This is a genomic window from Pseudomonas fluorescens (genome assembly GCF_041354075.1).
Classification (GTDB): domain Bacteria; phylum Pseudomonadota; class Gammaproteobacteria; order Pseudomonadales; family Pseudomonadaceae; genus Aquipseudomonas; species Aquipseudomonas fluorescens_CE.
This window is the reverse complement of sequence record NZ_JARZGC010000011.1, coordinates 1-44,990: the sequence shown is the minus strand read 5'-3', so window position 1 is coordinate 44,990 and position 44,990 is coordinate 1. Positions and strand designations below refer to the sequence as shown.

The window sequence follows — 44,990 nt, the reverse complement described above, 5'->3', positions numbered from 1 at the left end:
CCTTTTGCTCCGCTGGTGCTCGGGCTGGTGGGGCTCCATCAACCCCCGGTCGCGCCCGCCCGGCGGGGGCGCCCCCTCCCCCCCCCCCCGCCCCCCCCCCCCCCAACAGGGGGGGGTGACCGGCCGAAATGAAAATGCCCCGCACCAGGCGGGGCATTTTCATTTCGGCGGCTGACGCTTACAGCCCGTCGAGCATCGCCTTGTTGCGCACCGCGCCCTTGTCGGCGCTGGTGGCCAGCAGGGCGTAGGCTTTCAGCGCGGTGGTCACTTTGCGTGGACGCACTTCTACGGGCTTCCAGCCTTTTTTGTCCTGCTCGACCCGGCGCGCGGCCAGCTCTTCGTCGCTGATCAACAGGTTGATCGAGCGGTTCGGAATGTCGATCAGCACCTTGTCGCCGTCCTGCACCAGGCCGATGGCACCACCGGCAGCAGCTTCAGGCGAAGCGTGGCCGATGGACAGGCCCGAAGTGCCGCCGGAGAAGCGGCCGTCGGTGAGCAGGGCGCAGGCTTTGCCCAGGCCCTTGGATTTCAGGTACGACGTCGGGTAAAGCATTTCCTGCATGCCCGGGCCGCCTTTCGGACCTTCGTAGCGAATGATGACGATGTCGCCTTCCTTCACTTCGTCGGCGAGGATGCCGCGTACGGCGCTGTCCTGGCTTTCGAAGATCTTCGCGTTGCCTTCGAAGACGTGGATCGACTCGTCGACGCCAGCGGTTTTCACCACGCAGCCGTCCAGGGCGATGTTGCCGTACAGCACGGCCAGGCCGCCTTCTTTCGAGTAGGCGTGCTCGAAACTGCGGATGCAGCCGTTTTCACGGTCGTCGTCCAGGGTTTCCCAGCGGGTCGACTGGCTGAACGCGGTCTGCGTCGGAATGCCCGCCGGACCGGCCTTGAAGAAGTGATGCACCGCTTCGTCGTCGGTCTGGGTGATGTCCCACTTGGCAATGGCTTCTTCCATGCTGCGGCTGTGCACGGTCGGCAGGTCGGTGTGCAGCAGACCGCCACGGGCCAGCGAGCCGAGGATGCTGAAGATCCCGCCGGCACGGTGCACGTCTTCCATGTGGTACTTCTGGATGTTCGGCGCGACCTTGCACAGCTGCGGCACGGCGCGCGACAGGCGATCGATGTCGCGCAGGTCGAAATTGATCTCGGCTTCCTGGGCGGCCGCCAGCAAATGCAGGATGGTGTTGGTGGAACCACCCATGGCGATGTCGAGCATCATGGCGTTCTCGAACGCCTTGAAGTTGGCGATGTTGCGCGGCAATACCGAGTCATCGTTTTCGCCGTAGTAGCGCTTGCACAGTTCGACGATGGTGCGGCCGGCCTGCAGGAACAGTTGCTCGCGGTCGCTGTGGGTGGCCAGGGTCGAACCGTTGCCCGGCAGGGCCAGGCCCAGGGCCTCGGTCAGGCAGTTCATCGAGTTGGCGGTGAACATGCCGGAGCACGAACCGCAGGTCGGGCAGGCGCTGCGCTCGTACTCGGCAACCTTCTCGTCAGAAGCGCTGGAGTCGGCGGCGATCACCATGGCGTCGACCAGGTCGAGACCGTGGCTGGCCAGCTTGGTCTTGCCAGCCTCCATCGGGCCGCCGGACACGAAGATCACCGGGATGTTCAGGCGCAGGGCGGCCATCAGCATGCCAGGGGTGATCTTGTCGCAGTTGGAAATGCACACGATGGCGTCGGCGCAGTGGGCGTTGACCATGTACTCGACCGAATCGGCAATGATCTCGCGGCTCGGCAGCGAATAGAGCATGCCGTCGTGACCCATGGCGATGCCGTCGTCCACGGCGATGGTGTTGAATTCCTTGGCTACGCCGCCCGCGCGTTCGATTTCACGGGCCACCAGTTGACCCAGGTCCTTGAGGTGGACGTGGCCCGGTACGAACTGGGTAAAGGAGTTGGCAATGGCGATGATCGGCTTCTTGAAGTCGTCATCTTTCATCCCCGTGGCGCGCCACAGTGCACGGGCGCCGGCCATGTTGCGGCCATGGGTGGATGTTTTCGAGCGGTAATCAGGCATGAAGCACTCCGGGCGGCTAATCAGGTTTCAAAAGGGAAGTGAGCTTCTATGGACGCCGGGAGCACTCGGTAATGGCCGTGTGTCGGGACGCTGCCGATAACTTTGCGGGATCGCCGCGCGCTTCAGCTTGAGCTCATAAACCCGCCGGGGGATGAATGGCGATGAATGTTCGCGATTCTACACGGCTGGTGGCTGGAGGGAATGGGCCAGAGCACTCACGAGACGTGCGGCCTTGACACCGACACATTCTGATTCTGTGTCATCACACCGTCGTCAGCCGTTGCGTCTAACGTTTTCTCTTCCAACCACAGAAGAGGACAACGGAATGTCCAGCATGCCGCACGCCCATCATCTACGCACCGGCCGACACTCGGAATCCGGGCGCATCTATCTGTTGACCGCTGTCACCCATGAACGACAGCCGATCTTCCAGGATTGGCGCGTTGGTCGCGTCGTGGTGAACGAATTCAAGAGAGCCCAGGAAGCCGGCAACGCCACGTCCATTGCCTGGGTGGTCATGCCGGACCACTTTCACTGGCTGGTCGAACTGCACAACGGCGACTTGCCGAAACTGATGCAAACCACCAAGGCGCGCAGTGCCCGCGCAATCAATCTGAAGCGAGGTCATCCGCAGAGCGTGTGGCAGAAAGGCTATTTCGACAGGGCATTGCGCTGGGAGGACGATCTGAAACTCGCTGCCCGATACATCATCGCCAATCCGCTACGCGCAGGCCTCGTCGACCAAATCGGCCAATACCCACTATGGGACGCCATGTGGATCTGACACCCCGCCCCTGTAGGAGCGAGCACGCTCGCGATGAACCCCAGAACACCGCGGGGAGTCAGGCTGCCAGCGTCATCGTTGACGACCATCGCGAGCATGCTCGCTCCTACAGGGGCCCGCACCAGCCCAGACATGTGCGCCTCAATGTAGGAGCGAGCACGCTCGCGATGGACTCCAGAGCGCCGCGGGGCATCAGGCTGCCAGCGTCATCGCTGACGACCATCGCGAGCATGCTCGCTCCTACAGGAGAGCCGGTGATTGAGGGCGAGGCCTGCGGCGCTTAGCAGCAGGAAGGCCAGTGCCAGCGTGGTTTGCAAATTGGCGCCGCTCAGGTTGATCAGGGCGCTGATCAGTCCGCCGCAGATGAAAATCAGCGTGTTCCCGGCGGACGCCGATGTTCCGGCGTTATTCGTGAACACATCCATTGCTCTGGACGTGGCAATGGGACGGGCGATGGTGATACCGGCGGTGCAGATGATCATCGGGATCAGCACCGTCAGGTTCGAAAGCCCGTACAAACCCGAGAGTAAGAGCATCACCGGTCCGGAGATGAAGATCAGGCGCAGGCCGACGATGATTTGGGTGCTGGCTGATATCCGGCTGGCGAGCACCCGAGCGACGATCCCGCCGAAGATGTAGGCAACACCGTAAAGCAGGAGGGTCAGGGAATATTCATAGGTCGACAGGTGCAACTGGTCCATGAAGATCAGCGGCGAGACGACGATGAAGGAGAAATGGCAGGAGAAGGTGATGGCCGCGATCAGCCAGTAACCGATGAATCTGGTGTTGCCATACACCCGGCGATAGGCGCGGAAGATGTTCTGGTGCACTACCGCCGCAGGGCGTCGGTTGTCGAACATGAACCACGTCGTCAGAAACACGACAGCGGCAAACCCGATAAACAGGATAAAGCTGCCCGGCCAATCCATGAGTTGCTGCAACACGCTGCCCAGCAGCGGTGAAACGGTAATGAAAACCCCGCTGAGGGTACTCAGCAGAATCCGTAACCGATCCCGTTCCTTGTCCTCGAACAAGTCCTGAATCAGCGCCTGCGACAGTACGAAACAACCGCAACCGACGGCCTGGATCACGCGGAATGTCAGGAACACGGTGAAATTGCTGGTCAGCAGACAACCCATCGCCCCTACGATCGAAACCGCCATGCCTCCCAGTAACAGATGTTTACGGCCGAACCTGTCCGACAGCGGCCCTATCAACAGTTGGGAAAGCGAGATACCGATAGCGAACAGGCTGACGGACAGCGCGATATCCGCAGGCGTGGTCCGAAAATGTTCAGCCAAGGCAGGAAAGGATGGCAGCAATACATCGAGAGGGAAGACACCCAGCAGTGTCATGACCATCAACAGCGCAATTGCAGAGATTTTATGTCGATTCATCAGCCTGTCTGCTCAATCCGTGAGAGGTGGCTGAAGATCGAATTGATGAACCCCATAAGTCAATTCAGAAGGGCGTAGGACCCTTCCGAATCTCCTGTAGGAGCGAGCTTGCTCGCGATGGAACCCAGAACACCGCGGGGCATCAGACACCCAGCATTATCGTTGGCGACCATCGCGGGCAAGCCTCGCTCCCACAAGGTTCGCAGCAGCCCAGACATGCGCGCCTCACTGTAGGAGCGAGCACGCTCGCGATGGACTTCAGAGCGCCGCGGGGCATCAGATACCCAGCGTCATCGTTGGCGACCATCGCGAGCAGGGGGGCAGGGACGGGGTTAGCTGTTAGGCAACAACCGGCAAGTAATGCTCTTGATATAGCGCGTCTCGGCAATCGCCGGGTGTACCGGGTGGTCCGGGCCCTGGCCGCCGCGTTCGAGCATCTGGATGTTGCGGTCCAGGTGGCGGGCGCTGGTGAGCAGGATGTTCTGCAGGTCGTCTTCGGGCAGGTGCATCGAGCACGATGCGCTGACCAGGATGCCGTCCTTGGTCAGCAGGCGCATGGCTTGCTCGTTCAGGCGGCGGTAGGCGCCTTCGCCGTTTTTCATGTCTTTCTTGCGTTTGATGAACGCGGGCGGGTCGGCGACGATCACGTCGAAACGTTCTTCGCTGGCCTTCAGTTCTTTCAGCGCTTCGAAGACGTCGCCTTCGATGCAGGTCATTTTTTCCGCGAAGCCGTTCAGTGCGGCGTTGCGCTCGACACCGTCGAGGGCGAAGGCCGAGGCGTCGACGCAGAAGACTTCACTGGCGCCGAACGCCGCGGCCTGCACGCCCCAGCCGCCGATGTAGCTGTACAGGTCCAGGACGCGTTTGCCTTTGGCGTAGGGGGCCAGGCGGGCGCGGTTCATGCGGTGGTCGTAGAACCAGCCGGTTTTCTGGCCCTGGATGACCGGCGCTTCGAATTTCACGCCGTTCTCTTCCAGCGCTACCCACTCCGGTACTACGCCGAACACGGTGTCGACGTAGCGCTCCAGGCCTTCTGCATCGCGAGCCGCCGAGTCGTTCTTGAACAGGATGCCGCTGGGCTTGAGCACCTGGGTCAGTGCCGCGATCACGTCATCCTTGTGCGCTTCCATGGTCGCCGAAGCGATCTGCACCACCAGGATGTCGCCGAAACGGTCGACCACCAGGCCGGGCAGCAGGTCCGAGTCGCCGTAGACCAGGCGATAGAACGGCTTGTCGAACAGGCGCTCGCGCAGGGACAGGGCCACGTTCAGGCGGTGCACCAGCAGCGACTTGTCCAGCGGCAACTTGATGTCGCGGGACAGCACACGGGCGCAGATCAGGTTGTTCGGGCTCATGGCGACGATGCCCAGCGGCTTGCCGCCGGCGGCTTCGAGGATCGCCTGATCGCCGGCCTTGAAACCGTGCAGGGGCGTGGCGGCTACATCGATTTCGTTGCTGTAGACCCACAGATGACCGTTTCGCAGGCGACGATCGGCGTTGGCTTTGAGGCGCAGGCTAGGCAGGGACATGTCGTCGCTCCGGAAAAAAGAGCGGGAGTATACCGTGTCGAGGCCCTTGCAGGTTCGGCGCTGGACATGTGGCGAGGGCATTGGCTTGAGATTTGATATGTCGGATCCAACATTTAGAAGCTAGAATCAGCGCCTGCCCAAGAGTGTGTACTTATGTCCCAAGAACTGACTTCCGAACAGATCCAACAGTCCCTGCAAGGCATCAGCGTGCCCGCCCAGCCGCAGATCATGGTGGATCTGCAGATGGAGCAGTACATGCCCGATCCGGACCTCGAGGTGATCGCCAAGCTGATTTCCCAGGACCCGGGGCTCTCCGGCTCCCTGCTGAAAATCGTCAACTCGCCGTATTACGGCCTGAGCAACAAGATCGCCTCGATCCAGCGTGCGGTGAACCTGCTGGGCAGCCGGTCGATCATCAACCTGATCAACGCGCAGTCGATCAAGGGTGAAATGAACGATGACACCATCGTCACCCTGAACCGTTTCTGGGACACCGCGCAGGACGTGGCGATGACCTGCCTGACCCTGGCCAAGCGCATTGGCGTCGAGGCCGGTGATGAAGCCTACGCGCTGGGCCTGTTCCACGACTGCGGCGTGCCGCTGATGCTGCAGCGCTTTCCGAACTACATGACGGTGCTGGAAGAAGCCTACGCCAGCGCGAGCGTCGAATGCCGGGTGGTGGACACCGAGAACCGGGTGTTCAACACCAACCACGCGGTGGTCGGTTACTACACGGCCAAATCCTGGCGCCTGCCGGAGCACGTGAGCACTGCGATTGCCAATCACCACAATGCGCTGGCGATCTTCCGCGATGAGTCTTCACGCAACAGCCAGCTGAAAAACCTGCTGGCGATCCTGAAGATGGCCGAACACATTTGTGCGTCCTATCGGGTGCTGGGCAACCAGACCGAGGATCACGAATGGAATTGCATCGCGCCGTTGGTGCTCGATTACGTCGGCCTGTCGGACTACGACTTCGAAACCCTCAAACAAACGATTCGCGACCTGGGCACTCACCACTGAGTACCGTGGGCGCCTGATCCGAGAGCACCATGCCTGAACTGCCGGAAGTCGAAACCACCCGTCGCGGGATTGCGCCCCACCTGGAAGGCCAACGCGTCAGCCGGGTGATCGTGCGTGACCGGCGCCTGCGCTGGCCGATCCCCGAAGACCTCGATGTGCGGCTGTCCGGCCAGCGCATCGTGCTGGTCGAGCGGCGCGCCAAATACCTGTTGATCAATGCCGAGGTGGGCACGCTGATCAGCCATCTGGGCATGTCGGGCAATTTGCGTCTGGTGGAAACCGGCATGCCGGCCGCCAGGCACGAGCATGTGGACATCGAGCTGGAGTCGGGCCTGGCCCTGCGCTACACGGACCCGCGCCGGTTCGGCGCGATGCTCTGGAGCCTGGACCCGCTCAACCACGAATTGCTGATTCGCCTGGGGCCCGAGCCGTTGACCGACCTGTTCGACGGCGAGCGCCTGTTTCAACTGTCCCGTGGGCGTTCGATGGCGGTCAAACCGTTCATCATGGACAACGCGGTGGTGGTGGGCGTGGGCAATATCTACGCCACGGAAGCCTTGTTCGCCGCCGGGATCGACCCGCGCCGTGAGGCGAAAGGCATTTCCCGGGCGCGCTACCTCAAGCTCGCGATCGAGATCAAACGCATTCTGGCGGCCGCCATCGAGCGGGGCGGCACCACGCTGCGCGATTTCATCGGCGGCGATGGCCAGCCCGGTTATTTCCAGCAGGAATTGTTCGTGTATGGCCGGGGTGGCGAGGCGTGCAAGGTCTGCGGGACGGAGTTGCGCGAGGTCAAGCTCGGGCAACGCGCCAGCGTGTTTTGCCCACGCTGCCAGAGCTGATACGTCCTACGGTCTATAGTCAGTGTTCCCACTGCCAAGTCGAAGGACCGTGCCATGAACCTGTTTCGAACCCTTGCCGTTGTTGTGCTGCTGAGCGTCGGTATGCCGGTGCTGGCATCCAGCACCGGCAGCGGCGATCCGCGCTACACCATCCAGAATCCCCCGGCCTACGCCATGCTCGGTGACCTGTTGATCGCTCGTCCGTTGCTCATCGCGGCCACGGTGATCGGTGCGGGTGCGTTCGTGGTGTCGCTGCCGTTTACCGCGCTGGGCGGCAATGTCGGCGAGGCAGGGCAGGCGCTGGTGGTCGATCCGGGCAAAGCGGCGTTCGTGCGGTGCCTGGGGTGTATCGGCGAGGGGTTTGAACAGCGGGAGTGAGGCAGGTGGATCTTCTGTGGGGCTGATGGCCATATCGCGAGCAGGGCTCGCTCCCACCTTGGCCTGCAAACACAGCTCATTGTGGGAGCGAGCCTGCTCGCGATGGCGTTTTCGAAGCCGCCGAAGAATCAAGCCTTTCCGGTAATCTTCCGGTACTTCTCCATCAACTGCTCTTCAGTCTCCGGATGCGCCTCGTCCAGTGGAATGCAGTCTACCGGGCAGACCTGCTGGCACTGGGGTTCGTCGTAGTGGCCGACACATTGCGTGCACAGGTTCGGGTCGATCACGTAGATCTCTTCGCCTTGGGAAATGGCGGCGTTCGGGCACTCGGGTTCGCAGACGTCGCAATTGATGCAATCGTCGGTGATGATCAGGGACATGCTAACTCCAGCCGGGGCGAACGGCCCTGGCGCTAAAAAACCAATGCGCGCAATTGTGCCGCATTGGCGCCCGCTGTGCACGCGGGCGCCGTTCGAGCGGTGTTACTTCTTGAAGCGCTCGGTCAGGGCATCTGCCACGGCAGGGTGGACGAACTTGGTGATATCGCCGCCCAGGGCTGCGATTTCACGGACCAGGGTCGAGGAAATGAACGAATAACGTTCCGACGGGGTGAGAAACAGGCTCTCCACATCCGGCGCCAACTGACGGTTCATGTTGGCCAGCTGGAATTCGTATTCGAAGTCCGATACCGCACGCAAGCCACGCAGGAACACATTGGCGTTCTTCTCTTTGGCGAAATGCGCGAGCAGCGTCGAAAAGCCGACGACTTCCACGTTAGGCAGATGTTTAGTGACCTCGCGGGCCAGCTCAACACGTTGTTCCAGGGGAAACAACGGGTTCTTCTTCGGGCTGGCGGCAACGGCGATGATCACATGATCGAACAGGCGCGAGGCACGCTCGACCAGATCGCCATGGCCCTTGGTAATAGGGTCGAAGGTACCTGGGTACAACACTCGGTTCATCGCGTCGTCCTGGCGGGAGTCCGTTGGGGAGTCGGATGGTATCGCAGCCGTCCCGGTCGGCCAAGTCGCCTGATCGGTAAGAAAGCACTATAGACCATGGGAATATTCGCTCTTTTCAGGCTGTTTTCAAACGTTCGGCGAGTGCCGTCGCCAGTTGCGCCGTCAGTCCATAGACCGATAACTGCGGGTTTGCGCCAATGCTGGTAGGGAACAGCGAGCCATCGTGAACGGACAGGTTACGCAGTTGATGATGCCGGCCAAGGCTGTCAGTGACCGCCATTTTCGGGTCTTCGCCCATGGCGCAACCGCCCATCACATGAGCGCTGCCCAGGCGTGTGCGGTACAACTCGAGGCTCAAGCCGTCGATCAGCGTGCGGGCTTCGGCCAGGGTTTTCACATAGCGGGCGTCGGCGTGCATGGGCATCACGGCCCTGGCGCCACCGGCGAACTGAATCTCGGCCATGCTGTGAAAGGCCCGGCGCACGCCGTCCCAGGCGTAGGGCGACACCTGATAATCGAGCACGGGCGTGTTGTCGCCGCGCAGCTCGACGCTGCCGCCGGGGCTGTCCGGGTGAAAACCGTCGCGCAACAACGCCAGCATGGCGTGGGTGTGGGGCAACTGTGCCATGCGTTGCGCATTGTCCTGGCCGAAGCCGCCGAGCAGGGTGGCGGCCAGCGCCGGATGCAGGGGCGGCACCTCGAGTTTGTAGGCCATCGGGCCGGTGGTGCCGTCCCGCCATTGGAAATGGTCGGAGTAGATCGACTGTGGCGCGCCGTAGAACGGGTTGATCACCTCATCGAAAAGCCCGGCGGACATGTTCACCAGGTGCAGGAACGTGCGTTTGCCCAGGCGCTGGTGCGGATCGGGTGCGTCGGACCGTAACAGCAGCGCAGGGCTGTTGATCCCGCCTCCGGCCAGCACGTAATGCCTGGCCTTGACCGTGATGGTCGTGCCGGTGGGCGCCACGCTGCGCTCGTCCATTGCCACGCATTGCAGGCCGGTGACCTGATCGCCCTTGATCAGCAGTTTTTCCGCGCGGGCCAGGTAGAGCAGTTCGCCACCCTTGTCCAGGGTCGCCGGAATTGTCGTCACCAGCATCGACTGCTTGGCATTGACCGCGCAGCCCATGCCGCAATAACCGAGGTTCCAGCAGCCGCGCACATTGCGCGGGATGACGTGCCAGGCGTAGCCGAGCTTTTCGCAGCCCTTGCGGATCACGTCGTTGTTGGCGTTGGGCGGAACCATCCAGGGCGCGACGCCGAGGCGTTGCTCCATGGCCTCGAACCACGGCGCCATCTCCGCCGGACTGTGGCCTTTGACGTCGTGCTCGCGCGCCCAGTGTTCGAGTGTCGGGTCGGGGGTGCGGAAACTCGAGGTCCAGTTGATCAGGGTCGAGCCCCCGACCGCACGGCCTTGCAGGATGGTGATCGCGCCATCCTTGCTCATGCGGCCGATGCCTTCCTGATAGAGGCTGGTGTAGGCCTGGTCTTCGATCAGCTTGAAGTCGCCGCTGGTCTTGAGTGGGCCTTCTTCGATCAGCAACACCCTGTAGCCGGCGGCACTGAGGATTTCGGCGGTGGTGCCGCCGCCCGCGCCGCTGCCGATGATGGCCACGTCGGCTTCCAGGTGCAGGTCTTCGCTCAGTTGCGCGCCGCTGCGGGTTTTCCAGCCTCGGGCCATGCCTTCGCGGAACGGGTCGGGTACGGGCATCTTGGGTTCTCTTGTTTTTATGGTTGGGAGCTGTGTCGCCCCTGAGATCGCTATCGCGAGCAGGCTCGCTCCCACAGGGGGCCACGTGAACAATGTGGGAGCGAGCCTGCTCGCGATGGGATCGACTCGGTCTATCAGACCACCGGCGGCCCCGGATACCCGCAATGCGCCCACGATTCCCGACGGCTGTACCACGCCATCAGCACCATCTGCTGCAATGAGCTGTGCCCCATGCGGAGCAAGCTCAGCGAGCTGTTTTCCCAGCGCCGGAGAAAGTGCCGCATCTGCTCGGGGCTGGCGTTTTCCCAACTGCCCCAGATGCCGGTCAATGGCCCGCGGGTGACGGCCATGGCCAGCACGTCGAACAATTGACGGGTCAGCTTGAGCATTTCCGGCGACAGGTGAGCCAGGCCGTTATCCAGGGTTTTCAGCGTGCCTTCGCGCGCTTGCGGCATCTGCTCGACAGCGACGCCACCTTCAAGCATCACCGGGATCAGCGCCCGCAGAAACAGCAGGTCGGCGCTGCGCAACATCGCAAAACCGTTGGCCGGGACGTCCGACGAACAGCCGCTCAGGCTCGCGCCCAACCCGGCCGTGGCCAGGAAAGCCGTGGCGCCGACACTCAATTGCAGCAGGCCGCGCCTTGATAGCGCGGGTGTATCGGACAGGGCTGGGTTCATTGTTGTTATTACCCGAGCAGAGCAGCGTTAGCGGATGAACAGCTTCTGGATCAGTTTCTGGATGGAGGTGCCATAAGGCGGGTAAACCAGTTTTGCGGCGTTGAAGCGCTGTTTGGTCAGCACGCCCTTGGCCTTGCTGAACGTCAGGAAACCCTCGTGGCCGTGGTAATGGCCCATGCCCGAGGCGCCGATCCCGCCGAAGGGCATGTCGTCCTGGGCGACGTGCAGCAAGGTGTCGTTCAGGCACACGCCACCGGAGTGGGTCTCATGCAGCACGCGGTTTTGCTCGCGCTTGTCGTAGCCGAAGTAGTACAGCGCCAGCGGGCGCGGTCGCTGATTGATGTAGGCAAATGCCTGATCAAGGTCGCGGTACGGCACGATGGGCAGCAGCGGCCCGAAGATCTCGTCCTGCATCACCAGCATCTCGTCGCTGACGTTGAGCAGCAGGCTGTGATTCATGCGGCGCTGCTGGCCCTGATCGAACAGCGGAATGAGCAATGCGCCTTTGCTGGTGGCGTCGCTGATGTAGCCATTGAGTCGAGCGAGCTGTCGTTCGTTGATGATCGCGGTGTAGTCCGGGTTATCCGCAAGAGTCGGATAAAATCCGCGAACCGCCTGGCGATAGGCTTCGACGAACGCGCCTACGCGGTCCTCCGGCACCAGCACATAGTCCGGGGCCACGCAGGTTTGTCCGGCGTTGAGGGTCTTGCCGAAGGCGATGCGTTCGGCGGCGTCCTTGAGGGGCACGTCACGGGAGACGATGGCCGGGGACTTGCCGCCCAATTCCAGTGTGACCGGTGTCAGGTTCTCGGCGGCGGCGCGCATCACGTGCTTGCCGATGCTGGTGGCCCCGGTGAACAGCAGGTGATCGAAGCGCAGGCGGGAGAACGCCACGCCGATGTCGGCTTCACCCAGCACCACGCCTACCAGGTCCTCGGGGAAAATTCGCCCCAGCAGTTCCTTGAGCAGCAGGCCGGTGGCGGGGGTCGACTCGCTGAGTTTGAGCATCACCCGGTTGCCCGCCGCCAGTGCGCCGACCAAGGGGCCGATGGCCAGGTACAGCGGGTAATTCCACGGCACGATCACCCCGACCACGCCCAGCGGTTGATAAACCACTTTGGCCGAGGCTGGCTGGAAGGCCAGTCCGACCTTGCGCCGGGACGATTTCATCCAGCCGTTGAGGTGCCGACTGGCGTAGTGAATGCCGTGCAGGCTGGGCATCAATTCGGCGAGCAGGGTTTCATCGGCGCTGCGGTGGCTGAAGTCCTGGCTGATCGCATCGATCAGCGCCTGGCGTTCGGCGCTCAACAATTCACGCAAGGCCTTGAGCCATTGCTGGCGCTGCGCGGCGGGCGGCATCGGGTTGGCGGCGTAGGCGGCACGCTGGGCGTCGAACAGGCTTTGGAGCGCTTCCAGAGGCTGGTGCAGGGTCTGCAGGTAGGCAATGTCAGCCGTCATGGTCATCTCCCCGGTTTTATTGTGATGAAGAGCTTTTTAGAGTCTATACTCTATAAAGTCAAATGACATCACGGCACGGCTTTCTTTTATCCCCTGGCGGATAGGTCGTAAGATGCCCGTCAACGCACTCTGGATTAAAGCTCAAGTCATGGCCCCTCGAATAAAAACCAGCGAGCGCATCGTGCAGAACAGTCTGGAGCTGTTCAACCAGCAGGGTGAGCGCAGCATCAGCACCAATCACATTGCTGCCCATATGGAAATTTCCCCGGGCAATCTCTACTACCACTTCCCCAACAAGCAGGCGATCATCGCCGTGCTGTTCAGCGAGTACGAAAGCCTGGTGGACAGCTTTCTGCGCCCGCCCCAGGGGCGGGCCGCCACGGTGGAGGACAAGCGTTACTACCTCAAGGAACTGCTGGCGGCGATGTGGCGCTACCGCTTTTTGCACCGCGACCTCGAACACTTGCTCGACAGCGATCCGGAACTGGCGTCGCGCTACCGACGCTTTTCCCAGCGCTGCGTGATCCAGGGCACGGCGATCTACAAAGGCTTTGTCGAGGCGGGCATCCTGAAAATGGACCGTGTGCAGATCGAGTCCCTGACGATCAATGCCTGGATCATCCTGACGTCCTGGGTCCGCTTCCTGTGCACCACCCGGGATAACTCCAACCACCTGAGCGAACAGGCGATCAAGCGCGGGGTTTACCAGGTGCTGGTGCTGGAGGCCGGTTTTGTCACGGACCAGGCCCGCGATGAGGTCAACGCGCTGTTCGAAGAGTTTTATGTACCGCTCGCCCAGGCGCTGGAGGAAGTGGGGTAGTTAACTGGGGTAGGATTCGGTAACGCCTACCACAGGAGCCTGTTATGCCCATTGCGCAATTGATCAGCCCGCAAGCGTTGGACCTGAAGAAGGAACAGCCGGGGAGGGTGATCCTTGATTGTCGTTTCGCCCTCGAAGACCCGGACTATGGTCAGCGCAGCTATGCCGAAGGGCACATCGCCGGGTCGAGCTTTGCCGACCTCGAACGTGACTTGAGCGGGCCGGTGAGCAAAGGCGTGACCGGCCGGCATCCGTTGCCGGATCCTGGCGCGTTGACCGAGCGTCTCCAGGCCTGGGGCATCAATGCCGACAGCGAAGTGATTCTGTATGACGACGGCCCCGGTGCCTTTGCGGCGCGAGCCTGGTGGCTACTGGCCTGGCTGGGCAAGCGTGAGGGTGTGTTCATTCTCGATGGCGGGCTCAAGGCCTGGCATGCGGCGGGCCTGCCCCTGAGCCTGGATGCGCCGCAGATTCAGCGTGGCACCTTCAGCGGGACGCCGGACAAGACGCTGCTGCTCAGCGCCGAGCAGCTTGAGCAGCACCTCGGTCAACCGGCCCTGACCTTGCTCGATGCCCGGGCCCTGCCGCGCTTCAAGGGTGAAGTCGAGCCCATCGATCCGATTGCCGGGCACATCCCCGGCGCGCAATGCGCAGCCTTCACTGACAACCTGGGCAGCGACGGGCGTTTCCTGCCGGCCGATCAGCTCAAGCAGCGGTTTGCGGCCAAACTGGGCAGCCGCTCACCGGCCGATCTGGTGGCGTATTGCGGCTCCGGCGTGACGGCCTGCCATAACCTGTTCGCCCTGTGCCTGGCCGGTTATCCGTTGGGTGCATTGTATGCCGGGTCCTGGAGCGAGTGGATCAACGATCCGGCGCGGGGTGTGGCGACGGGTGAGTAAAAAACTGTGGGAGCGGGTTTGCTCGCGAAGCGGTGTGACACCGGACACAACGGTCGACTGACACACCGCTTTCGCGAGCAAGCCCGCTCCCACAGGAGGGATCCTGCGATTTCAGAAACCCGGCAACTGCCGCGCCTTGCGATACGCTCCCGGCCCGACCCCGTAAACCTGCTTGAACTGCCGACTCAAATGGCTCTGGTCAGCGAAACCCAACTGCGTGGCCACTTCCAGCGGCAGGCATCCTCCCTGCAATAACGTCCGCGCCCGGGCGATGCGCTGCTGCATCAGCCAGGTGTGCGGCGGTATGCCGGTGGCGTGGCGGAATACTCGGGCGAAGTGAAACGGTGACAGGTTCACCGCTGCCGCGAGCTCTTCGAGCGATGGCGGCGCTGCCAGTTGTGCCTGCAGCAAGTCCTTGGCCCGGGTCACGGCCCGGTGTTCCTTGCCGGGTTTTCCAGGGTCGGCAACCGCCGCGTGGCGTTGCAGCAACGCGAGCATCAGTTCCCGCCAGGCCGTCTGTTGTTGCAGGGCGCTCGACGGACTTTCGAGCAGACGATGCAACTGGCAGAACCCCTTGACCAGGTCCGGATCGCGATAGAGCGTGGCGCCAAACGCCGGCAGGCTGTGGCTGGGCAGTTCCAGTTCGCTCAACAGCGCGAGGATCTGTTCGCTGTCGGGATAGAACGCCCGGTACAACCAACCGTCTTCCGTACCCTTGTGCCCGGTGTGCAATTCATCGGGGTTGATCAGCACCAGTGTGCCGCTGCCCGCCAGGTGCTCGGCGCCGCGATAGCGATAACGCTGGGCGCCGGCCATGATCATGCCGATCACGAAGCCCTCGTGCACGTGAGGGGCAAAGCGGTGCTCGATGTAGCGCGCGGACAACAGTTCGACCCCCGCCAGCGGCGCGGTTTGCCAGAAACGGATCGATTCACCCCCGGTGTTCATGTCAGCCACGCCCCTGTGCGGCCAGCCACTGCGGGATGCGCCGTTCCAGGTAGTAACCCGGATGACGAAAGGAGCCTTCGACGAAGCCCACATGCCCGCCCTTGGCCTGCAACTCGAATTGGGTGCTGGCGGACAGTTCCTCAGCCAGCGGCAGGCTGTGGGGGGAAACGAACGGGTCGTCGGCGGCCTGGATGATCAGCGTCGGGGTGCGGATCTCGCCGAGGAAATAGCGGCTCGATGCGCGGCGGTAATAATCCTGCGCATCGAGATAGCCGTGCAGGGGCGCGGTGATCCGGCCATCGAAATCCCAGAAAGTGCGCATGTTTTCCAGCGAGCCCAGCGCGGCCAGTTTCGCCAGGCCATCCTCGCGCCCGTCATGCTGGAACTGGCGTTGCTTGTTGCGGATGTAGGCGACCATCTCGCGCATGAAATGCGCCTGGTAGACCCTGGAAAAACCCTGGCCGATACGGTCTGCGCATTGATCGAGGCGAAACGGCACCGAAACCGCCACGGCGCCGAGCACGCCACTGTCGCTGCCGGCCTCGCCCAGGTGCTTGAGCAGGACATTGCCGCCCAACGAATAGCCGACCGCGTAGAGCGGCGCCAACGGACGTCTGGCTCGCAGGTGCTGGATGGCTTCGGCCAGGTCTTCGCTGGCGCCGGAATGATAGCTGCGCGGCAACAGATTCGGCTCGCCCGAACAGCCGCGCCAGTTCAGCGCAACGCTGGCCCAGCCCTGGGCGCCCAGCGCCTGTTGCAGGCCGGCGACGTAGGGCGAATTCGACGAACCGGTCAGACCGTGCAGCACCAGCACCAAGGGTGTTTGGGCGTCATGCGGGCCGTGCCAGTCCAGGTCGAGAAAGTCGCCGTCCTCGAGCCACAGGCGTTCGCGCTCACGTTCGATGTGCGTGGTTTTGCGCCAGAGCGGCCCCCACAAGGTCTGCACGTGCGGGTTGCCAAGGCCGAAGGCGGGGCTGAAGCGTTCTGACAAAAGGGACACGATGGCTCTCGATGCAGCGGTGCGCAACCTGTGCGCACCTTTCAGGCCGGTCGGTTAACCGGCGATCTCTGCCATACGTTGCCACAACGAGTAGTACACGCGCCCGGATTTCTGCTCGCGGTGCAGGCGCCAGTTGCCCGGCAAGCCAAGCGTCGAGGGGGCACTTTCACTTTCGGTGTAGACCCAGGCGTCGGCCGCCAGCCATTGACGTTCCTCGAGCAGGGCGCAGACGGCCGGCAACAGGTTCTGGTTGAACGGCGGGTCAAGGAACACCAGGTCGTACGCGCTGGCAGGCTGGGTTTCCAGATAACGCAGGGCGTCGGCGGTCTGCACCTGACCGTTGGTGCAGCGCAGGGTGCCCAGGTGTTCCTTCAGGCTGGACACCGCCACATGGCTGGCATCCAGCGCCTGACCCGAGGCCGCGCCACGGGACAGGGCTTCGAGGAACAGCGCGCCGCTGCCGGCGAACGGATCGAGCACCTTGGCGCCCGGCACGTAGGGCGCGAGCCAGTTGAACAGGGTCTCACGTACTCGATCCGGGGTCGGGCGCAACCCCGGTGCATCGGGAAAGCTCAACTTGCGACTGCGCCATTCGCCGCCGATGATGCGCAACTGGTTCACGCCGTTGTGCACGTTTTGCGCAGGTTTTTTAGGACGGGTAGCCATTAATGCTCCGGAACCCCGAGCGGTTGCTCGGCAGGTTTGTCAGTGGGGGCCGGCAACGGCTTTTGCGGCACGGACGGGCCAGCGGTGACGATGACCATCTTGTCCGTGCTCAGGTGTTTGTTCAGTGCGGTTTTCACTTGCTCGACCGTCAGGCTCTGGGACTGCTGCATGAAGTCTTCCAGGTAGCTCAGCGGCAGATTATAGAAGCCCATGGCGCCGAGCTGGCCGACGATGTCCGCGTTGCTGGCGGTGGACAGCGGAAAGCTGCCGGCCAGTTCACGCTTGGCGTCTTCGAGTTCCTTCTCGGTCGGGCCGGTCCTGAGGTAGTCGGCCAGCACGTCCTGCACCAGCTTGAGCGTGCCTTCGCTCATTTCGGCGCGGGTCTGCAGGTTGATCATGAACGGGCCGCGCGCCTGCATCGGAGTGAAACCCGAGTACACGCCATAGGTCAGGCCGCGTTTTTCGCGCACTTCGCTCATCAGGCGGGTGCCGAAGCCACCGCCGCCGAGGATCTGGTTGCCCATGGACAGGGCGGCGTAATCCGGATCGTCACGGTCTATGCCCAGTTGCGCGAGCATCAGGTTGGTCTGCTTGGACGGGAACTCGATGTGGCCGATGCTGGCCTTGGGGTCAACCGGTTGCGCCAGTTTCGCCAGCGCCGGGCCCTTTGGCAGGGCGCTGGACACCTGGGCGGCAATGGCCTCGGCCTCGGCGCGCGACAGGTCGCCCACCAGCGCGATCACCACATTGCCCGCCGCATAGGCTTTCTGATGGAAGGCCTTGAGCTGCGCCAGGGTAATCGCCGGGATGGTTTTCGCCGTGCCGTCGCTGGCATGGGCATAAGGGTGATCACCGTACAGGCGATTCATCAGCTCGATACTGGCCAGCTTGCCGGGGTTCTGTTTCTGGTACTCGAAACCGGCGAGCATCTGGTTCTTGATGCGGGCGAACGAATCGGCGGGGAAGGTCGGTTGGCCGACCACCTCGGCAAACAGCTTCAGTGCGGGCTCGCGTTTGTCCGGTGCGCTGAGGCTGCGCAGGGAGGCCAGCGCCATGTCCTTGAACGCGCCGTTGCCGAAGTCGGCACCCAGGCCTTCGAAGCCTTCGGCGATGGCGCTGACGTCCTTGCCGGCGACGCCTTCGTTGAGCATCGCATTGGTCAGCGTCGCCAGGCCCGGCGCATCGCCGTCCTGGCTGCTGCCGGCGGCGAAGATCAAGCGCATGTCGAACATGGGCAGCTCGCGAGCCTCGACGAACAGTACCTTGGCGCCTTCGGCGGTATTCCAGTGCTGAACGTTCAGGGTGCGGCGACCGGGCGCCTTGCCGTTGAGCTCGGCCAGCGATTGCAGCTTCTGGCTGGACCTGGCCTTGTCCAGCGCTTCGCTGGCGACGGACTCGTCGGTCTTGGAAAAGTAGAAGACGGCCGAGCCGATCAGGGCGACGGCAATCAGGCCGAGCAGGGCCAGACGGGGTTTTTTACGCTCACTCATGAGTCGTCTCCAGTGGCAGGACGTGGGCGACGCTCAGACGTTCGCGGGTGAAGTACAGCTTGGCGGCGCTCTGGATGTCTTGCGGCGTGACCGCTTCCAGTTCGGCCAGTTCGGTGTCCATCAGTTTCCAGGACAGGCCGACGGTTTCCAGTTGGCCGATGGCGGTGGCCTGGCTGGTGATCGAGTCACGCTCGTAGACCAGGCCGGCAATGACCTGGGCGCGCACCCGCTCCAGCTCTTCGGCGGATGGCGCGGTGGTCTTCAACTGCTCGAGCAGTTTCCACAGGCCGGCCTCGGCTTGAGCGATGGTCTTGTTTTTCTGCGTGTTGGGCGTTGCCGACAGGGTGAACAGGCTGTCGCCCCGAGTGTAGGCGTCGTAACTCGACGAGCCGCCCGACACCAGTTCTTCGCCGCGCTCCAGTTGGGTCGGGATGCGTGCGCTGTAGCCGCCGTCGAGCAGGGCCGAGATCAGCCGCAGGGCGTTGACCGAGCGCTTGTCTTCGGCCGTGGCGATGCTCGGCACGTTGAAGCCCAGCATCAGGCTCGGCAATTGGGTCTGCACGTGCAGGGTGATCTGCCGCTCGCCGGGTTCGGCCAGTTCCAGCGGGATCTTCGCCGGTGGCACATCGCGTTTGGCAATCGGGCCGAAGTAGCGCTGGGCCAGGGTTTTCACTTCGTCCGGAGTGACGTCGCCGACCACCACCAGCGTGGCGTTGTTCGGCACGTACCAGGACTGGTACCAGTGGCGCAGTTCCTCGACTTTCATGCGGTCCAGGTCGGCCATCCAGCCAATGGTCGGCGTGTGATAGCCGCTGGCCGGGTAGGCCATGGCCTTGAAGCGTTCATAGGCCTTGGACATCGGCTTGTCGTCGGTGCGCAGGCGACGTTCTTCCTTGATGACTTCGATTTCACGGGCGAACTCGTCGGCCGGCAGGCGCAGGCTGGCCATACGGTCGGCTTCCAGCTCGAAGGCGACACCCAGGCGGTCACGGGCCAGCACCTGGTAATACGCGGTGAAGTCATCGCTGGTGAAGGCGTTCTCCTCGGCACCGAGGTCGCGCAGGATCAGCGACGCCTCGCCTGGGCCGACTTTTTCGCTGCCCTTGAACATCATGTGCTCCAGGGCGTGGGACAAACCGGTCTGGCCCGGCGTCTCGTAGCTGGAGCCGACCTTGTACCAGACCTGGGAAACCACCACCGGCGCGCGATGGTCTTCGCGCACGACCACCTTCAAGCCGTTGTCGAGGGTGAATTCATGGGTGGGTTGCGGATCGGCGGCGAAGGCTGAAAATGGCAGGCAAACTGTGCTGAAAAGCAGGCCTGCAGCGCGGCGGGCAAGAGCATTCATTCGTTTTTTAACCTTTGGGGCTGCCCGCTAGGTCTTAGCGTCGGCGGGCGAGAGGGTGCTAGGATACTGATCCGTTTTAGTGGCGGCCACGCCTATCAGGCCATTACGTTTGATCAGGTTGAAAGGGTTTGCGGCATTCGGCGCTGGTTTGTCGACTAAACTCTGCGTTTTCGCCGATTTTGCTGCGTCAGTCCTTCGTAAAGTCGTTTTTGTAAGGCGCTGTTTGCGCCTGTGCAAAGGTTGCGCGTGAACAAGCTGGGTCAATCGCAGTCTGTTCTGCATCGAATATTTATTTACCGGGGCGCCCTGTGGCGCGTCGCTACCGTGAGATAGCCGTCCTCCATGTTTGGTTCCAACGACGACAAGAAAGCCCCAGCTTCGGCTGGTGAGAAGAAAAGCCTGTTCGGATGGCTGCGCAAAAAGCCGCAGGAAACCGTCGTCGAACAGCCCCAGCCACTCCCTGAGCCTGCACCTGCGCCCGTCGCTGAAGAGCCGGCGCCGATCGTCCTGGAGACGGCCGAACCGGTGCTGCAGCCGGTCGTCGAGACCGAGGCGGTCGTTGAACAACCCCTGACCCCGGCCGCCGAGCCGTGGCTGCAATTGCCGGTGTCCGAAGAGCCGGTCGCGCTGGTCGAGGACGATCTGGCCCCGCACGTCGTGCCGCCGATCCCGGCACCCGGCGAGTTTTCTCCCGAGCCTGTCGAAGTGCCGTCGCTGGCGGTGGCCGAGCCGACTCCGGTGGTTGAGCACGCGGTGGTTGCAGCACCGGTCGTTGCTGAGCCTCTGCCCATTCCGGCGCCTGTCGCTGCCGCGCCTGCGCCCGTCGAAGCGCCCGTCGAGCCGGCACCCACGGCGGAAACCAAGGCCGGTTTCTTCGCCCGCCTCAAGCAGGGCCTGTCCAAGACCAGCGCCAGTATCGGCGAAGGCATGGCCAGCCTGTTCCTCGGCAGGAAGACCATCGATGACGAGCTGCTCGACGACATCGAAACCCGCCTGCTGACCGCCGATGTCGGGGTCGAGGCCACTTCGGTGATCATTCAGCGTCTGACGCAAAAGGTCGCGCGCAAGGAGCTGGCGGATGCCGATGCGCTCTACAAATCCTTGCAGGCCGAGCTGGCTGCCATGCTCAAGCCGGTCGAGCAGCCACTGAAAATTGCTTCGCAGAACAAGCCGTTCGTCATCCTGGTGGTCGGCGTCAACGGCGCCGGCAAAACCACCACCATCGGCAAGCTGGCGAAGAAGCTGCAGCTGGAAGGCAAAAAAGTCATGCTCGCCGCTGGCGACACCTTCCGCGCCGCCGCCGTCGAGCAGTTGCAGGTCTGGGGAGAGCGCAACAAGATTCCGGTGATCGCCCAGCACACGGGCGCCGACTCGGCCTCGGTGATTTTCGACGCCGTGCAGGCCGCCAAGGCCCGTGGTATCGACGTGCTGATCGCCGATACCGCCGGGCGCCTGCACACCAAAGACAACCTGATGGAAGAGTTGAAGAAGGTGCGCCGGGTCATCGGGAAGCTCGACGCCGACGCGCCGCATGAAGTGTTGCTGGTGCTCGACGCCGGCACCGGTCAGAACGCCATCAACCAGGCCAAGCAATTCAACCAGACCGTCGAACTGACCGGCCTGGCGCTGACCAAGCTCGACGGTACCGCCAAGGGCGGGGTGATTTTCGCCCTGGCCAAGCAGTTTGGCCTGCCGATTCGCTACATCGGCGTCGGTGAAGGCATCGACGATTTGCGTACCTTTGAAGCCGAACCCTTTGTCCAGGCATTGTTTGCCGAGCGGGAGCGTTCATGATTCGTTTCGAACAGGTCGGTAAACGTTACCCGAACGGTCACGTCGGCTTGCATGAGCTGAGCTTTCGAGTTCGTCGCGGCGAGTTCCTGTTTGTGACCGGCCACTCCGGCGCCGGCAAAAGCACCCTGTTGCGCCTGCTGCTGGCGATGGAGCGCCCGACCACCGGCAAATTGCTGCTGGCCGGCCAGGACCTCGGCACCATCAGCAACGCTCAGATCCCGTTCCTGCGTCGCCAGATCGGCGTGGTGTTCCAGAATCACCAGTTGCTGTTCGATCGCACGGTGTTCAACAACGTCGCGCTGCCGCTGCAGATTCTCGGCCTGTCCAAGGTCGAGATCGCCAAGCGCGTGGATTCGGCCCTGGAGCGCGTGGCACTGTCGGACAAGTCCGATCTGTACCCCGGCGACCTGTCCACCGGCCAGCAACAGCGGGTCGGCATTGCCCGGGCCATCGTCCATCGTCCGGCCTTGCTGCTGGCGGACGAGCCGACCGGTAACCTCGACCCGCGTCTGGCGGCCGAAATCATGGGTGTGTTCGAAGACATCAACCGTCTGGGCACCAGCGTGCTGATCGCCAGTCACGACCTGGCCCTGATCGCCCGCATGCGCCATCGCATGCTGACCCTGCAACGCGGCCGATTGATCGGCGACGGGGAGGCCGGCGTATGAGTGCGACACGTAGCCCCAAGGTTTCCGAGCGCGTGGCGCCCAAGGCCGCCGATCCGCAGCCGCAGAAGAAAAAGCGCGACGACGATGACGGCCCGGATTTCGCCACCTTGTTCCACGCCTGGATCGAAAGCCACCGCGCCAGCCTGCTGGACAGCCTGCGGCGCCTGGGCAAGCAACCCATCGGCAGTTTCTTCACCTGCATGGTGATGGCGGTGGCCCTGAGCTTGCCCATGGGTCTGTCACTTTTGCTGAGTAACGTCGAACGCCTGGGTGGTTCCTGGCAGCGGGCGGCGCAGATTTCCCTGTACCTGCAACTCGAGGCCAGCCCGGCCGAAGGCGAATCGCTGCGTGACCAGATCAAGCGCATCCCGGGCGTCGCCGATGCCGAGTACGTGGGGCGCGACCAGGCGCTGGAGGAATTCCAGCAGCAGTCGGGGCTGGGCGATGCCTTGAAGGAACTGCCGGAAAACCCGCTGCCGGGCGTGGTGCTGGTGACCCCGAACGAGGTCGACAAGCCCGCGCTTGAAGCATTACGACAACAACTTTCCGAATTGCCCAAGGTACAACAGGCGCAACTTGATCTAGTCTGGGTCGAGCGTCTGGCAGCCATCCTCAAGCTGGGTGACCGTTTTGTCTTCGGTCTGACCGTCCTTCTGGTTTCTGCATTACTTTTGGTGATAGGCAATACCATTCGTCTTCATATTGAAAACCGCCGCACAGAGATAGAAGTGATTAAACTCGTCGGCGGCACTGACAGTTATGTGCGCAGGCCCTTCCTTTATATGGGTGCGTTGTATGGCTTCGGTGCGGGGATACTGTCCTGGGGTGTATTGGCGTTTGGCCTGGACTGGCTGAACGATGCGGTGGTCGGCCTGGCCGGTTTGTACGGCAGCGATTTTGCGCTGGCCGGTGTGCCGGTAGCCGACGGTCTGTCGCTCTTGCTTGGCGCGGTGCTGTTGGGGTATATCGGTGCATGGATTGCAGTCGCACGCCACCTGAGGGAGCTTGCGCCTAAGTAGTATCATTTTGCTCGTATTGACCTTTCAGCGTTTATGGGAACTTGTCTTTCGGTTTCCGGTCAATTTTCGCAGTGCTGAACTGCACGAGTTTGTAAGTGGGAGGTTTTGTCGTATGACCAATTCTTTGCAACCTGCGTATGCGCTGGTCCCGGGTGCGAACCTGGAAGCCTATGTGCACACCGTCAACAGCATTCCTTTGCTGACGCCGGAGCAGGAGCGTGAACTGGCCGAGAGTCTCTACTATGAGCAGGATCTGGGGGCGGCTCGGCAGATGGTGCTCGCCCACCTGCGTTTTGTCGTACATATCGCCCGTAGCTACTCCGGCTACGGTCTGGCTCAGGCTGACCTGATCCAGGAAGGCAACGTCGGCCTGATGAAGGCCGTGAAACGCTTCAACCCGGAAATGGGTGTGCGCCTGGTGTCGTTCGCCGTGCACTGGATCAAGGCGGAAATCCACGAGTTCATCCTGCGCAACTGGCGCATCGTGAAAGTCGCGACCACCAAGGCCCAGCGCAAGCTGTTCTTCAACCTGCGCAGCCAGAAGAAACGCCTGGCGTGGCTGAACAACGAGGAAGTCCACCGCGTGGCGGAAAGCCTCGGCGTGGAGCCGCGGGAAGTGCGCGAGATGGAAAGTCGCCTGACCGGCCAGGACATGGCCTTCGACCCGGCCGCCGAAGCGGACGACGACAGTGCTTTCCAATCGCCGGCCAACTACCTGGAAGACCACCGGTATGACCCGGCGCGTCAACTGGAAGACGCCGACTGGAGCGACAACTCCAATCACAACCTGCACGAAGCGCTGGAAGTGCTGGACGACCGCAGCCGTGACATCCTCTACCAGCGCTGGCTGGCAGAAGACAAAGCCACGCTGCACGACCTGGCGCAGAAGTACAACGTGTCGGCCGAGCGTATTCGTCAGCTCGAGAAGAGCGCGATGAACAAGCTCAAGTTGTCGATTGCGGCCTGAGCTGCGCACCGGCAATAAAAAACGCCCCGATCATTGATCGGGGCGTTTTTGTTTGGGCTCGATTGTTGGAACGACTAGTACCCTGTGGGAGCGGGCTTGCCCGCGATGGCGGAGGGTCAGAAAACCACCCGTTGGCTGACACACCGCTTTCGCGGGCAAGCCCGCTCCCACAGGGTTTTGCGGAGTGTGATGGAACTCGCTCGCTTATTTCGTCCAAGGCGCCCGGCGCGAGTCATTGAGCCCGACCAGATAGCTGTCGCCCCCGAGCTGGCTCATCTGCTGGCGAATCCAGCCTGCGCGGCGCGCGACGTAGTTGGTCGGATGGCTGGCGCTCCACACGCGCGGGTTGGGCAACACCGCCGCCAGCAGGCTCGACTGCTGGCGGCTGAGGTTCCTGGCACTCACGCCAAAGTGGTGCCTAGCCGCGGCTTCCGCGCCAAACACCCCATCATCCCACTCGACGCTGTTGAGGTAGACCTCAAGAATTCGCTGCTTGGGCCAGAACACTTCGATCAGCCCGGTAAACCAGGCTTCCAGGCCCTTGCGCAACCAGCTGCGGCCGGACCACAGAAACAGGTTCTTCGAGACCTGCTGGCTGAGTGTGCTGGCGCCGCGAACCGAGCCGCCCAGTTCGTTGTGGGCCAGGGCGGCGCGGATTGCGCCGATGTCGAACCCCCAGTGCTCCGGGAATTTCTGATCTTCGCCGGCGATCACCGCGACTTTCAGGTCGTCGGAGATTTCATCCCAGGGTTTCCAGGTGCGTTGCAGGTCAATCGGCTCACCGTCGAACCAGGATTCGATCTTGCGTTCGACCATGAGCGCCGTGCCCGGTGGCGGCACCACACGAAAAATCAGGACCAGCACGACGCTGCCCCCGGCGAACCAGAGCAGGGCCTTCGTGAATCGTTGCAAAATTGAACGCAGCATAGAGATGGCTTGGCCGAACCCGTCGAGCGGGCCATTATACAGACCCTGTTGATCGAGTCTGACTGGAGTTCTTCATGCTGCGTGGCTTTCTGATGCTGGCCGCTTTCTTCGGTTTCACCGGCGTTGCACTGGGTGCGTTTGCCGCCCATGGCTTGAAAAGTCGCCTGACCCCCGAGTACCTGGCGATCTTCCATACGGGCGTGACCTATCAGATGGTGCATGCCCTGGCGCTGTTCGGGGTGGCCTTGCTGGCCGCGTACATCCCGGGCCGGCTGGTCACCTGGGCCGGTATCTCGTTCACGATCGGCATCCTGCTGTTTTCCGGCAGCCTGTACCTGCTGACGACGGTGGGCATCGGCAAGCTCGGCATCATCACGCCCTTCGGCGGCCTGGCCTTCCTGATCGGCTGGCTGTGCCTGGGGCTGGCCGCCTGGCGACTGCAGGCGACCGCTTGACGCTTGTTACTGACCTTTAGGTCATGATCGGGCTAGAATGCCACCCCCTAAAAATGATGGCGGCATTTGGCATGCGCATTCAGTTGAACGGCGAATCCCTTGAACTGCCCGACGGTGAAACCGTTGCGGCCCTGCTGACCCGTCTGGAGTTGACCGGACGTCGCGTGGCGGTCGAGCTCAATCTGGATATCGTCCCGCGCAGCCAGCATGCAGACACCACGCTCAACGACGGCGACAGCGTCGAAGTGGTGCACGCCATCGGCGGCGGCTAGCCGCCCGGCCCCGTACGGCCACAGCATCATTGTGCAAGAACCTCACCCCAACAGAGGATTTCCCATGAGCATCGTTCGCACCGACAAGCCCTTCGTCCTGGCCGGTCGTACTTTCCAGTCGCGTTTGCTGGTCGGTACCGGCAAGTACCGTGACATGGAAGAAACCCGCCTGGCCATCGAGGCCTCGGGTGCCGAAATCGTCACCTTTGCCGTACGCCGGACCAACCTGGGTCAGAACCCGGGCGAACCGAACCTGCTCGACGTCCTGTCGCCGGAGCGCTACACCTTCCTGCCGAACACGGCCGGCTGCTTTGACGCCACCGAGGCCGTGCGCACCTGTCGTCTGGCCCGTGAACTGCTCGGTGGCCATAACCTGGTGAAGCTGGAAGTGCTGGCGGACCAGAAAACCCTGTTCCCCAATGTGATCGAAACCCTCAAGGCCGCCGAAGTGCTGGTCAAGGAAGGTTTCGACGTGATGGTCTACACCAGCGATGACCCGATCATCGCACGCCAACTGGCGGAAATCGGCTGCATCGCGGTGATGCCGCTGGCCGGCCTGATCGGCACGGGCCTGGGGATCTGCAACCCGTACAACCTGCAGATCATCCTCGAAGAGGCGAAGATTCCGGTGCTGGTGGATGCCGGTGTCGGCACCGCGTCCGATGCCACCATCGCCATGGAACTGGGTTGTGAAGGGGTGCTGATGAACTCGGCCATCGCCCATGCCCAGCAACCGGTCATGATGGCTGAAGCCATGAAACACGCCATCGTCGCCGGCCGCCTGGCGTACCTCGCCGGCCGCATGCCGAAGAAACTTTACGCCAGCGCCTCTTCGCCGCTGGATGGTCTGATCAAGTAAGAGCCATTGATGACTGAATCAAACGACACGCCTATCCAGACGGAAGAAGGCGACGAGCGCCAGCACCGCCGCATCAAGAGTTTCGTGATGCGCGCCGGGCGCATGACCGAAGGCCAGCAACGCGGCCTTGAGCAGGGTGCGCCGCTGTTCGTGCTGCCGCTGGCGGACGCGCCGGTGGACTACGACCAGGTGTTTGGCCGTTCGGCCCCTCGCTCGCTGGAAATCGGTTTCGGCATGGGCCATTCGCTGCTGGAAATGGCGGCAGCGGCGCCTGAACAGGATTTCATCGGCGTGGAAGTGCACCGTCCGGGTGTGGGCGCGCTGCTCAATGGCGTGCTGACCCAGGGCCTGACCAACCTGCGGGTCTACGATTGCGATGCCATCGAAGTGCTCAACCGCTGCGTGGCCGACAACAGCCTCGATCGCCTGATGCTGTTTTTCCCGGACCCGTGGCACAAGAGCCGCCACCACAAGCGTCGCATCGTCCAGGCCTCGTTTGCCGAGCTGGTGCGCAGCAAGTTGAAGGTCGGCGGGGTGCTGCACATGGCTACCGACTGGGAGCCTTATGCCGAGTACATGCTGGAAGTGATGAACGTCGCGCCGGGTTACCGCAACCTGGCCGAAGACGGCAAGTGCGTCCCGCGCCCGGCCGAGCGCCCGATCACCAAGTTCGAACGCCGTGGCGAACGTCTTGGGCATGGGGTGTGGGATTTGAAGTTCGAAAAACTGTCCTGACCGCTGTAAACCTGTAGGAGCCAGCTTGCTGGCGATGGTCTGTCAGTCAACATCGCTGTGTTTGACACACCATCGCCAGCAAGCTGGCTCCTATAGGTTTTTTTGTGGCCGGAAGTTAGCGGCGGTCTGCAACCACCCCAATCAACACCAGCACCACCAGCAACACCGGCGCCAGGCTGTAGTTGTTGAACTGGCTCAGGCCACGAATGACCCAGGGGGTCGCGTAGATCAGCGCAGCGCCGCTGCCGATCATGCACAGCAGGGCCATCAATGGCACGCGCAAGGCGCCGGCGATGCTGCCCAGGCGTTGTTCGACCCAACCTTTGAAATCCGCACCGAACAACACCAGCAGGCAACCCACCAGTGCCAGGGCGATTTCCGAGAGGTTGCTGCGGCTCCAGCGAGACACGGTGGCGAGCAGGTCGAGTACCAGATCCATTCGTTTTCCCTTAAGTTTGAAATCAGCTCAGAAATTTTTGCAGCAAGTCGTTGAGAAACAGCTGTCCGCGTTCCGTGGCCGCCAAGCGTGACGGTTCGACCCGCAACAGACCACTTTGTTCGGCGTCGCGGCGGCCTTCGGCGAGGCTGTCCAGCGACAGTCCGGTGCGCTGCGGGTACAGCTGCGAGTCGACACCCTCGGTCAGGCGCAGGGCGTTCATCAGGAACTCGAACGGCATTTCATCATTGGTCAGCGACTTCTCGCCAGCCTTGAAGCTTTTCGAAGGATTCAGGTAATCCTTGGGCAGGCGTGTCTTCCAGGTGCGCACGATGCGCCCGTCCGGGTGGCTGAGCTTGCCATGGGCGCCGGCGCCAATGCCGATGAAATCGCCAAAGCTCCAGTAGTTGAGGTTGTGCCGCGCCGCCCGCCCGGGTTGCGCGTAGGCCGAGACCTCGTATTGCGCGTAGCCATGCTCGGCCAGCAGTGCCTGCCCGGCTTCCTGGATGTCCCACAACGTATCGTCTTCCGGCAGCGTCGGCGGCTGGTTCCAGAACACCGTGTTCGGCTCCAGGGTCAGCTGATACCAGGACAGGTGGGTCGGCTTCAGGGCGATGGCGGTGCGCAGGTCGGCCAGGGCGTCGTCCAGGGACTGGTCGGGCAGGCCGTGCATCAGGTCCAGGTTGAAGTTGTCGAACCCGGCCTGGCGCGCCATGCCGGCGGCGCGCACGGCTTCATCGCCATTGTGGATGCGCCCCAGGGCCTTGAGTTTTTCCTGCTGGAAGCTCTGGATGCCGATCGACAGGCGATTGATTCCCAGCTTGCGATACGCCACGAACTTGTCCTGCTCGAACGTACCAGGGTTGGCTTCCAGGGTGATTTCGATGTCGGCGGCAAACGGGATGCGTGCCTCGACGCCCTGAAGCAGCCGACCCAGCGCCTGGGCGCTGAACAGGCTGGGCGTGCCCCCACCGAAGAAAATCGAGCTGATTTCACGACCGTAGACCGCGTGCAGGTCCTGGTCGAGATCGGCCAGCAACGCGTCCACGTATTCCTCTTCCGGCAGCACCGGGCTGGCGGTGTGGGAGTTGAAGTCGCAATAAGGGCATTTGCGCACGCACCACGGGATGTGGATGTACAGCGCCAGGGGCGGCAGCACCGGCAGGGCCGACCGGGGCGATGCGGCGTCGCCGCCATGGATCAGCGACGACGCGGAGGGGGCAGGGGTCATTTCAAGCCCAGACGCTGGCGCAGCAGATCCATTGCACGGGCGCGGTGACTGATCTGGTTCTTGTCGCCGGGCGTGAGCTCGGCGCTGGAGCAGTCGCGCTCGGGCACCCAGAACAGCGGGTCGTAGCCAAAACCATGTTCGCCGCTGGCCTGGGTCAGGATGCGGCCGTGCCACAGTCCTTCGCAGAGAATTGGCAGGGGATCATCGGCATGGCGCACCAGGGCCAGCACGCAGACGAACTGTGCGCCGCGCTCGGCCTCAGGCACGTCCTTCATTGCCTCCAGCAGCTTGGCGTTGTTCGCCGCATCGCCCTTGCCATCGGCGTAGCGGGCCGAGTAGATCCCCGGCGCCCCGCCGAGGAAATCCACCGCCAGCCCCGAGTCGTCGGCCAGTGCCGGCAAACCGGAAATGCGCGCGGCGTTGCGGGCCTTGAGGATGGCGTTCTCGACAAACGACAGGCCGGTCTCTTCAGGCTCGACGCTGCTGAATTCGCCGATCGAGCGCAGTTGCACCGACTGGCCGAGCATGGCCTGGAGTTCCTTGAGTTTGCCGGCGTTGTGGCTGGCCAGTACGAGTTGCGTGAAGTTGATCATTCGCCTGGGAAGAGCTCTTGGTTGAAATTGATGGTGTTGATCTTGTCGCCGGTCTGCACCTTGATTTCGAAGGTGCGGGTTTCCTGCTGCGGTACCGGATACTGGGCGATGTAGTAGATCGCGCCCTGTTCCGTCACCTGCTTGAAGTTCAGCGTCACACTCTGGCTCGTCAGGTCCTTGATCGTGCCACTGACCTGGGCCATTTGCGGCTTGCCGTCCTTGAGCACCGAAATATTGATCACGCCCTGGTTCTTGCTGCGGATGAGTTCCGCGGCCTTGGCGACTTCCGGCGTCAGGTATGTCGAATTGAAGGTGTTGTAGTGCACCGTGGTGTCGCCGAATTTCTCCTGGCGATCACTTTTGATGGCGTCCGCCGCCATGGCTGTGACGCTCAGGCAGGCAGTGAGAAAAAACAGCGCTAGACGACCCATGACCGTTCTCCTTGCAATGGCGCGGTTCAGACCGCGATCTTGTGGTCCTGCAGCCCGGGGCTGCTGACACGGTAGATACCGATCTCACCCAATAGATTAGGCCATAGCTTACTGGCCCACCCGTGGCGGTGCTGTTGATCCACGGCAAGCCGATCAATGACCTTGGCTTCACGTTCGCTGCACAGTGCTTCGAAGTCTTCAAAGGTGCAGAAGTGGATGTTCGGCGTGTTGTACCAGGTATAGGGCAGGAATTCCGACACCGGCATCCGGCCCTTGCTCGCCAGGTACCAGCGGCAGCGCCAGTGACCGAAATTGGGGAAAGTGATGATGCACTGACGACCGACGCGCAGCATTTCGTCGAGGATCTTGTCAGGGTAGTGCACCGCCTGCAGCGCCTGGGTCATGACCACGACGTCGAAGCTGTTGCTGGCGAAGTTGCCCAGGCCCTTGTCCAGGTCCTGCTCGATGACATTGATGCCCTTGGCCACGCACTCGGCGATGTTGTCCGCATCGTTTTCCAGGCCATAGCCGGTGACTTGCTTGTTGTCGCGCAGCCAGGTCAGCAGCTCGCCGTCACCGCAGCCCAGGTCGAGCACGCGGCTGCCGGCGGGGATCCATTCCTGGATGATTTCCAGATCAGCTCTCATGGCTTTCTCACAACGCAATACGGTTCATGTAATTGCCGAACGCCTGCAGGTAGCGCGGGATCGGAATCAGGAAGGCGTCATGGCCTTGCGGAGCGTCGATCTCGAGGTAGCAGACGTCTTTCCTGGCCGCCATCAGGGCGTCCACCAGCTCCCGCGAGCGGGCAGGGGAGAAGCGCCAGTCGGTGGTGAAGGACATCACGCAGAACTTCGCGGTGGCATTGGCGAAGGTCTTCGCCAGGTCATCATCAAAATTCGCCGCCGGGTCGAAGTAGTCCAGCGCCTTGGTCATCAGCAGGTAAGTGTTGGCGTCGAAACGCCCGGAGAACTCTTCGCCCTGATAACGCAGGTAGCTTTCGACCTGGAACTCGACGCTGTGGAAGTCGTAGTTGAGCTTTTCGCTCTTCAGGCCACGGCCGAATTTCTCGCCCATGGAATCGTCGGACAGGTAGGTGATGTGCCCGACCATGCGCGCCAGCATCAGACCACGCTTGGGGATCACGCCCTGTTCCTGGAACGAACCGCCGTGGAATTCGGGATCGGTGAGGATCGCCTGGCGCGCCACTTCGTTGAAGGCGATGTTCTGCGCCGACAGCTTGGGCGCCGAGGCGATGGCCAGGCAGTGCCGCACGCGGTCCGGGTAGGTCATGGTCCATTGCAGGGCCTGCATGCCGCCGAGGCTGCCGCCAATCACTGCCGCCCACTGGGCGATACCCAGCAGATCCGCCAGGCGCGCCTGGCTGTGCACCCAGTCTTCCACGGTCAGCACCGGGAAATCGGCACCGAACGGTTTGCCGGTTTCCGGGTTGAGGCTGCTGGGGCCGGTGGAGCCGTTGCAACCGCCGAGGTTGTTCAGGCTGACCACGAAGAACTTGTGGGTGTCGATCGGTTTGCCGGGGCCAATGCAGCTGTCCCACCAACCGGGTTTGCGGTCGTCGGGGCTGTGGAAGCCGGCGGCGTGGTGATGGCCGGACAAGGCGTGGCAGATCAGCACGGCGTTGCTCGCCGTGGCGTTCAGCGTGCCGTAGGTTTCGTAGATCAGGTCATACGCCGCAAGCGAACGGCCGCAGGCCAGGGCCAGGGGCTCGCCGAAGTGCGCCACTTGCGGCGTCACCAGACCAACGGAATCGGGGGGGAAGGCAGCTGGCATCGACCCTGCTCTCGTTTAAATGAGGCGTAAGTCTAAAGACCGGTGGGGTCAGCGGCAAGCGAAGGTAACCGGGGGTGGTCCCCTGTGGGAGCGGGCTTGCTCGCGATGGTCGTTAACGATGACGCTGGCTGTCTGGATGCCCGCAGTGTCTGAACCACCATCGCGAGCATGCTCGCTCCTACAGGAGGTATACGTTTCCCTGTAGGGGTCAGATCAGCAGGCGCAGGATTTCCGGCATCATGGTCATCGCGGCGAGGTTGTTGATCACCAGCATGTCCAGCAGCTTGAGCACCATGAACGCGAGGATCGGCGAAATATCCAGGCCGCCCATGCTCGGCAGGATCCGGCGGAACGGCGCCAGGGCCGGCTCGCAGATCTGGTTCACCAGTTCGGCGCCAGGGTTATGGCTGCCCGGGGCGACCCACGACAGGATCACGCTGATGATCAGCGCGAAGAAGAAAATCTTCAGGAACAGCGCGGTCACGCCAATCAACGACCAGATCAGCAGTTGCAGCGGATTGCCGGTGGTGCCGTAGGTCAGCAGCAGGGTCAGAGCCATCAGCGCCATTTGCACCAGGATCGCCAGCACCAGCGAGGACATGTCCAGCCCGAACAGGCTTGGGATGATCCGGCGCAGGGGCTTGAGCAGCGGTTGAGTGGCCTTGACCACGAACTGGCACAGCGGGTTGTAGAAGTTCGCCCGCACCAGTTGCAGCACGAAGCGCAGCAGCACGATCAGCAGGTACAGGCTGCCGAGGGTTTGCAGCACGTAAACCGCTGCGGTGTTCAATCCAATCATTTAAGGCTCCTTATTGACCCAGTTGTTCAGCCATCTCGGCCGAGCGGTGCGCGGCGGCGCCCAGTGCTTTTTCGACCAGGGCTTCGAAGCCTCCAGCCTGGAAGGATTTGATTGCAGCTTCTGTGGTGCCGGCCGGAGAGGTCACGCGGCGGCGCAGTTCGGCGGCATCGACATCGCTGGAAACCGCCATGTGCGCGGCGCCCAGGGCGGTCTGCAAGGTCAGTTGGGCGGCGATGTCGGCGGGCAGGCCGAGCTTCACGCCAGCGGCGGTCATGGCTTCGATCAGCAGGAAGAAGTAGGCAGGGCCTGAGCCCGAAACGGCGGTGACCGCGTCCAGTTGCTGTTCTTCTTCCAGCCACAGGGCCAGGCCCACGGCGGACAGCAGTTCCTGCGCCTGCTGGCGTTGTTCGGCGCTGACCTCGGCGGTGGCGAACAGGCCGCTCACGCCCTGACGCAGCAGCGCCGGGGTGTTGGGCATGCAGCGCACGATCGGTTGTGCGCCCAGCCAGTTGTTCATGCTGGCGCAAGTGATGCCGGCGGCGATCGAAACCACCAGTTGCTGGGGCTGCAGGCTCGGGCGAAGCGCTTCGCACACGGCTTTCATCGCCTGGGGTTTGACCGCCAGCACCACCACGTCTGCGCCCTGAATAGCCTCGGCGTTATCGGCAAATGTTTCGATGCCGTGCTCGGCGTTCACTTTGGCGCGGGTCTCGGCACCCGGGTCGCTGGCGCGGATCTGCGCGGCGTCCAGGCCTTTGGCGCGCAGGCCGCCAATCAGGCTGGCGGCCATGTTGCCTGCACCGATGAAGGCAATGCGAGTCTTGCTCATGTCAGGTCCTTATAAAGAAGAGAGTCAGCCATGGTCACGGCTGGGCATAGTCGCGGGCGCCAAACAGGGCCGTACCGATACGAACCCAGGTGGCGCCCTGGGCGATGGCCGACTCGAGGTCGTGGCTCATGCCCATGGAAAGTGTGTCGAGTGGCAGGTCGAGGCTGGCTTGCAGGCTTTGCACGGCAGCAAATGCAGCGTCCTGGGCGGCGCGATCTTCCGTCGGCTCGGGGATGGCCATCAACCCGCGCAGCTGCAGGCGCGGCAGTTCGCTGATGGCTTTGGCCAGGGCTGGCAGGTCGGCGGGGGTGCAGCCGGACTTGCTGGCCTCGCCGCTGACATTGACCTGAATGCAGATGTTCAGGGGCGGTAGATCGGCGGGGCGTTGTTCGGACAGGCGTTGTGCGATTTTCAGACGATCCACGGAGTGCACCCAGGCGAAGTGTTCGGCAATAGCGCGAGTCTTGTTCGACTGAATGGGGCCGATGAAGTGCCAGATCAAGGGCAGGTCAGCCAATTCGAGCTGTTTGCCCAGGGCTTCCTGCAGGTAATTCTCGCCAAAGTCGCGCAAGCCGGCGGCGTACGCTTCGCGCAGGGCGGCGGCGGGCTTGGTCTTGCTGACTGCCAGCAACTGCACACTGTGCTCGTCGCGATGAGCGGCAAGGGCGGCAGCCCGGATGCGTGAACCAACCTGTGCAATGTTGTCTGCTATCGTGGACATTCAAGAGGCGCCAGCGGTCTGAAGTTGGCGGCATTCTACTGGAATTGAGGAGTGCTATGGATATCACTGAGCTGCTGGCTTTCAGCGCCAAACAAGGCGCGTCCGACCTGCACCTGTCTGCCGGGCTGCCGCCGATGATTCGCGTTGATGGCGACGTGCGGCGCATCAACCTGCCAGCACTGGATCACAAGGAAGTCCAGGCGCTGGTCTACGACATCATGAACGACACCCAGCGGATGGAGTTCGAAAAGCACCTGGAAACCGATTTTTCCTTCGATGTGCCCGGTGTCGCGCGGTTTCGGGTCAATGCCTTCAACCAGAACCGGGGGGCGGGCGCGGTGTTCCGGACCATTCCCTCCAAGGTCTTGAGCATGGACGACCTGGGCATGGGCGAGGTGTTTCGGCGGATCACCGAATCACCCCGTGGCCTGGTGCTGGTGACCGGGCCGACGGGTTCCGGCAAGTCCACCACCCTGGCGGCGATGATCGACCACCTCAACAACCATCGTCATCAGCACATCCTGACCATCGAGGATCCGATCGAATTCGTTCATGAATCGCGCAAATGCCTGATCAATCAGCGCGAGGTTCACCGTGATACCCGCAGTTTCGCCACGGCCCTGCGCTCGGCGCTGCGCGAGGACCCCGATGTGATCCTGGTCGGGGAGATGCGCGACCTGGAAACCATTCGCCTGGCGCTGACGGCGGCCGAAACCGGGCATCTGGTGTTCGGCACGCTGCACACGACGTCTGCGGCAAAAACCATCGACCGCGTGGTGGACGTGTTTCCGGGGGACGAAAAGTCCATGGTGCGTTCGATGCTGTCCGAATCGCTGCTGGCGGTGGTTTCGCAGACACTGGTGAAGAAGGTCGGTGGCGGGCGAATCGCGGCACACGAAATCATGCTGGGCACATCGGCGATCCGTAACCTGATCCGCGAAGACAAGGTCGCGCAGATGTATTCATCGATCCAGACGGGCGGGAGCCTGGGCATGCAGACGCTGGACATGTGCTTGAAGGAGTTGGTGACCAAGGGCCTGATCACCCGCGATCACGCGCGGGAGAAGGCGCGGTCGCCGGATAACTTCTGAGCAGATCTTCAGTGTTTTCCAGGGCCCCATCGCGGGCAAGCCCGCTCCCACAGGGGGATCTACGCTTGGCGCAAATCCACTGTGGGAGCGAGCCTGCTCCGGGCGGCGTTCCGACGATGGGGATGTATGGTCGATGCAAATTTCCAGCTCAGCGCTGAACGACCTGCAAACCACTCTTCTCTTTTGGCAGCACCCGCTTGGCAACGACGTAGTGCTTTTCCCAGTACGGTTTCTTCAAGGTGTCGATGGTCACCGACTTGCCACGGCGTGGTGCGTGGATGAAACGGTCGTTGCCCAGGTAGATGGCGACGTGATTGACCCGACGGCTCTTGATGTTGAAAAAAATCAGGTCGCCCGGTTTCAGGTCCTTGCGATCGACTTTCTCGCCATGCCCGCTGGCCATGGCGTTCGACGTGCGGGGCAGGTCGAAGGTGGCGTCGTTGAACGCGTATTTCACCAGGCCGCTGCAGTCGAAGCCTTTACTTGGGCTGCTGCCGCCCCAACGATAAGGTGTACCGAGCACGTTCACGGCACGGCTCAGCACATTGCTGCTTTCCTTGCTGCCCATCGGCGGGACCAGGCTGCTTTTGCTGGTGCTCAGTTGCGGGGCGTTCTTGATCGATTTCTTGCTTTTGCTCGAAGGAGCAGAAGCATGGGATTTCGGGGTGTAACCATTAACGTTCGGAAGACGTTGCTCACGATTGGTGGCGTGGGCGGCCAGTGGCAATAATAGGCAAATGGTTAGCCATGTCTTGAAAAATGGACGCATTAGGCAAGGCTCATATGGGTTAGCGCGAAACTTTATAACAGCTTTTTTGGGCTGCCCGAGGCCGTTGGTCGATTCCGCCAGGTTCTAAAGGAACCAAATAAGCGGCAGATTGACGCAATTGTCCGACAGAAGTCAGCAGTAGCAAGGGTTTGCGGCGAGCCCATTAAAACCCGCCGTCCGTCGGTCAATCGTAAAAAAGTCACAAAGATTTAAAGAATATTTCTCTATCGTGTGAATTGAGGTCATCCATGAATACCTATCAGCACCCCGTTTCGCATCAGGACACCCACAGCAAAGTGATTGGTTACCTGTTGTGGATTTTCGGTTTCACCGGTGCCCATCGCTTTTATTACGGCAAGCCGGTGACCGGGACGATCTGGTTTTTCACCTTCGGTTTGCTGGGGATTGGCTGGCTGATCGACGTGTTTCTGATCCCTGCCATGGACCGCGAAGCGGAGCTGCGTTTCACCGCCGGGCCGATCGAGTACAACGTCGCCTGGATTTTGCTGACGTTCCTCGGGGTGTTCGGCGTCCACCGGATGTATCAGGGGAAATGGATCAGCGGGTTGCTGTACCTGCTGACCGGCGGGTTGTTCTTCCTGGGGATCCTGTATGACTTCTGGACGCTGAATGACCAGGTGTCGGTGCGCAACTCGCAGAATCGCGGCACGTTCGGGTAAGTCATCGTCGGAACGCCGCCCGGAGCAAGCTAGCTCCCACAATGGACCTGCATTCACCGGGCCAGTGTGGGAGCGAGCCTGCTCGCGATGGGGCGCTGCGCGATCTTACGCCTGGTGACTGATCCGCCCATCCACCAGTGTGTAACGCACCACCCCCGGCAGGCTGTGCCCGATGAACGGGCAGTTCTCACCCCTGGACAGCCAGGTTTCACCGGCCACGGTCGACGCCGTCGGGTCGAACAGCACGATGTCTGCTGCACCGCCCACCGCCAGTTGCCCGGCCGGCAGGCGCAAGGCCTCGGCCGGTCCGGCACTCAGGCGCGCCAGCAGGGTCGGCAGGTCCAGCAACCCATCCTCCACCAGCGTCATCGCCAGCGGCAGCAGCAGCTCAACGCTGCTGATGCCCGGCTCGGTCGCACCGAACGGCGCGAGCTTGGCATCGCGCTCGTGGGGTTGGTGATGGCTGGAGATGGCCGAGACCACACCTGACTTCACCGCTTCACGCAGGCCATCGCGGTCGGCGCGGGTGCGCAGCGGCGGCTGGACGTGATACAGGCTGCTGAAGTCGATCAGGGCTTCGTCGGTGAGGATCAACTGGTACAGCGCGACATCGGCGGTTACCGGCAAGCCGCGGGCCTGGGCCTGGGCGATCAGGGCCACGCCGCGAGCGCTGGTCAATTGGCTGAAGTGCGCGCGCACGCCGCTTTGCTCGACCAGCAGCAGATCCCGGGCCAGGGCGACGGTCTCGGCGGTTTCCGGGATGCCCGGCAATCCGAGGAAGCTGGCGGTCGGGCCTTCGTGGGCCAGGCCACCCTCGGCCAGGTCGTGGTCCTGGGAGTTGAAGATGACGGTCAGGTCGAAGGTTGCCGCGTACTCCAGCGCCCGGCACAGGGTGCGGGTATTGCGAAAGCTTTCCAGGCCGTTGCCAAACGCCACGCAGCCGGCATCACGCAGCGCCACCAGCTCGGCCAGTTGATCGCCGTCCAGGCCTTTGCTCAGTGCGCCAATCGGGAAGACCTTGGCATTGCCGGCCTCGCGGGCGCGGTCGAGGATCAACTCGGCCACCGCCGAGGTGTCCAGCACCGGTTTGGTCTTCGGCGGGCAGCACAGGCTGGTCACGCCACCGGCGGTTGCGGCACGGGTTTCGCTGACGATCGACCCCTTGCGGCTGTAACCGGGTTCGCGCAGGGCGACATTGAGGTCGACCAGCCCCGGTGCGGCCACCAGGCCCTTGGCATCGATCGATTCGATGGCAACGAAACCGGCCGGCGCGGCGCCCAGGGCGACGATCTTGCAGGCTTCGATGTGGATGTCGGTGACTTGATCCAGGCCGCTGGCTGGATCGATGACACGGGCGCCAAGAATGCTGAGCTTCACTGAATGTTCTCCTGCTCGAATTGGCGCTGCGCAGTCTGCCCGCTCATGGCCATGGACAACACCGCCATGCGGATGGCGATGCCGTAAGTCACCTGGTTGAGAATCACCGAGTGCGGACCGTCGGCCACCGCCGACTCGATTTCCACACCGCGGTTGATCGGCCCCGGGTGCATCACGATGCAGTCCGGCTTGGCCCCGGCCAGCCGCGCGGTGGTCAGGCCGAACAGGCGGTAGAATTCGCCTTCGCTCGGCAGCAGGCCGCCGGCCATGCGTTCGCGCTGCAGGCGCAGCATGATCACCACATCGACATCTTTCAGGCCTTCAGCCATGTCGGTGTAGACCTTCACGCCGTATTGCTCGATGCCGATCGGCAGCAGGGTTTTCGGCGCGATCACCCGGATGTCCGGGCAACCGAGGGTTTTCAGGGCCAGCATGTTCGAACGCGCGACCCGCGAGTGCAGGATGTCGCCGACGATGGCCACGGAGAGGTTTTCGAAGCCGCCCTTGTGACGGCGGATCGTCAACATGTCGAGCATGCCCTGGGTCGGGTGCGCGTGACGGCCGTCGCCGCCGTTGATGATCGCCACCTGCGGGCAGACGTGTTCGGCGATGAAGTGCGCGGCGCCGGAGTCACCGTGGCGCACGACGAACATGTCGGCCGCCATGGCCTCCAGGTTGCGCAGCGTGTCGAGCAGGGTTTCGCCCTTGCTCGCCGACGACGTGGAGACGTTCAGGGTGATCACGTCGGCTGACAGGCGCTGGGCCGCCAGCTCGAAGGTGGTGCGGGTGCGGGTGGAGTTCTCGAAGAACACGTTGCACACGGTCTTGCCGCGCAGCAACGGGACTTTCTTCACCGCCCGGGCGCCGACTTCGAGGAAGGAGTCGGCGGTGTCGAGGATTTCCGTCAGCAGCTCGCGGCGCAAGCCATCGAGCGAGAGGAAGTGGCGCAGCTGGCCCTGATCATTGAGCTGCAGCGGGCGCTTGGTTTCTGGAGGCGTCATCGCGAGGTGGACTCTCAATAGGGCGGATTAAAGGGCGAGGTCTTGCAGTTCGAGCTTGAGTTCCGGGCCGGACAGTTTCACCCGCTCGTGGTCGGCCAGCGCCAGGGTCGCACCGACCACATTCGGCCGGATCGGCAATTCGCCGGCGTCCAGGTCGAGCAGGCACACCAGGGTTACGCTGGCCGGGCGGCCGTAGTCGAACAGTTCGTTCATGGCGGCGCGGATGGTCCGTCCGCTCATCAGCACGTCGTCGATCAGCACCAGGTCCTGGCCTTCGATCTCGAAGGGCAACGCCGAGGGGCGCACTTGCGGGTGCAGGCCGTTCTGGCTGAAGTCGTCGCGGTAGAAGGAAACGTCGAGCGTGCCCAGTGGTTCATCACTGCCCAGCGCCTCGAGCAGGGCCTGGGCGACCCAGACTCCGCCGGTACGGATACCGATGAAGCGCGGCTCGCGGATGCCACGGTGGTCCAGGTGTGCCTTGAGACGGATCGCCATCTGGCTGATCAGTTCGGCGGGATTTGGCAGGCTCATGGTTGCTCCTTCTTGGGCCCGGGACCGCAGGTGCTTGAGGTGGCCCGGGGTATCACTAAAAGAGCCGCTAGGCGGCTCTTTCGGGTTGAATGCATCAGGTGTCGAACAGCTCGCCGTTTTCGTCGAGCCAGCCTTGCAGCAGCAGGGCGGCGGCGATGGCATCGACCGGGTTGTCGCGGTAGCTGCCTTTCTGCCCGCCACGGGCCAGGCGCTCGCCCTTGGCTTCGAACGTGGTCAGGCGTTCATCGTGGGTATAGAAGGGCAGGTTGAATCGGCCATTGAGGCGGCGGGCGAATTTTTCCGCGCGGGCACACATGTCGCTGGGCGTGCCGTCCATGTTCAGCGGCAGGCCGACGACCACGGCGTCGGGTTTCCACTCCTTGATCAGGGCTTCGACCTGATTCCAGTCGGGAATGCCATTTTGTGCTTTCAGCGTACACAGCTCGCGGGCCTGGCCGGTCACGACCTGGCCGACCGCAACGCCGATCTGTTTGGTGCCGTAGTCAAAACCGAGGATCAGGCGCAGGGCCATCAGGCGTGCCCCGCCTGGCTGGTGAGCAGGCTGAGGTTGACGCCCAAGTGCCGGGCCGCTGCTTCGAGGCGCCCTTCGCTGCTGGTGTTGAACAGGATGTCGGCGTCGAACGGGCAGGTCAGCCAGGCGTTCTGCGCCAGCTCGGACTCCAGTTGCCCGGCTTCCCAGCCGGCGTAACCCAGGGTGATCAGGCTCTTGGCCGGGCCGACGCCGTCAGCGATGGCGAACAGCACGTCCTGGGAGGTGGACAGCGAGAGGTCGCCTTCCAGATCAACGGTTGCCTGGTACTTCTGTCCCGACGGATGCAGGACAAAACCGCGATCGGTCTGGACGGGGCCGCCGATGAAAATCGGCACATGCTGGCAGAGCAGCGGCGGTTCGATATCCGGGCGCAATTGCTCGAGGATATCGGCCAGGTTCAGGTCTTGCGGGCGGTTGACCACCAGCCCCATGGCACCATTGGCGGTGTGCTCGACGATGTAGGTCAAGGTGTGCGCAAAGTTCGGGTCGGCCATATGAGGCATGGCGATCAGGAAGTGATGCTTGAGGTAGCTGGGGCTGACATTTTTCATGAGCGCTAGTGTGGCGTTGGAGGGGCGAACTGACAAGCTGGGGATGTCGCAATTTGGCCGAAGTCACCGATCGAATGTGGGAGCGGGCTTGCTCGCGAAAGCAGTGTATCAGTCAACATCATTGCTGACTGACACACTGCTTTCGCGAGCAAGCCCGCTCCCACAGGGGATTTGTGAGATCAGTTACTGGACAGTCGGTCCCCGCGCGCGAATTTCCAGGTGCGGATGATTTCCAGGCGGTCGATGTCCGACAGGTCACCGGTAAACGGCGCAAACGGCGCCGCCAGCCTGACGATGCGTTGCGCCGCCTGATCCAGCAACGGTTGCCCGGAGGACTCCAGCACCAGCACTTCATACAGCGAGCCGTCGCGGTTGATCGAGACCATCAGCCGCAAATTGCCATAAATCTGTTTGCGCCGGGCTTCATCGGGGTAGTTGAGGTTGCCGATGCGCTCGACCTTCTTGCGCCATTCGTCTTTATACCAGGCACCTTTGTCGCGCATGGTCGAGGCCGCGCTCAGGCGGTGGATGCGCGGACGCTTGGCATACAGCTGTTGTTCCTTGGCCAGCTCGGCTTCGAGGCTGGCGATGTCGCTGGACAACTGTTCAGTGTCGAACGTCGGGGCGGCCACGGCGGGTTTGGTGACGGGCTTGGGTTCTTCGGTCTTGGCGGCGGCTTTTTTCGGCTTGGGCGCGACGGTGGTCACCGCCGCCTTGGGCGCGGTTTCCTGGACTTCAGGCTTGGCCGCCGGCGGTGGCGTGACTTTCTGCACCTTGTTGTCCTGGAACGGCGCGACCTCGGTGGTCTTGGGGATCGCCTTTTTATCCAGCGTGCCACTGCCTTCCTGGTTTTCCTGCGCCAGGAAGTCCGCCTTCTGCGGCTTCTTTTCGCTCTTGAAGGTGGCGAGGGTGATTTCCAGGGTTTTGCTGATCTGCTGGGGTTCGACCATGGTGAACCCGACACCCAGCAGCAGCGCCAGGTGGATCAACGCCGCGAGAAACAGGGTAAATCCGAGGCGATCGGCCGGGCGCACGCCACGGTGGGCGAGTTCGGCGGGCAGGTCGGACGGCAGTGTCATGACAAGAGAACCAACATCGCGTTTTTTACAGGTCGCGGATGATAACGCAATGTTGGTTCCAACTTGGGTGTTCTACATCAACGAGCTTTAAGCTTCTGATCGATGGCATCCATCAGCAGGCCGCCGATGTCGGTGCCGAACGCATTGTCGATCTCGCGAATGCAGGTCGGGCTGGTGACATTGATCTCCGTCAGATGCTCGCCAATCACGTCCAGGCCCACGAACAGCAGGCCTTTTTCACGCAGGGTCGGGCCGACCTGCGCGGCGATCCAGCGATCCTTGTCCGACAGCGGGCGCGCTTCGCCACGGCCGCCGGCGGCCAGGTTGCCACGGGTTTCGCCGACGGCCGGGATCCGCGCCAGGCAATAATCCACCGGCTCGCCGTCGATCATCAGGATGCGTTTGTCGCCATCCTTGATCGCCGGCAGGTAGGCCTGCCCCATGATTTGCTGACTGCCCAGCGCCGTCAGGGTCTCGAGAATCACCGACAGGTTCGGATCGCCCGCGCGGTGGCGGAAAATCGAGGTGCCGCCCATGCCGTCCAGCGGCTTGAGGATGACATCCCCATGTTTGGCCGCGAATTCGCGCAGCACGTCGGCACGGCGGCTGACCACGGTCGGCGGCGTGCACTGGGGGAACAGCGTGGCGAACAGTTTTTCATTGCAGTCGCGCAGGCTCTGTGGCTTGTTGACCACCAGCACACCGGCGCTTTCGGCCTGTTCGAGCAAATAGGTGGAGTACACGAACTCCATGTCGAACGGCGGGTCCTTGCGCATCAGGATCACGTCCAGGTCGCTGAGAAGCGAATCCTGCTCGGCCTCCAGCTCGAACCATTTTTCCGGATTGGCGAACACCTTCAGGGGACGCATGCGCGCGCGTGCCTGGCCTTCGCCCTGGTACAAATCCGCCTGCTCCATATAAAACAGTTCCCAGCCGCGTTTCTGCGCGGCCAGCAGCATGGCCAGCGAGCTATCCTTTTTATAGGAAATGCTGGCGATAGGGTCCATGACAATCCCGACGCGAACGCTCATGGGGTGTTTCCTCGAAATAGGGGTACGTCGACCTGAGACTTTGTAGGAGTGAGCATGCTCGCGATGGTCGTCAACGATAACGCGGGGTGCCTGGTACCCAACGGCGTTCTCGGGTGCATCGCGAGCATGCTCGCTCCTACAGGAAGGCGGGCCGAAGGACCGGATAAAAGTGGCGTCAGATTGGCCTTGAGCGTGTCCCCGGTCAAGGAAAAACCATTCCGCAGGCTGGCCGATAGATTGGCACTGGAGACTGTGCTAAAAAGGCTGCGATATCGTGCTGGCCCTTGAGCATCAAGGGTTTGAGGCGCCAAACGGACAAATTGATTCGCAAAGGCGACGGTAGAGCAGTTATGGATCAGCATTCCAGCGCCTTGAAGGTCATGGTGATCGACGATTCGAAGACGATTCGCCGCACCGCCGAAACGCTGCTGAAGAACGTGGGATGTGAGGTCATCACGGCCATCGACGGTTTCGATGCCCTGGCCAAGATCGCCGACAATCATCCGGGCATCATCTTCGTCGACATCATGATGCCGCGTCTGGATGGCTATCAGACCTGCGCCTTGATCAAGAACAACAGTGCGTTCAAATCCACGCCGGTGATCATGCTGTCGTCCAAGGACGGGCTGTTCGACAAGGCCAAGGGGCGCATCGTCGGTTCCGACCAGTTCTTGACCAAGCCTTTCAGCAAGGAAGAACTGCTGAACGCGATCCAGGCCCATGTACCGGGCTTCGCCGCCGTTTTGCCGCAACAGGACACGCAGTGACGTCCGGCCATCGGGCCGGCGTCGACAAGAAGAATGGGGAAAACCATGGCACGTATTCTGATCGTCGATGATTCGCCGACCGAAATGTACAAACTGACCGGCATGCTGGAAAAGCACGGTCATGAAGTATTGAAAGCCGAGAACGGCGCCGACGGCGTGGCGCTCGCCCGTCAGGAGAAGCCCGACGCCGTGCTGATGGACATCGTGATGCCCGGCCTCAATGGCTTCCAGGCGACTCGCCAGTTGACCAAGGACCCGGAAACCGGGCACATCCCGGTCATCATCATCACCACCAAGGACCAGGAAACCGACAAGGTCTGGGGTACGCGCCAGGGTGCCAGGGATTACCTGACCAAGCCGGTCGACGAAGACACCCTGATCAAGACCCTGAACAACGTGCTGGCCGGCTGATACCCCCACCATGACCGAGTCGCTGACCGCTTTCGAACTGTTGTTGCAGATCGACCAGCGCTGTCGCCTGCTGGCGGCGGACCTGCCGTCCCAGCCTGCCCGACAGGACAGCTGGAGCGGCATCGGGTTTCGCCTCGGTGAGCACTGGTACGTCGCGCCCATGGGCGAAGTCAGCGAAGTCCTGCACGAGCCGCGGCTCACCCCCATGCCGGGCGTCAAACCCTGGGTCAAGGGCGTGGCCAACCTGCGCGGGCGCCTGTTGCCGATGATGGACCTGTGCGGCTACTTCGGGCATGAGCTGTCGCCCATGCGCAAGCAGCGGCGGGTGCTGGTGGTGGAGCATCAGGAGGTGTTCGCCGGGTTGCTGGTCGATGAAGTCTCTGGCCTGCAGCACTTCGAACAGGACAGTTTCGAGCCGCTGCCGGTCGGCGAGCGACAGGGCGCCAAGGCCGAATTCGTTCGCGGGCATTTTCGTCGCGATCGGGACTGGCGGGTGTTCAGCCTGTTTGCGCTGGCGCGGTCTGTGGGTTTCATGAATGTAGCGATGTAAACACCGACCACTGTGGGAGCGGGCTTGCTCGCGAAAGCGGTCATTCAGTCAATATCAATGGTGAATGTATCACCGCCTGTCTATTATACAAATATCCGAGCCCACGAGACTAGG

Annotated in this window: 50 protein-coding genes; 19 read left to right on the top strand and 31 right to left on the bottom strand. The window is 62.5% G+C overall.

Going from position 1 to position 44,990, the window contains the following annotated elements; genetic code table 11:
* Window positions 1–178 precede the first annotated feature (178 nt).
* Window positions 179–2,020, bottom strand: coding sequence for a dihydroxy-acid dehydratase (ilvD, locus tag QIW53_RS16150; protein ID WP_371050586.1), 1,842 nt, complete (start codon window positions 2,018–2,020; stop codon window positions 179–181).
* A 325-nt stretch (window positions 2,021–2,345) separates the two neighbouring features.
* Here ilvD and QIW53_RS16145 point away from each other — a divergent pair, with 325 nt between their 5' ends.
* On the top strand, window positions 2,346–2,804 hold the full coding sequence (locus QIW53_RS16145) for an REP-associated tyrosine transposase (RefSeq protein ID WP_371050584.1): 459 nt from the start codon (window positions 2,346–2,348) through the stop codon (window positions 2,802–2,804).
* Window positions 2,805–3,010: 206 nt separating this feature from the next.
* Here the strand turns inward: QIW53_RS16145 and QIW53_RS16140 are convergent, their stop codons facing one another.
* Window positions 3,011–4,201, bottom strand: coding sequence for a multidrug effflux MFS transporter (locus QIW53_RS16140; protein WP_371050583.1), 1,191 nt, complete (start codon window positions 4,199–4,201; stop codon window positions 3,011–3,013).
* Window positions 4,202–4,533: 332 nt separating this feature from the next.
* The gene (locus QIW53_RS16135) at window positions 4,534–5,730 is read right to left on the bottom strand and encodes a class I SAM-dependent rRNA methyltransferase (protein WP_201191618.1); all 1,197 of its coding nucleotides are present in this window, start codon (window positions 5,728–5,730) and stop codon (window positions 4,534–4,536) included.
* Between the two features lie 207 nt (window positions 5,731–5,937).
* Here QIW53_RS16135 and QIW53_RS16130 point away from each other — a divergent pair, with 207 nt between their 5' ends.
* From QIW53_RS16130 to QIW53_RS16120, 3 genes are read left to right on the top strand one after another with little or no spacing between them, the layout of a single operon-like run.
* Window positions 5,938–6,753 carry an HDOD domain-containing protein gene (locus tag QIW53_RS16130; RefSeq protein WP_192307365.1) on the top strand — a complete coding sequence of 272 codons (816 nt, stop codon included), beginning with the start codon at window positions 5,938–5,940 and terminating at the stop codon, window positions 6,751–6,753.
* 29 nt (window positions 6,754–6,782) lie between these two features.
* Window positions 6,783–7,595, top strand: coding sequence for a bifunctional DNA-formamidopyrimidine glycosylase/DNA-(apurinic or apyrimidinic site) lyase (gene mutM / locus QIW53_RS16125; protein ID WP_371050582.1), 813 nt, complete (start codon window positions 6,783–6,785; stop codon window positions 7,593–7,595).
* Window positions 7,596–7,649: 54 nt separating this feature from the next.
* Window positions 7,650–7,973, top strand: a complete 324-nt coding sequence (locus tag QIW53_RS16120; protein WP_371050581.1) for a multidrug transporter — start codon at window positions 7,650–7,652, stop codon at window positions 7,971–7,973.
* Between the two features lie 128 nt (window positions 7,974–8,101).
* On the opposite strand, the gene QIW53_RS16115 is transcribed toward QIW53_RS16120, so the two are convergent.
* The 5 genes from QIW53_RS16115 to QIW53_RS16095 all read right to left on the bottom strand — a co-directional run bounded on the left by QIW53_RS16115 (window position 8,102) and on the right by QIW53_RS16095 (window position 12,784).
* The gene (locus QIW53_RS16115) at window positions 8,102–8,353 is read right to left on the bottom strand and encodes a YfhL family 4Fe-4S dicluster ferredoxin (RefSeq protein WP_003195146.1); all 252 of its coding nucleotides are present in this window, start codon (window positions 8,351–8,353) and stop codon (window positions 8,102–8,104) included.
* Window positions 8,354–8,455: 102 nt separating this feature from the next.
* Window positions 8,456–8,935 carry a pantetheine-phosphate adenylyltransferase gene (coaD, locus tag QIW53_RS16110; RefSeq protein ID WP_045059801.1) on the bottom strand — a complete coding sequence of 160 codons (480 nt, stop codon included), beginning with the start codon at window positions 8,933–8,935 and terminating at the stop codon, window positions 8,456–8,458.
* A 115-nt stretch (window positions 8,936–9,050) separates the two neighbouring features.
* Window positions 9,051–10,646, bottom strand: a complete 1,596-nt coding sequence (locus QIW53_RS16105) for a GMC family oxidoreductase (protein WP_371050580.1) — start codon at window positions 10,644–10,646, stop codon at window positions 9,051–9,053.
* A 134-nt stretch (window positions 10,647–10,780) separates the two neighbouring features.
* Window positions 10,781–11,326 (bottom strand): twin-arginine translocation pathway signal protein, encoded by a 546-nt coding sequence (locus QIW53_RS16100; protein WP_371050579.1) that lies wholly within the window; start codon window positions 11,324–11,326, stop codon window positions 10,781–10,783.
* A gap of 27 nt (window positions 11,327–11,353) precedes the next feature.
* Window positions 11,354–12,784 (bottom strand): coniferyl aldehyde dehydrogenase, encoded by a 1,431-nt coding sequence (locus tag QIW53_RS16095; protein WP_371050578.1) that lies wholly within the window; start codon window positions 12,782–12,784, stop codon window positions 11,354–11,356.
* 148 nt (window positions 12,785–12,932) lie between these two features.
* Here QIW53_RS16095 and QIW53_RS16090 point away from each other — a divergent pair, with 148 nt between their 5' ends.
* Together QIW53_RS16090 and QIW53_RS16085 are read left to right on the top strand one after the other, a co-directional pair.
* Window positions 12,933–13,604, top strand: coding sequence for a TetR/AcrR family transcriptional regulator (locus tag QIW53_RS16090; protein WP_371050577.1), 672 nt, complete (start codon window positions 12,933–12,935; stop codon window positions 13,602–13,604).
* 44 nt (window positions 13,605–13,648) lie between these two features.
* Window positions 13,649–14,503, top strand: coding sequence for a sulfurtransferase (locus QIW53_RS16085; RefSeq protein ID WP_371050576.1), 855 nt, complete (start codon window positions 13,649–13,651; stop codon window positions 14,501–14,503).
* 111 nt (window positions 14,504–14,614) lie between these two features.
* Here QIW53_RS16085 and QIW53_RS16080 read toward each other — a convergent pair whose 3' ends face one another.
* From QIW53_RS16080 to QIW53_RS16060, 5 genes are read right to left on the bottom strand one after another with little or no spacing between them, the layout of a single operon-like run.
* Complete coding sequence (locus QIW53_RS16080; RefSeq protein WP_371050575.1) at window positions 14,615–15,451, bottom strand: AraC family transcriptional regulator; 837 nt, start codon at window positions 15,449–15,451, stop codon at window positions 14,615–14,617.
* A 1-nt stretch (window position 15,452) separates the two neighbouring features.
* Window positions 15,453–16,451: a hydrolase gene (locus QIW53_RS16075; protein WP_371050573.1), complete on the bottom strand. Its 999-nt coding sequence runs from the start codon at window positions 16,449–16,451 to the stop codon at window positions 15,453–15,455.
* 54 nt (window positions 16,452–16,505) lie between these two features.
* On the bottom strand, window positions 16,506–17,117 hold the full coding sequence (gene rsmD / locus QIW53_RS16070) for a 16S rRNA (guanine(966)-N(2))-methyltransferase RsmD (protein ID WP_371050572.1): 612 nt from the start codon (window positions 17,115–17,117) through the stop codon (window positions 16,506–16,508).
* Window positions 17,117–18,607 carry a M16 family metallopeptidase gene (locus tag QIW53_RS16065; protein WP_371050571.1) on the bottom strand — a complete coding sequence of 497 codons (1,491 nt, stop codon included), beginning with the start codon at window positions 18,605–18,607 and terminating at the stop codon, window positions 17,117–17,119. The genes rsmD and QIW53_RS16065 overlap by 1 nt, the downstream gene beginning before the upstream one ends.
* Window positions 18,600–19,955 carry a M16 family metallopeptidase gene (locus tag QIW53_RS16060; RefSeq protein ID WP_371050570.1) on the bottom strand — a complete coding sequence of 452 codons (1,356 nt, stop codon included), beginning with the start codon at window positions 19,953–19,955 and terminating at the stop codon, window positions 18,600–18,602. Before QIW53_RS16060 ends, QIW53_RS16065 begins: the two co-directional genes overlap by 8 nt.
* Before the next feature lie 342 nt (window positions 19,956–20,297).
* Here QIW53_RS16060 and ftsY point away from each other — a divergent pair, with 342 nt between their 5' ends.
* The 4 genes from ftsY (at window position 20,298) to rpoH (ending at window position 24,403) form a co-directional block, all read left to right on the top strand.
* Complete coding sequence (gene ftsY, locus QIW53_RS16055; RefSeq protein ID WP_371050568.1) at window positions 20,298–21,749, top strand: signal recognition particle-docking protein FtsY; 1,452 nt, start codon at window positions 20,298–20,300, stop codon at window positions 21,747–21,749.
* On the top strand, window positions 21,746–22,417 hold the full coding sequence (ftsE, locus tag QIW53_RS16050; RefSeq protein ID WP_192306851.1) for a cell division ATP-binding protein FtsE: 672 nt from the start codon (window positions 21,746–21,748) through the stop codon (window positions 22,415–22,417). Before ftsY ends, ftsE begins: the two co-directional genes overlap by 4 nt.
* Window positions 22,414–23,436, top strand: coding sequence for a permease-like cell division protein FtsX (ftsX, locus tag QIW53_RS16045; RefSeq protein WP_192306849.1), 1,023 nt, complete (start codon window positions 22,414–22,416; stop codon window positions 23,434–23,436). Before ftsE ends, ftsX begins: the two co-directional genes overlap by 4 nt.
* Before the next feature lie 112 nt (window positions 23,437–23,548).
* On the top strand, window positions 23,549–24,403 hold the full coding sequence (gene rpoH, locus QIW53_RS16040) for an RNA polymerase sigma factor RpoH (protein ID WP_192306847.1): 855 nt from the start codon (window positions 23,549–23,551) through the stop codon (window positions 24,401–24,403).
* 204 nt (window positions 24,404–24,607) lie between these two features.
* On the opposite strand, the gene mtgA is transcribed toward rpoH, so the two are convergent.
* Entirely contained in the window at window positions 24,608–25,330 is a 723-nt protein-coding gene (gene mtgA, locus QIW53_RS16035) for a monofunctional biosynthetic peptidoglycan transglycosylase (protein WP_371050567.1), read from the bottom strand.
* Window positions 25,331–25,404: 74 nt separating this feature from the next.
* Between mtgA and QIW53_RS16030 the strand changes: the two genes are divergently transcribed.
* The 4 genes from QIW53_RS16030 to trmB all read left to right on the top strand — a co-directional run bounded on the left by QIW53_RS16030 (window position 25,405) and on the right by trmB (window position 27,651).
* Complete coding sequence (locus QIW53_RS16030) at window positions 25,405–25,785, top strand: DUF423 domain-containing protein (protein ID WP_371050566.1); 381 nt, start codon at window positions 25,405–25,407, stop codon at window positions 25,783–25,785.
* 71 nt (window positions 25,786–25,856) lie between these two features.
* Entirely contained in the window at window positions 25,857–26,057 is a 201-nt protein-coding gene (thiS, locus tag QIW53_RS16025) for a sulfur carrier protein ThiS (RefSeq protein WP_008026157.1), read from the top strand.
* Window positions 26,058–26,121: 64 nt separating this feature from the next.
* The gene (locus tag QIW53_RS16020; RefSeq protein WP_371050565.1) at window positions 26,122–26,916 is read left to right on the top strand and encodes a thiazole synthase; all 795 of its coding nucleotides are present in this window, start codon (window positions 26,122–26,124) and stop codon (window positions 26,914–26,916) included.
* A 9-nt stretch (window positions 26,917–26,925) separates the two neighbouring features.
* Window positions 26,926–27,651, top strand: coding sequence for a tRNA (guanosine(46)-N7)-methyltransferase TrmB (trmB, locus tag QIW53_RS16015; protein WP_371050564.1), 726 nt, complete (start codon window positions 26,926–26,928; stop codon window positions 27,649–27,651).
* A gap of 115 nt (window positions 27,652–27,766) precedes the next feature.
* Here trmB and QIW53_RS16010 read toward each other — a convergent pair whose 3' ends face one another.
* The 9 genes from QIW53_RS16010 to QIW53_RS15970 form a co-directional block, all read right to left on the bottom strand.
* Window positions 27,767–28,090 carry a DUF3392 domain-containing protein gene (locus QIW53_RS16010; RefSeq protein ID WP_192306837.1) on the bottom strand — a complete coding sequence of 108 codons (324 nt, stop codon included), beginning with the start codon at window positions 28,088–28,090 and terminating at the stop codon, window positions 27,767–27,769.
* Between the two features lie 22 nt (window positions 28,091–28,112).
* On the bottom strand, window positions 28,113–29,318 hold the full coding sequence (gene hemW, locus QIW53_RS16005; protein WP_371050563.1) for a radical SAM family heme chaperone HemW: 1,206 nt from the start codon (window positions 29,316–29,318) through the stop codon (window positions 28,113–28,115).
* On the bottom strand, window positions 29,315–29,911 hold the full coding sequence (gene rdgB / locus QIW53_RS16000) for an RdgB/HAM1 family non-canonical purine NTP pyrophosphatase (RefSeq protein ID WP_371050562.1): 597 nt from the start codon (window positions 29,909–29,911) through the stop codon (window positions 29,315–29,317). The genes hemW and rdgB overlap by 4 nt, the downstream gene beginning before the upstream one ends.
* Window positions 29,908–30,342 (bottom strand): DUF4426 domain-containing protein, encoded by a 435-nt coding sequence (locus QIW53_RS15995; RefSeq protein ID WP_371050561.1) that lies wholly within the window; start codon window positions 30,340–30,342, stop codon window positions 29,908–29,910. Before QIW53_RS15995 ends, rdgB begins: the two co-directional genes overlap by 4 nt.
* Window positions 30,343–30,368: 26 nt before the next feature.
* Complete coding sequence (metW, locus tag QIW53_RS15990) at window positions 30,369–30,989, bottom strand: methionine biosynthesis protein MetW (RefSeq protein WP_371050560.1); 621 nt, start codon at window positions 30,987–30,989, stop codon at window positions 30,369–30,371.
* Window positions 30,990–30,996: 7 nt separating this feature from the next.
* On the bottom strand, window positions 30,997–32,136 hold the full coding sequence (gene metX, locus QIW53_RS15985) for a homoserine O-succinyltransferase MetX (RefSeq protein WP_371050559.1): 1,140 nt from the start codon (window positions 32,134–32,136) through the stop codon (window positions 30,997–30,999).
* A gap of 208 nt (window positions 32,137–32,344) precedes the next feature.
* On the bottom strand, window positions 32,345–32,935 hold the full coding sequence (locus tag QIW53_RS15980; protein WP_371050558.1) for a YggT family protein: 591 nt from the start codon (window positions 32,933–32,935) through the stop codon (window positions 32,345–32,347).
* A 10-nt stretch (window positions 32,936–32,945) separates the two neighbouring features.
* Complete coding sequence (proC, locus tag QIW53_RS15975; protein WP_371050557.1) at window positions 32,946–33,764, bottom strand: pyrroline-5-carboxylate reductase; 819 nt, start codon at window positions 33,762–33,764, stop codon at window positions 32,946–32,948.
* 34 nt (window positions 33,765–33,798) lie between these two features.
* Entirely contained in the window at window positions 33,799–34,485 is a 687-nt protein-coding gene (locus tag QIW53_RS15970; RefSeq protein ID WP_371050556.1) for a YggS family pyridoxal phosphate-dependent enzyme, read from the bottom strand.
* A gap of 56 nt (window positions 34,486–34,541) precedes the next feature.
* Here QIW53_RS15970 and QIW53_RS15965 point away from each other — a divergent pair, with 56 nt between their 5' ends.
* Complete coding sequence (locus tag QIW53_RS15965; RefSeq protein ID WP_371050555.1) at window positions 34,542–35,576, top strand: type IV pilus twitching motility protein PilT; 1,035 nt, start codon at window positions 34,542–34,544, stop codon at window positions 35,574–35,576.
* A 148-nt stretch (window positions 35,577–35,724) separates the two neighbouring features.
* On the opposite strand, the gene QIW53_RS15960 is transcribed toward QIW53_RS15965, so the two are convergent.
* Window positions 35,725–36,345, bottom strand: coding sequence for a C40 family peptidase (locus QIW53_RS15960; RefSeq protein WP_371050554.1), 621 nt, complete (start codon window positions 36,343–36,345; stop codon window positions 35,725–35,727).
* Window positions 36,346–36,593: 248 nt separating this feature from the next.
* On the opposite strand from QIW53_RS15960, the gene QIW53_RS15955 reads away from it, so the two are divergent.
* Window positions 36,594–37,025, top strand: a complete 432-nt coding sequence (locus QIW53_RS15955; protein WP_371050553.1) for an NINE protein — start codon at window positions 36,594–36,596, stop codon at window positions 37,023–37,025.
* Between the two features lie 105 nt (window positions 37,026–37,130).
* On the opposite strand, the gene QIW53_RS15950 is transcribed toward QIW53_RS15955, so the two are convergent.
* The 7 genes from QIW53_RS15950 to gshB all read right to left on the bottom strand — a co-directional run bounded on the left by QIW53_RS15950 (window position 37,131) and on the right by gshB (window position 43,148).
* Window positions 37,131–38,402 (bottom strand): dihydroorotase, encoded by a 1,272-nt coding sequence (locus QIW53_RS15950; RefSeq protein ID WP_371050552.1) that lies wholly within the window; start codon window positions 38,400–38,402, stop codon window positions 37,131–37,133.
* On the bottom strand, window positions 38,399–39,403 hold the full coding sequence (locus QIW53_RS15945) for an aspartate carbamoyltransferase catalytic subunit (RefSeq protein WP_371050551.1): 1,005 nt from the start codon (window positions 39,401–39,403) through the stop codon (window positions 38,399–38,401). Before QIW53_RS15945 ends, QIW53_RS15950 begins: the two co-directional genes overlap by 4 nt.
* A gap of 27 nt (window positions 39,404–39,430) precedes the next feature.
* On the bottom strand, window positions 39,431–39,934 hold the full coding sequence (gene pyrR / locus QIW53_RS15940; RefSeq protein WP_371050550.1) for a bifunctional pyr operon transcriptional regulator/uracil phosphoribosyltransferase PyrR: 504 nt from the start codon (window positions 39,932–39,934) through the stop codon (window positions 39,431–39,433).
* Between the two features lie 94 nt (window positions 39,935–40,028).
* Entirely contained in the window at window positions 40,029–40,466 is a 438-nt protein-coding gene (ruvX, locus tag QIW53_RS15935) for a Holliday junction resolvase RuvX (RefSeq protein WP_371050549.1), read from the bottom strand.
* Window positions 40,466–41,038, bottom strand: coding sequence for a YqgE/AlgH family protein (locus QIW53_RS15930; protein ID WP_371050548.1), 573 nt, complete (start codon window positions 41,036–41,038; stop codon window positions 40,466–40,468). The genes ruvX and QIW53_RS15930 overlap by 1 nt, the downstream gene beginning before the upstream one ends.
* A 179-nt stretch (window positions 41,039–41,217) precedes the next feature.
* A complete protein-coding gene (locus QIW53_RS15925) occupies window positions 41,218–42,117 on the bottom strand; it encodes an energy transducer TonB (protein ID WP_371050547.1) in 900 nt (299 codons plus the stop codon).
* A gap of 77 nt (window positions 42,118–42,194) precedes the next feature.
* Window positions 42,195–43,148: a glutathione synthase gene (gene gshB, locus QIW53_RS15920; RefSeq protein ID WP_371050546.1), complete on the bottom strand. Its 954-nt coding sequence runs from the start codon at window positions 43,146–43,148 to the stop codon at window positions 42,195–42,197.
* Window positions 43,149–43,498: 350 nt separating this feature from the next.
* Between gshB and pilG the strand changes: the two genes are divergently transcribed.
* From pilG to QIW53_RS15905, 3 genes are read left to right on the top strand one after another with little or no spacing between them, the layout of a single operon-like run.
* Window positions 43,499–43,915: a twitching motility response regulator PilG gene (pilG, locus tag QIW53_RS15915; protein WP_371050545.1), complete on the top strand. Its 417-nt coding sequence runs from the start codon at window positions 43,499–43,501 to the stop codon at window positions 43,913–43,915.
* A 45-nt stretch (window positions 43,916–43,960) separates the two neighbouring features.
* Complete coding sequence (gene pilH, locus QIW53_RS15910) at window positions 43,961–44,326, top strand: twitching motility response regulator PilH (RefSeq protein ID WP_007987790.1); 366 nt, start codon at window positions 43,961–43,963, stop codon at window positions 44,324–44,326.
* Between the two features lie 10 nt (window positions 44,327–44,336).
* A complete protein-coding gene (locus QIW53_RS15905; protein WP_371050544.1) occupies window positions 44,337–44,876 on the top strand; it encodes a chemotaxis protein CheW in 540 nt (179 codons plus the stop codon).
* The last annotated feature ends 114 nt before the right edge of the window (window positions 44,877–44,990 follow it).

What these genes read in the sequence shown, in the direction of transcription:
- QIW53_RS16115 (WP_003195146.1), bottom strand. Translation starts at nt 8,353, where the DNA reads ATGTCCCTGATCATCACCGACGATTGCATCAATTGCGACGTCTGCGAA.
- metW (WP_371050560.1), bottom strand. Translation starts at nt 30,989, where the DNA reads ATGAGAGCTGATCTGGAAATCATCCAGGAATGGATCCCCGCCGGCAGC.
- QIW53_RS15960 (WP_371050554.1), bottom strand. Translation starts at nt 36,345, where the DNA reads ATGCGTCCATTTTTCAAGACATGGCTAACCATTTGCCTATTATTGCCA.
- QIW53_RS15995 (WP_371050561.1), bottom strand. Translation starts at nt 30,342, where the DNA reads ATGGGTCGTCTAGCGCTGTTTTTTCTCACTGCCTGCCTGAGCGTCACA.
- QIW53_RS16105 (WP_371050580.1), bottom strand. Translation starts at nt 10,646, where the DNA reads ATGCCCGTACCCGACCCGTTCCGCGAAGGCATGGCCCGAGGCTGGAAA.
- QIW53_RS16020 (WP_371050565.1), top strand. Translation starts at nt 26,122, where the DNA reads ATGAGCATCGTTCGCACCGACAAGCCCTTCGTCCTGGCCGGTCGTACT.
- ftsY (WP_371050568.1), top strand. Translation starts at nt 20,298, where the DNA reads ATGTTTGGTTCCAACGACGACAAGAAAGCCCCAGCTTCGGCTGGTGAG.
- hemW (WP_371050563.1), bottom strand. Translation starts at nt 29,318, where the DNA reads ATGACCCCTGCCCCCTCCGCGTCGTCGCTGATCCATGGCGGCGACGCC.
- QIW53_RS16085 (WP_371050576.1), top strand. Translation starts at nt 13,649, where the DNA reads ATGCCCATTGCGCAATTGATCAGCCCGCAAGCGTTGGACCTGAAGAAG.
- ftsX (WP_192306849.1), top strand. Translation starts at nt 22,414, where the DNA reads ATGAGTGCGACACGTAGCCCCAAGGTTTCCGAGCGCGTGGCGCCCAAG.
- QIW53_RS15980 (WP_371050558.1), bottom strand. Translation starts at nt 32,935, where the DNA reads ATGATTGGATTGAACACCGCAGCGGTTTACGTGCTGCAAACCCTCGGC.
- pilG (WP_371050545.1), top strand. Translation starts at nt 43,499, where the DNA reads ATGGATCAGCATTCCAGCGCCTTGAAGGTCATGGTGATCGACGATTCG.
- rsmD (WP_371050572.1), bottom strand. Translation starts at nt 17,117, where the DNA reads ATGGCTACCCGTCCTAAAAAACCTGCGCAAAACGTGCACAACGGCGTG.
- gshB (WP_371050546.1), bottom strand. Translation starts at nt 43,148, where the DNA reads ATGAGCGTTCGCGTCGGGATTGTCATGGACCCTATCGCCAGCATTTCC.
- thiS (WP_008026157.1), top strand. Translation starts at nt 25,857, where the DNA reads ATGCGCATTCAGTTGAACGGCGAATCCCTTGAACTGCCCGACGGTGAA.
- rpoH (WP_192306847.1), top strand. Translation starts at nt 23,549, where the DNA reads ATGACCAATTCTTTGCAACCTGCGTATGCGCTGGTCCCGGGTGCGAAC.
- QIW53_RS16100 (WP_371050579.1), bottom strand. Translation starts at nt 11,326, where the DNA reads ATGAACCCAGCCCTGTCCGATACACCCGCGCTATCAAGGCGCGGCCTG.
- QIW53_RS16140 (WP_371050583.1), bottom strand. Translation starts at nt 4,201, where the DNA reads ATGAATCGACATAAAATCTCTGCAATTGCGCTGTTGATGGTCATGACA.
- ftsE (WP_192306851.1), top strand. Translation starts at nt 21,746, where the DNA reads ATGATTCGTTTCGAACAGGTCGGTAAACGTTACCCGAACGGTCACGTC.
- QIW53_RS15945 (WP_371050551.1), bottom strand. Translation starts at nt 39,403, where the DNA reads ATGACGCCTCCAGAAACCAAGCGCCCGCTGCAGCTCAATGATCAGGGC.
- QIW53_RS15925 (WP_371050547.1), bottom strand. Translation starts at nt 42,117, where the DNA reads ATGACACTGCCGTCCGACCTGCCCGCCGAACTCGCCCACCGTGGCGTG.
- QIW53_RS15955 (WP_371050553.1), top strand. Translation starts at nt 36,594, where the DNA reads ATGAATACCTATCAGCACCCCGTTTCGCATCAGGACACCCACAGCAAA.
- metX (WP_371050559.1), bottom strand. Translation starts at nt 32,136, where the DNA reads ATGCCAGCTGCCTTCCCCCCCGATTCCGTTGGTCTGGTGACGCCGCAA.
- QIW53_RS16145 (WP_371050584.1), top strand. Translation starts at nt 2,346, where the DNA reads ATGTCCAGCATGCCGCACGCCCATCATCTACGCACCGGCCGACACTCG.
- QIW53_RS15970 (WP_371050556.1), bottom strand. Translation starts at nt 34,485, where the DNA reads ATGTCCACGATAGCAGACAACATTGCACAGGTTGGTTCACGCATCCGG.
- pilH (WP_007987790.1), top strand. Translation starts at nt 43,961, where the DNA reads ATGGCACGTATTCTGATCGTCGATGATTCGCCGACCGAAATGTACAAA.
- QIW53_RS16090 (WP_371050577.1), top strand. Translation starts at nt 12,933, where the DNA reads ATGGCCCCTCGAATAAAAACCAGCGAGCGCATCGTGCAGAACAGTCTG.
- QIW53_RS16080 (WP_371050575.1), bottom strand. Translation starts at nt 15,451, where the DNA reads ATGAACACCGGGGGTGAATCGATCCGTTTCTGGCAAACCGCGCCGCTG.
- rdgB (WP_371050562.1), bottom strand. Translation starts at nt 29,911, where the DNA reads ATGATCAACTTCACGCAACTCGTACTGGCCAGCCACAACGCCGGCAAA.
- QIW53_RS16065 (WP_371050571.1), bottom strand. Translation starts at nt 18,607, where the DNA reads ATGAGTGAGCGTAAAAAACCCCGTCTGGCCCTGCTCGGCCTGATTGCC.
- ruvX (WP_371050549.1), bottom strand. Translation starts at nt 40,466, where the DNA reads ATGGCCCTGCGCCTGATCCTCGGTTTTGACTACGGCACCAAACAGATC.
- ilvD (WP_371050586.1), bottom strand. Translation starts at nt 2,020, where the DNA reads ATGCCTGATTACCGCTCGAAAACATCCACCCATGGCCGCAACATGGCC.
- pyrR (WP_371050550.1), bottom strand. Translation starts at nt 39,934, where the DNA reads ATGAGCCTGCCAAATCCCGCCGAACTGATCAGCCAGATGGCGATCCGT.
- QIW53_RS16120 (WP_371050581.1), top strand. Translation starts at nt 7,650, where the DNA reads ATGAACCTGTTTCGAACCCTTGCCGTTGTTGTGCTGCTGAGCGTCGGT.
- QIW53_RS15965 (WP_371050555.1), top strand. Translation starts at nt 34,542, where the DNA reads ATGGATATCACTGAGCTGCTGGCTTTCAGCGCCAAACAAGGCGCGTCC.
- QIW53_RS16095 (WP_371050578.1), bottom strand. Translation starts at nt 12,784, where the DNA reads ATGACGGCTGACATTGCCTACCTGCAGACCCTGCACCAGCCTCTGGAA.
- mutM (WP_371050582.1), top strand. Translation starts at nt 6,783, where the DNA reads ATGCCTGAACTGCCGGAAGTCGAAACCACCCGTCGCGGGATTGCGCCC.
- coaD (WP_045059801.1), bottom strand. Translation starts at nt 8,935, where the DNA reads ATGAACCGAGTGTTGTACCCAGGTACCTTCGACCCTATTACCAAGGGC.
- QIW53_RS16135 (WP_201191618.1), bottom strand. Translation starts at nt 5,730, where the DNA reads ATGTCCCTGCCTAGCCTGCGCCTCAAAGCCAACGCCGATCGTCGCCTG.
- QIW53_RS16060 (WP_371050570.1), bottom strand. Translation starts at nt 19,955, where the DNA reads ATGAATGCTCTTGCCCGCCGCGCTGCAGGCCTGCTTTTCAGCACAGTT.
- QIW53_RS15905 (WP_371050544.1), top strand. Translation starts at nt 44,337, where the DNA reads ATGACCGAGTCGCTGACCGCTTTCGAACTGTTGTTGCAGATCGACCAG.
- trmB (WP_371050564.1), top strand. Translation starts at nt 26,926, where the DNA reads ATGACTGAATCAAACGACACGCCTATCCAGACGGAAGAAGGCGACGAG.
- QIW53_RS15930 (WP_371050548.1), bottom strand. Translation starts at nt 41,038, where the DNA reads ATGAAAAATGTCAGCCCCAGCTACCTCAAGCATCACTTCCTGATCGCC.
- QIW53_RS16030 (WP_371050566.1), top strand. Translation starts at nt 25,405, where the DNA reads ATGCTGCGTGGCTTTCTGATGCTGGCCGCTTTCTTCGGTTTCACCGGC.
- proC (WP_371050557.1), bottom strand. Translation starts at nt 33,764, where the DNA reads ATGAGCAAGACTCGCATTGCCTTCATCGGTGCAGGCAACATGGCCGCC.
- QIW53_RS16010 (WP_192306837.1), bottom strand. Translation starts at nt 28,090, where the DNA reads ATGGATCTGGTACTCGACCTGCTCGCCACCGTGTCTCGCTGGAGCCGC.
- mtgA (WP_371050567.1), bottom strand. Translation starts at nt 25,330, where the DNA reads ATGCTGCGTTCAATTTTGCAACGATTCACGAAGGCCCTGCTCTGGTTC.